The sequence below is a fragment of the Adlercreutzia sp. ZJ304 genome (assembly GCF_011039075.1).
GTDB lineage: Bacteria > Actinomycetota > Coriobacteriia > Coriobacteriales > Eggerthellaceae > Adlercreutzia_A.
Map to the genome: position 1 here is coordinate 1 of NZ_JAAKEG010000014.1, position 47,143 is coordinate 47,143.

The 47,143-nt window shown below is 46.3% G+C and carries 44 protein-coding genes and 1 tRNA gene; 6 read left to right on the plus strand and 39 right to left on the minus strand.

Annotated elements, in window-relative coordinates:
* Positions 1 to 122 precede the first annotated feature (122 nt).
* A complete protein-coding gene (locus tag G7Y46_RS07755) occupies positions 123 to 830 on the plus strand; it encodes a transposase (RefSeq protein WP_277424171.1) in 708 nt (235 codons plus the stop codon).
* Positions 831 to 1,357: 527 nt separating this feature from the next.
* Here the strand turns inward: G7Y46_RS07755 and G7Y46_RS07760 are convergent.
* The 22 genes from G7Y46_RS07760 to G7Y46_RS07860 form a co-directional block, all read right to left on the minus strand.
* Complete coding sequence (locus G7Y46_RS07760) at positions 1,358 to 1,639, minus strand: hypothetical protein (RefSeq protein ID WP_165253801.1); 282 nt, start codon at positions 1,637 to 1,639, stop codon at positions 1,358 to 1,360.
* Positions 1,640 to 2,184: 545 nt separating this feature from the next.
* Positions 2,185 to 3,429, minus strand: a complete 1,245-nt coding sequence (locus tag G7Y46_RS07765) for a hypothetical protein (protein ID WP_165253803.1) — start codon at positions 3,427 to 3,429, stop codon at positions 2,185 to 2,187.
* 116 nt (positions 3,430 to 3,545) lie between these two features.
* Positions 3,546 to 4,205, minus strand: a complete 660-nt coding sequence (locus G7Y46_RS09185) for a UDP-N-acetylglucosamine 2-epimerase (RefSeq protein WP_277424172.1) — start codon at positions 4,203 to 4,205, stop codon at positions 3,546 to 3,548.
* Positions 4,171 to 4,527 carry a UDP-N-acetylglucosamine 2-epimerase gene (locus G7Y46_RS09190; protein ID WP_277424173.1) on the minus strand — a complete coding sequence of 119 codons (357 nt, stop codon included), beginning with the start codon at positions 4,525 to 4,527 and terminating at the stop codon, positions 4,171 to 4,173. Before G7Y46_RS09190 ends, G7Y46_RS09185 begins: the two co-directional genes overlap by 35 nt.
* Before the next feature lie 76 nt (positions 4,528 to 4,603).
* A complete protein-coding gene (locus G7Y46_RS07775) occupies positions 4,604 to 5,800 on the minus strand; it encodes an NAD-dependent epimerase/dehydratase family protein (protein WP_165253805.1) in 1,197 nt (398 codons plus the stop codon).
* Positions 5,800 to 6,825: a polysaccharide biosynthesis protein gene (locus G7Y46_RS07780; protein ID WP_206214196.1), complete on the minus strand. Its 1,026-nt coding sequence runs from the start codon at positions 6,823 to 6,825 to the stop codon at positions 5,800 to 5,802. Before G7Y46_RS07780 ends, G7Y46_RS07775 begins: the two co-directional genes overlap by 1 nt.
* Before the next feature lie 41 nt (positions 6,826 to 6,866).
* Positions 6,867 to 8,162, minus strand: coding sequence for a glycosyltransferase family 1 protein (locus G7Y46_RS07785; RefSeq protein WP_165253809.1), 1,296 nt, complete (start codon positions 8,160 to 8,162; stop codon positions 6,867 to 6,869).
* A 24-nt stretch (positions 8,163 to 8,186) separates the two neighbouring features.
* Positions 8,187 to 9,254 carry a glycosyltransferase family 4 protein gene (locus G7Y46_RS07790; protein ID WP_241157100.1) on the minus strand — a complete coding sequence of 356 codons (1,068 nt, stop codon included), beginning with the start codon at positions 9,252 to 9,254 and terminating at the stop codon, positions 8,187 to 8,189.
* A 53-nt stretch (positions 9,255 to 9,307) separates the two neighbouring features.
* Positions 9,308 to 10,135, minus strand: coding sequence for a sugar transferase (locus G7Y46_RS07795; protein WP_206214192.1), 828 nt, complete (start codon positions 10,133 to 10,135; stop codon positions 9,308 to 9,310).
* Positions 10,110 to 10,649, minus strand: coding sequence for an antiterminator LoaP (loaP, locus tag G7Y46_RS07800; RefSeq protein ID WP_241157101.1), 540 nt, complete (start codon positions 10,647 to 10,649; stop codon positions 10,110 to 10,112). The genes G7Y46_RS07795 and loaP overlap by 26 nt, the downstream gene beginning before the upstream one ends.
* 282 nt (positions 10,650 to 10,931) lie before the next feature.
* The gene (locus G7Y46_RS07805; RefSeq protein WP_165253813.1) at positions 10,932 to 11,564 is read right to left on the minus strand and encodes a CpsB/CapC family capsule biosynthesis tyrosine phosphatase; all 633 of its coding nucleotides are present in this window, start codon (positions 11,562 to 11,564) and stop codon (positions 10,932 to 10,934) included.
* Between the two features lie 2 nt (positions 11,565 to 11,566).
* Positions 11,567 to 12,697, minus strand: a complete 1,131-nt coding sequence (locus G7Y46_RS09085) for a CpsD/CapB family tyrosine-protein kinase (RefSeq protein ID WP_206214193.1) — start codon at positions 12,695 to 12,697, stop codon at positions 11,567 to 11,569.
* Positions 12,697 to 13,362, minus strand: a complete 666-nt coding sequence (locus tag G7Y46_RS07815; RefSeq protein WP_165062707.1) for a Wzz/FepE/Etk N-terminal domain-containing protein — start codon at positions 13,360 to 13,362, stop codon at positions 12,697 to 12,699. The genes G7Y46_RS09085 and G7Y46_RS07815 overlap by 1 nt, the downstream gene beginning before the upstream one ends.
* Positions 13,363 to 13,400: 38 nt before the next feature.
* The gene (locus tag G7Y46_RS07820) at positions 13,401 to 14,567 is read right to left on the minus strand and encodes an LCP family protein (protein ID WP_165253815.1); all 1,167 of its coding nucleotides are present in this window, start codon (positions 14,565 to 14,567) and stop codon (positions 13,401 to 13,403) included.
* Positions 14,548 to 15,426, minus strand: coding sequence for a class B sortase (locus G7Y46_RS07825; RefSeq protein WP_165253817.1), 879 nt, complete (start codon positions 15,424 to 15,426; stop codon positions 14,548 to 14,550). The genes G7Y46_RS07820 and G7Y46_RS07825 overlap by 20 nt, the downstream gene beginning before the upstream one ends.
* Positions 15,427 to 15,698: 272 nt before the next feature.
* The gene (locus G7Y46_RS07830; protein ID WP_165253819.1) at positions 15,699 to 16,316 is read right to left on the minus strand and encodes a hypothetical protein; all 618 of its coding nucleotides are present in this window, start codon (positions 16,314 to 16,316) and stop codon (positions 15,699 to 15,701) included.
* 200 nt (positions 16,317 to 16,516) lie between these two features.
* On the minus strand, positions 16,517 to 16,861 hold the full coding sequence (locus G7Y46_RS07835) for a Veg family protein (RefSeq protein WP_165062703.1): 345 nt from the start codon (positions 16,859 to 16,861) through the stop codon (positions 16,517 to 16,519).
* Between the two features lie 134 nt (positions 16,862 to 16,995).
* Positions 16,996 to 17,850 (minus strand): HAD-IB family hydrolase, encoded by an 855-nt coding sequence (locus tag G7Y46_RS07840; RefSeq protein WP_165253821.1) that lies wholly within the window; start codon positions 17,848 to 17,850, stop codon positions 16,996 to 16,998.
* 1 nt (position 17,851) lies between these two features.
* Positions 17,852 to 19,717, minus strand: coding sequence for an ABC transporter ATP-binding protein (locus G7Y46_RS07845; protein ID WP_206214194.1), 1,866 nt, complete (start codon positions 19,715 to 19,717; stop codon positions 17,852 to 17,854).
* 17 nt (positions 19,718 to 19,734) lie between these two features.
* Positions 19,735 to 21,780, minus strand: a complete 2,046-nt coding sequence (locus tag G7Y46_RS07850; protein ID WP_165253825.1) for an ABC transporter ATP-binding protein — start codon at positions 21,778 to 21,780, stop codon at positions 19,735 to 19,737.
* A 24-nt stretch (positions 21,781 to 21,804) separates the two neighbouring features.
* A complete protein-coding gene (gene cydB / locus G7Y46_RS07855; RefSeq protein ID WP_165062699.1) occupies positions 21,805 to 22,848 on the minus strand; it encodes a cytochrome d ubiquinol oxidase subunit II in 1,044 nt (347 codons plus the stop codon).
* A gap of 2 nt (positions 22,849 to 22,850) precedes the next feature.
* Positions 22,851 to 24,353 carry a cytochrome ubiquinol oxidase subunit I gene (locus G7Y46_RS07860; RefSeq protein ID WP_165253827.1) on the minus strand — a complete coding sequence of 501 codons (1,503 nt, stop codon included), beginning with the start codon at positions 24,351 to 24,353 and terminating at the stop codon, positions 22,851 to 22,853.
* Positions 24,354 to 24,554: 201 nt separating this feature from the next.
* On the opposite strand from G7Y46_RS07860, the gene cydD reads away from it, so the two are divergent.
* Together cydD and cydC are read left to right on the plus strand one after the other, a co-directional pair.
* A complete protein-coding gene (cydD, locus tag G7Y46_RS07865) occupies positions 24,555 to 26,111 on the plus strand; it encodes a thiol reductant ABC exporter subunit CydD (protein WP_165253829.1) in 1,557 nt (518 codons plus the stop codon).
* Positions 26,101 to 27,918 carry a thiol reductant ABC exporter subunit CydC gene (gene cydC, locus G7Y46_RS07870; RefSeq protein WP_165253831.1) on the plus strand — a complete coding sequence of 606 codons (1,818 nt, stop codon included), beginning with the start codon at positions 26,101 to 26,103 and terminating at the stop codon, positions 27,916 to 27,918. The genes cydD and cydC overlap by 11 nt, the downstream gene beginning before the upstream one ends.
* Here cydC and rhaD read toward each other — a convergent pair.
* From rhaD to G7Y46_RS07895, 5 genes are read right to left on the minus strand one after another with little or no spacing between them, the layout of a single operon-like run.
* Positions 27,901 to 28,728 carry a rhamnulose-1-phosphate aldolase gene (gene rhaD / locus G7Y46_RS07875; RefSeq protein WP_165253833.1) on the minus strand — a complete coding sequence of 276 codons (828 nt, stop codon included), beginning with the start codon at positions 28,726 to 28,728 and terminating at the stop codon, positions 27,901 to 27,903. The two genes, cydC and rhaD, sit on opposite strands and share 18 nt — an antisense overlap.
* Positions 28,722 to 29,432, minus strand: coding sequence for a nickel insertion protein (gene larC / locus G7Y46_RS07880; RefSeq protein ID WP_165253835.1), 711 nt, complete (start codon positions 29,430 to 29,432; stop codon positions 28,722 to 28,724). The genes rhaD and larC overlap by 7 nt, the downstream gene beginning before the upstream one ends.
* Positions 29,433 to 29,434: 2 nt before the next feature.
* A complete protein-coding gene (larB, locus tag G7Y46_RS07885) occupies positions 29,435 to 30,217 on the minus strand; it encodes a nickel pincer cofactor biosynthesis protein LarB (protein WP_206214195.1) in 783 nt (260 codons plus the stop codon).
* Positions 30,198 to 31,112, minus strand: coding sequence for an ATP-dependent sacrificial sulfur transferase LarE (larE, locus tag G7Y46_RS07890; protein WP_165253847.1), 915 nt, complete (start codon positions 31,110 to 31,112; stop codon positions 30,198 to 30,200). The genes larB and larE overlap by 20 nt, the downstream gene beginning before the upstream one ends.
* Positions 31,105 to 32,238 carry an alanine:cation symporter family protein gene (locus tag G7Y46_RS07895; protein WP_165253849.1) on the minus strand — a complete coding sequence of 378 codons (1,134 nt, stop codon included), beginning with the start codon at positions 32,236 to 32,238 and terminating at the stop codon, positions 31,105 to 31,107. The genes larE and G7Y46_RS07895 overlap by 8 nt, the downstream gene beginning before the upstream one ends.
* A 147-nt stretch (positions 32,239 to 32,385) precedes the next feature.
* On the opposite strand from G7Y46_RS07895, the gene G7Y46_RS07900 reads away from it, so the two are divergent.
* A tRNA-Leu gene (locus G7Y46_RS07900) sits at positions 32,386 to 32,472 on the plus strand.
* Between the two features lie 519 nt (positions 32,473 to 32,991).
* Here the strand turns inward: G7Y46_RS07900 and G7Y46_RS07905 are convergent.
* Positions 32,992 to 33,549, minus strand: coding sequence for a GNAT family N-acetyltransferase (locus tag G7Y46_RS07905; RefSeq protein ID WP_165253851.1), 558 nt, complete (start codon positions 33,547 to 33,549; stop codon positions 32,992 to 32,994).
* 213 nt (positions 33,550 to 33,762) lie between these two features.
* On the opposite strand from G7Y46_RS07905, the gene G7Y46_RS07910 reads away from it, so the two are divergent.
* Entirely contained in the window at positions 33,763 to 34,026 is a 264-nt protein-coding gene (locus G7Y46_RS07910; protein WP_165253853.1) for a hypothetical protein, read from the plus strand.
* A 124-nt stretch (positions 34,027 to 34,150) separates the two neighbouring features.
* On the opposite strand, the gene G7Y46_RS07915 is transcribed toward G7Y46_RS07910, so the two are convergent.
* From G7Y46_RS07915 to G7Y46_RS07945, 7 genes are all read right to left on the minus strand, one after another.
* Positions 34,151 to 34,987: a Fic family protein gene (locus tag G7Y46_RS07915; protein WP_165253855.1), complete on the minus strand. Its 837-nt coding sequence runs from the start codon at positions 34,985 to 34,987 to the stop codon at positions 34,151 to 34,153.
* Positions 34,988 to 35,302: 315 nt separating this feature from the next.
* Positions 35,303 to 35,515, minus strand: a complete 213-nt coding sequence (locus G7Y46_RS07920) for a DUF3791 domain-containing protein (RefSeq protein ID WP_165253857.1) — start codon at positions 35,513 to 35,515, stop codon at positions 35,303 to 35,305.
* 420 nt (positions 35,516 to 35,935) lie between these two features.
* Complete coding sequence (locus tag G7Y46_RS07925; RefSeq protein ID WP_165253859.1) at positions 35,936 to 36,907, minus strand: hypothetical protein; 972 nt, start codon at positions 36,905 to 36,907, stop codon at positions 35,936 to 35,938.
* Between the two features lie 121 nt (positions 36,908 to 37,028).
* Positions 37,029 to 38,282: a 23S rRNA (uracil(1939)-C(5))-methyltransferase RlmD gene (rlmD, locus tag G7Y46_RS07930; RefSeq protein WP_165253861.1), complete on the minus strand. Its 1,254-nt coding sequence runs from the start codon at positions 38,280 to 38,282 to the stop codon at positions 37,029 to 37,031.
* A gap of 12 nt (positions 38,283 to 38,294) precedes the next feature.
* Entirely contained in the window at positions 38,295 to 39,230 is a 936-nt protein-coding gene (cysK, locus tag G7Y46_RS07935) for a cysteine synthase A (RefSeq protein ID WP_165062687.1), read from the minus strand.
* A 111-nt stretch (positions 39,231 to 39,341) separates the two neighbouring features.
* Entirely contained in the window at positions 39,342 to 41,636 is a 2,295-nt protein-coding gene (locus G7Y46_RS07940) for a UvrD-helicase domain-containing protein (RefSeq protein ID WP_165253863.1), read from the minus strand.
* Complete coding sequence (locus G7Y46_RS07945) at positions 41,617 to 42,543, minus strand: LysR family transcriptional regulator (RefSeq protein WP_165253865.1); 927 nt, start codon at positions 42,541 to 42,543, stop codon at positions 41,617 to 41,619. Before G7Y46_RS07945 ends, G7Y46_RS07940 begins: the two co-directional genes overlap by 20 nt.
* Before the next feature lie 237 nt (positions 42,544 to 42,780).
* On the opposite strand from G7Y46_RS07945, the gene G7Y46_RS07950 reads away from it, so the two are divergent.
* Complete coding sequence (locus G7Y46_RS07950; RefSeq protein ID WP_165253867.1) at positions 42,781 to 44,163, plus strand: sodium-dependent transporter; 1,383 nt, start codon at positions 42,781 to 42,783, stop codon at positions 44,161 to 44,163.
* Positions 44,164 to 44,234: 71 nt separating this feature from the next.
* Here the strand turns inward: G7Y46_RS07950 and G7Y46_RS07955 are convergent, their stop codons facing one another.
* The 4 genes from G7Y46_RS07955 to nrfD form a co-directional block, all read right to left on the minus strand.
* Positions 44,235 to 44,882, minus strand: a complete 648-nt coding sequence (locus G7Y46_RS07955) for a molecular chaperone TorD family protein (protein WP_165253869.1) — start codon at positions 44,880 to 44,882, stop codon at positions 44,235 to 44,237.
* Positions 44,875 to 45,318 (minus strand): DUF4405 domain-containing protein, encoded by a 444-nt coding sequence (locus tag G7Y46_RS07960; RefSeq protein WP_165253871.1) that lies wholly within the window; start codon positions 45,316 to 45,318, stop codon positions 44,875 to 44,877. Before G7Y46_RS07960 ends, G7Y46_RS07955 begins: the two co-directional genes overlap by 8 nt.
* Entirely contained in the window at positions 45,311 to 45,739 is a 429-nt protein-coding gene (locus G7Y46_RS07965) for a hypothetical protein (protein WP_241157103.1), read from the minus strand. Before G7Y46_RS07965 ends, G7Y46_RS07960 begins: the two co-directional genes overlap by 8 nt.
* Positions 45,740 to 45,883: 144 nt before the next feature.
* The gene (nrfD, locus tag G7Y46_RS07970) at positions 45,884 to 47,143 is read right to left on the minus strand and encodes an NrfD/PsrC family molybdoenzyme membrane anchor subunit (protein WP_165062204.1); all 1,260 of its coding nucleotides are present in this window, start codon (positions 47,141 to 47,143) and stop codon (positions 45,884 to 45,886) included.

Sequence of the window (47,143 nt, forward strand, 5' to 3'; positions counted from 1 at the left end):
TCGACAGATAGCCGCTGAACGGATGCGCTTGATCGCGCTGAATCCAATGGATCGGAGCCTAACCCCTGTCTGCGCAAATCAGGGGTTAGGCTCATATTGCCGCTTGACATCCCGATGGACATATGTGCTCTGACATGTACGACATCTATCTGAACGCAGCAAAGAAGTGGTGTAGGTTTGCTTGTATAGGAGTTGACCGGTTCCATGTTGCAAAGACCGGTGTCGGCTGCATGGACGATGCGAGGCGACGTTTGCAAAAGGGTGCAAGTAACGGAGCCGACATCAAGAGGCGCCACCGAAAGCTTGCGGCCAACCGGGGCAAGAGAAGACGTGAGCACGGAGACGCGCCATGGATTGAAGTAGAGAAGAAAACAATATGTAACATACTTGCCGTCTGCGATACCAAGCACTCTCACTTGCGGCAGGCCTACCTGACACTTCAGCTCTACTACATATGGCAAGACCATCACTGGAGTGACAGATGTGAATGCGAGAAGGCTCTTGATAACTGGATTAGCAAGGCAAGCGGACTTGAGGTGGCTGAGATGAGGCGCTTTGCCAAGACTGTCGCGAGATACAAACAGTACCTGGTAACCGCCACGATAAGCCATATCAACACAGCACGGGCAGAATCGACTAACGACAAGATCAAAGAACTCAAGCGCAAGAGCCGCGGGTTTGGAACCTTTAAGGAAACCAGAAGAAGGCTTCTTTTGGCCTTTGGTGCACCGAATGCTGTTGAGGGTGCTACCGCCTATATAAGAAGGAAGAAGGCCCAAGCTGCCGCAAGCGCCGCCGAACCTTCCAAGCGCAGGAAGAAGAAGCGCTAGGAAACGTGCGTGATACACCCCTTCGCGCGCAGGGCACCGCCTGTGCTCAAGGTCACATGATGTCGTTTTTCTAGTTGTAAAGCTGCGTCTCATAGTTTGTGTTTTGAAGCTCTTGATTGCTAGGGCATCTGATAGTGCGGTCAAAAACCTATCACTTTTCTTCTGAATCTGGTGTTGCTGCCTTAGATTGCATCTAAATTACCTGTTCAAGTTAATGTTTTTTGCATATCAGCAACACGATTTTCGGAAAGCCCCATTATCACCAAGCCAAATGCCAACAATCGTTGACATCAATAATACAAGCGGCAACTGTACAATAGAAAAAAATAAAATAAAGGCAGTGCCGCACTTAAATAGTCTTTTATCCAAGAAATACTCCCCTTGGACTTCGCCTTGGTAACAGCAGACCAAATCGGCGTCAGAGCCAGAACAAACAATCCACCCACTATCCCGATTAATTTGTAATAGATTTGATAGTCAACAATTTGAGCAAATCCGACAAAGTACGCAATGAATATCTCCTTGACCTAGAAAACCAATGCAAGCATAATCTGCAAGTAAAACAACGCACCACCTAGAGATATCACAAACCTAGCGCTTACGATACTAAAATAGCGCAAACTGAAAGTAACACCTAGACAATGCCTGACCACTACAATAAAGGTAGCCACTAATCCAAGAATATTATTTGCAACAGTAGCAACAATTGCCAAAATGACAATGTCATCTTCTGATGTGCTAGAAGGCACTACTAACAAGTACGCGAGAACGATAAGATTAGACAGCAGAATCAAGATACTAAGAATCACGGCTTTTGCATAGAATACAAAATATAGCTTACCATTACACTGAAAACATAACGCATACACCCAGCAAAGATACAAACACGGTAATTAACAGCGTATTACCAAAAATTGTTTCATCAGAAACCCCGAGAATCGCATACCAATCAACAACCATTATAAGAGACTCGATTTCACATAAGATTAATCTAGAGTCATCAATATAAGAAAATTATTCAAGAAACGTATCATGACCAACAAACTTGGAGGTGGGATACGCAGAGACGCTGTAGTTAGATAGATGAGTATTCATATAATTTTTAGAGTGATTCTCTGCATACAATTCTGCACCACACACAATCAAGCAAAATTTCCCAGTTTTCGTTTGAGAAATACAGCAGTCATCATCGCAATACGAGTATTCACTAAATTCAAAACACTGCACATTACAACGCTTACAGATTCTAATCTGCTAAGCAAGTTTCACACCATAGGCAAGAGTTGAGCTGCCCACTTCTCTATATCCATGAAGCACTTTATAGACATGATTTCTTGCACATTTGAAGAAGTCCTCAAGCATCATGTAAAACCTCCGGTCTATATCTAATTCCATCTAAACCTCGTTCAGACGACTCTTGCACATCAGCAGAATCCGAAATAGCAAAAGCAAGATAATAGACCGCAAAATTACCGAGAAGTATTTCCGTACCCACGTTCAAAACAACAAAGAATGCAACAACCATGCGCCCCTGAAGACCAGCATTTTTGAAGATGTAGGCAAAATATGCGATAAATACAACAAGACCCACTAATCCAAGACAAAAATATGTTCTTGCAAATCCAGGGAGATAATTCGTCGTCTCTTGCAAGCCTGCACCAAACAGGACGCCATAGAGGGTATCGCTCTCGGAGAACATATCGCCTAAAGCATAAAAACGAGTGCTGCCGCTAATGCCTCCGCCAAATGTTCGATTGATGAAATACTCCAAGATTCCCGAATAAGCTGCAACCATAGCTATAAGCAGTACGGACACAACTATAATTGCGCCCTTTTCCGCTTTAGCTCCCTTAGACGACTGCTTGCCGAAAAGGGCAAACGCAAGCCAAACTGCACATACAGCAATAATCCCAGTGGAAGACGCCGACACGAAACACACGAGTGAAAAGAAAACAGCGAACAGATACCTAGGACGAGAGTCCGAATTACCTTTACCCTCGGGAAACAAGCAGAGAATCAAGGGGAGAATTAGATAGCAGCATAAAGCCGCAGGCTCGTTGAGAATTGATTGACATCGGTATTTTAATCCAAAATTAACCTTGTTAGCTATTTCGATATCCATGTTCAAATCGCCCATGATAGTTAGAAATGGAATATACGTCGTCAGGACGATACCTGCAGAAGAAGCATAGACCTGCAATAATCCGTATGCAGCCACGACAACTGCAACGATAGACAAAGCGCGAATCGCAAATATTCTATCGAATAAATCTCTTGAAAACACAGCGAGTGCTGCATATATGAAAATCACCCTGAGACATGTACCAACCGAGTCAGACAAATCGGATCCAATTAACTGGGTATAATCAAGAACAATGTGGAAAAGTAAATAAGCGATTAGTACTAATAAAGGTAGAGCAAATCTCTTTCTCATTAAACCCACAAAGACAAATGAGTACAAACATAAAATAAGAAGAGCGAACTCGGATAGCGTTAATTGATTAACAAAAGGCGCTTGGTACCGATTAAAAATTGGATACACAACGACCAGAAGGCAAAACGCCTTTACAAGCCATGATGGTTTAGAAGCATCGCTCATTGCGATTCAGTTTTTCCTCCACATCATTTTATTCACCACACCGGTATAGGACTGGACGATCTTGACTGCCTTGTCAGATAGATATGTTTTCATCCGTACAGTTCGGAACAGGTAGGTCATGATGGCCGTCTTTCTCCATGAAAATCGCCATCCCCCACTGCTTGGAGCAGGCTCCTCTCATCAATCCCTGAGAGGATGAAGTATACCTTATTGAGCGCCTTGAAGCACTCAGTCGAGGTGCAGATGTACACCGCCAAGAAGAGTTGTCCGACGCTCACGAAGAAGGCAGACTTCTCGGGCAGTGTCCCCGAATCGCTGACCAAGCAGAATGCGTTCACCTGCAAGCAGTTATAGTCGGGGAATCCGAGTGGCTCGTGTTGGATTACACGCTTGTCTAGCTTGAAACCGTTGACCTTCAGTCTCTTGCGGCTCTTGGGGTGGCAGCTGTATAGAATCGGCATGTCGTACTTTTCTACCATCTTGTTGATAGCACTAAACAAACTCTCAAAGTTGGCTTGCGTGTCGATATTTTCTTCCCGATGAGCAGAAAACAAAATGTATTTGCTCTTCTCAAGACCAAGCTTGGCATGAATACCACTCGCGTTGATCTTGTCCAGATTCTTATAAAGAACTTCAGCCATGGGACTTCCGGTCACATAGGTGCGTTCCCTCGATAATCCCGCCTTAGTTAGATATCGTCTGGCATGTTCTGAGTAGACCAGATTGGCGTCTGAGATGATATCAACGATACGACAGTAGCCCCCTCGGGCAGGCACTCATCCTCACAGCGGTTGTCCGTCTCCATATGAAAAATCGGAATATGCAGTCGTTTGGCACCAATGACAGAGAGGCAGCTGTTGATATCCCCAGTACGAATACCGCGTCAGGTTCAACCTCAACTATGAGCTTGTAGCTTTTCGCGATGATATAGCCCATGGTTTCGCCGAGATCTTCGCCTACCGCATCTAGGTAGACATCGGACTCGTCGAGCTCTAGGTCATGGAAGAACACGCCGTTTAGGTTGTAGTCGTAGTTCTGACCCGTGTGCGCAAGTAGGATATCGAGGTACCTGCGGCACTTCTTGATGACCTCAGACAAGCGGATTACCTCAGGACACGTGCCAACGATAATAAGGAGCTTCAACCTGCCGTCATGTTTGGAGGACGTCATAGAGCTAAACCTCATCGAAGAAAGTGTCAGAGTTGACTGGATTAAAGACTTCGTTACAAGTCATGACCGTAACTAGGTCTTCGGTGTCACTTAGGTTGGTAATGTTGTGTGTCCAACCAGGAATCATATAAACGGCTTCTATCTTGTCACCAGATACCTCGAACTCAATCGTCTCACCGGTAACGATGTTGCGCTCTTGAATAAGCCCGTGTCCTTTAACAACGATGAAGATCTCCCACTTGGAACTGTGCCAATGCTGACCTTTGGTAACGCCAGGCTTAGATACGTTGACAGACACCTGACCACAGTCTTGAATATGAACGAGCTCAGTAAAGCTACCCCTCTTATCAGTGTTCATCTTGAGCGAGTACTTGAACCTTTTCGCGGGTAAGTAGGTAAGGTAGAGCGAATAGAGTTTCTTCTCAAAAGAGCCTTCCGGCATCTTCGGCATGAGAAGCGTTTCGGGTTGTGCCTTAAACTCTTGAAGGAGTTCCACAATGTATCCTAGTGTTGCCTTGTGAGTAGTCGGCACATAGCAGTAGCGACCCTCGTTGCTAGGAACTACCTCTACCCCATCGTATTCACAGCGTTGTTCTTTGTCTTCCAAGAGGTCGAACATCCCCTGCACAAGGTCATCGACGCAGAGAAGCTCAAGTTCTACACTCGAATCATTTACCTCGAAAGGCTTATCGTTTGCTATAGCCCAGCAGAAGGTAGAGACAGCCGAGTTGTAGTTAGGACGGGAATGCCCCATGAGATTCGGGAAGCGATAGATAGCTACCTTTACCCCGGTTTCTTCTCCATAGGCAAAGAAGAGCTCTTCGCCAGCCTTTTTACTCTTGCCATACTCACTTTTTCCGAACCGCCCGGCGAGTGTTGCCTGCACACTTGAGGCCAGCATAACCGGGCAGGTATTGTCAGCAGCCTTAAGCTTATCGAGTAACTCACTTGCAAACCCGAAATTGCCCTCCATAAAGTCAGCTGGGTTTTCAGGGCGATTCACACCAGCGAGGTTGAACACGAAGTCACATTCTTTGCAGTAGACCTTAAGTTCTTCGCTAGTTGAGTCCAAATCATACTCAAAGATTTCTTCAATTTGTAGGTTCGGCCGAGTGTAGTCCCTATCATCTCGCAGATTCTTAAACGCATGACAAAGCGCTGTTCCCGCCATACCCTTGGCTCCAGTAACGAGCACTCTCACTATTGCACCGCCTCACATTCGCGACCCTCAAGCGCAAGTTGTACGTACTCGGCAGTCTTAATCTTTGCGACCGTGCCTGCCACGCCAAGCCTTTTCGTGTTGTGTGAAGTGTAGGCTTCTGCCGCCATTGTCTTTACTTCACCGTCTACCACAAACTTGTCGTAGTTGAGATCACGCGTGTCAGCATGTATACGGTAGTAGTTACCCATGTCCTCTGCACGAAGCCTCTCTTCACAGGTCATGAGCGTCTCGTAGAGCTTTTCTCCATGGCGGGTACCGATGACCCGTGTGCCTGTATATCCAAAGACTTCCTGCACCGCTTCAGCCAAGTCTGCAATGGTAGATGCTGGAGCCTTCTGAATGAAGAGATCCCCTGGGTTAGCATGCTCGAAAGCAAAGCAGACAAGCTCTACTGCTTCATCTAAATTCATGAGAAAGCGTGTCATATGAGGATCTGTTATCGTAAGTGGTATACCTTTGCGAATGCAATTGATGAAAAGTGGGATTACACTACCACGTGAGCACATAACATTTCCGTAGCGGGTACAGCAGATGGTGGTACCTGCCGCAGCTCCGTTTCTGGCATTCGCGTAGATGATAGACTCCATCATAGCCTTTGACTTACCCATGGCGTTGATGGGGTATGCCGCCTTATCAGTTGACAAACACACCACACGCTCCACCCCTTCAGCAATGGCTGCATGTAACACGTTATCGGTGCCGATGACATTGGTCCTCACCGCTTCCATGGGAAAGAACTCGCAAGAAGGCACTTGCTTAAGAGCTGCTGCATGAAACACGTAATCAACACCGTACATGGCGTCGCGCACCGACTGCGAGTCGCGCACGTCCCCAACGAAGAAACGCACTCTATGAGCCGCGTCGGGCTCGATCCTCTGCAGGCGGTGCCGCATGTCGTCCTGTTTCTTCTCGTCGCGGGAGAAGATACGAATTTCGTCTACATCGAAGTCGAGGAAGCGCCTGAGTACTGTAGACCCGAACGATCCCGTACCACCAGTAATCATAAGGGTTTTACCGGAAAATGAAATCAAAACCTACCCTTTCATTACCACTTTTCTCTAATATTTGCTTTAAGTCCATTATCGAGTCTGTAGTAGAAATCCTGAAGCATCAACGTAGTAGAACGCAAATCAAAACCAGCTTCAATAACCTTGTCGGCCGATGAAAAACGGTCTTCCGTGCAAGTCGTACAGCAAGCCTCAGCCCAAATCCGAGGACAATCATTGAGGCTAAGACTTTGACAGAGAGGCGCAACAACACGAACATCTCTAGGAATATTCTTAGAATAGACACAAGGAAGCCCCGATGCTTGCGCTTCCACGAGTGAGATACCTAATCCCTCATTCAAAGAAGGGAACAGGAAGACGTCCATCACTTGGTATAGCCTGTTTACATCTAACCTTGTCCCTAAGAACAAGACGGAATCTTCGATGCCGCGCTCAGTTGCTAGTTGTTTAACACTGTCAAATAGAGGTCCGTCCCCAGCCAATACGAGCTTGGCAGATGGAATCAACATCAGGATCTCACAGAATACGTCGATAATAAAAGGGTGGTTCTTTTGCTCAACAAACCTGCCGACATGACCCACGACAAAGGCATTACCCGGTATACAGAGCTCATTTCTCACGTCAGTGCAAACCTGACTACTGAATCGAAATCTCTCGACGTCTATCGCATTGGCGATTACAATCAACTTGTCTGAAGCAGCGAGCCTCTTCCCGTAGAGAAATTCACCCGCTTTATTAGAGCAAGCAAAATAGAAATCTGCCTGCCTTCGCAGGGGTAGCTCAAAAATTCTTTTTATAGCACCGCTGAAGCCTGGAGCTTCAGCGGTGCTATGACTATGTATGATGGTCTCAATTCCCCTTCGCTTTGCTATAGGTAAATATAATGATGCCGTACTGCGCACATGGCTGTGCAATACGCGCCACTCCGGATGTTCATCTAGGAGTTCGCGCCATTGTCGCCGATAAGCAACAAGGTTCGTTCCTCGAAAGGATTGTAGCTCAAAGACACGACCCCCAAGAGACTCTATCTCGTCCCTATAGCAGAGTTCACCAGGATGCTCGATGACGAAGTCAAACTGAACCCGCGAACGGTCGATATTACGATAAAGGTTCATAACAAAAGCTTGAGAACCGCCAATATTGAGACTTCCTATGGCATGAAGAATCCTCGATGAAGTCTCATCGGCTCCATCAAGTATCGCTCGTATCGGTAAACTCAATGTTCCTCCGCTGCAAAAAGATAGCTCTGAAGGTAAATCCTCCTTGACAATACCATCAGCCGCGATAGCAACTCCATCGTCAATACAGATACCACACAAGACGATGCGGCGCACGCCGATTCAGCAGTTTTCGCCAATTTAAGCCGCAAAATCTATCTCCATAATCTTGCAAATCACATCATTCACCTTGCAAACATTGAAAATATCCTCCGCCATTCGTCTGCTTGCCTTTGCCGTATTCTCTGCAAATTCTGGCGCTTCAATCAACTTAATCATGGATGATGCAATTTCGTTTGGTTGTTTTGGCGACACAAGGAAACCGTTTTCACCATCGCGCACTACCTCGCGACAACCTACAGCATCCGCCATTATCAGTGGTCGTCCTGTCGCCATAGCTTCAAGAGCGGCTTTTGGCGTGCCCTCACCATAATAACTAGGCAAAACAAAACAAGAACACTTTTCTAAAAACGGACGAACATCCGATTGCTCTCCATGAAAAACAACTGTCTTATCGTCAATATATGGCTGTAAATCATTTAGCTTAAGAGCAGTTGGATTGCTATCAAAAGGACCAACAATATGGAATTCTACATTTGGATATGCTTTCTTTACCAAACGTGCAGCTTGAAGATAATCAAGCACTCCCTTGCCCTTCACCAAACGCCCAACAAATAAAAATGAGGGCTGTGCTGGCATTGGCTTACATTGAAACCTATCAAGATTTACGCCCGAACCATGAACCATAACTGCTTTTTCCCTGTTGGGAATAATCTTTAAATGCTCAAATGTAGCTACATCATCTTCATTTTGAAAGAATATTCTTTTGGCATACTTTAATGCTGCTCTATATTCAGCTGATACTATTATTCGAATAATCATATTTTTGAGCCCATCACTTCGAAAAATAGACCCAAGCCCACCCATCATCACATATATATCTTCAATTCCTGCGCTATGCGCAGCCATACATCCATATATATTTGACTTTGCCTGATAAGTGAAAACCTTGTCAGGTTGCTCTTGATGCAATATGGAAAAGAGATTCCTTTTTGTCTTTATATCGGCAACTGGATTTAATCCATTTCGAGAAATAGAATAACTCCGATAGCTCACCTTATGAGCATTAAAATACTCTCTCCATACGCCTTCGGGTTCATCCCCTAAAACAACAACACGGCATCCCCGATAAACAAACTCATCAATCATATCAATACGAAAGCGCTGGATAGTATTTGTAGCTGCAGTTATTACAGCTATCTTCATCGTGCACCCTCATGCGTAAATAGCACGGAAATTGTTTGGCATATCAGCTTAAAATCTAGCCATAAGTTACGCGACTCGATGTATTCAATATCTAGGCGTGCTTTTTCCTTGGGCAGTAGATCGTAGCCGCCGCGTACTTGGGCTAGACCAGTTATGCCCGGACTTATCAGCGTGCGCTGATCCCAGCCAATTATCTTCTTTCTGAATTCATCGCAAAATATTGGACGCTCGGGTCTAGGTCCTACAAGAGACATATCGCCCTTAATCACATTCCAAAATTGTGGCAATTCATCAAATCGGCTCATACGTAATTTCTTACCAAACAATGTAATACGCGGGTCATCATCTTTTGCCCACTGAGCACCACGCACTTCGGCATCATCACACATAGTACGAAATTTATACACATTAAAAAGTTTGCCGTCTTTTCCAACACGGCACTGTTTGTAAATTGCAGAACCTGCAGATTCATGCTTAATTTTCGCAGCAATAATTGCCATAGGAATAGACAAAATAATAAGCGCAACACAACACGCAATTACATCAAGCACACGTTTCGCGACACAGTAAACAAATCCACCAGCAATTCGCTCAACTTCTGGCAAAACAACAACATCACTATCGGGCAGCAATGCAGACAAAACATTGGGTGCTATCTTACTTTCATCTTCGCTAACAGCGGCATCTACAAGATCGCTTGTGTCAATTACCGCAGCACCCATCGCAGCGTCAACGTCGATGTCGCCACCCATCACAACAGCGCCGCCGACAGCAGCTGCTTCAACTCTATTCAATTTGTTAAGGCTTTCGCCCAATAATGCCAAGCCCAACCTTTGTTTCTATTGTTCGTCCGAACATTTGCATTTCCAGATATGCCAGACGCTTTCTCCTGTTTATGCTCTTTATCCAGCCCACATGATTCATTAAAGGTCCTTTAAGGATTACTATCTTGTCTCCCTCTATTACGCCCTCAGACATGCCAATTACACGCTCACCCTCTTCTGTGAATGCACTCATCCATGCCACTTCGCCGTTGGTAAGAGGCATAATGCCTTCGCAGTCTTCGCAACCACCAAGCAGCCGCGTAAAAGCTGGCACTTTATAAAGCACCGTCTTCAACTCAGTAACATTCGCCGTTACAACAATTAAATACCCCGGAAACAACACCCGCATTCGTCTAACCCATTGCCCGCGAAAGTGAATCATTGTCTCGTAGCGCGGCACAAAGCACTCGTGCAGCAGCTCAGCCACACCTTCCGTGCGCTCTATAAGCTTGCAAGCCTGCTCTTCAAACCCAGCTCGAACTTGAACCACATACCATTTGTTTTCTATCTTCACGCAAATGTCTCCTTTGCGGCACAATACCGATACTTTGCAGCGCCCATCGGCACACCACCAGCACAACATCACAAACAAAGGCAAGGCTTCGCCATTTCCCCGCAGGGCTTAAGACCAGATAAAGCACAATATTCGTTAGCAAGACGCACACGCGGCATCATCTTGCCTATAAAAAGTGTAAATGAACGTTTACATTTTATTGCAAAATTGCGCACCATACCACACTTCACAATGCGGTTTTGATAAATGGCTATCCCCTTCTTTGTTAGTGGCTTTTATCGCCTAATACATCCTTGCTTCCGACATTGCCTCGCGATAATCGGCGTAGTCTTCGGCGCAATGCGCATCCGATGCAACATAATCGACAAGCCCCTCTTTCAACAAATTTATGGCTGTCTTTCTGCTGGCTTTTAATCGACCCGCAGAAATGAAATTACCGGAAAGCTGCAACAAGCAACCAAGCTCTTTCAGCTCGTAAGCTATATCAATATTGTGTTGAATTGGCTGATAGCGCTCTGGATGCGCAATTATTACCTGAATTCCCTGACCTTGCAGCTCGTATATTATGCGCTGCCAATTTGCCGGCATCTTGCCTACCGAAAATTCCAGCAGCATTAAATTCGTGCCCTCAAAGCACAAATCTGGCGCACAATCCAGCCCAAGCTCCATCAGCTTTTGCCAATGCACTTCAAACCCAAGATCTAGGCGAATTCCCTGCCGTTCAGCCTGCGGACGCAACTCGTCGTATCGCACGCATATCATATCGTAATTAAACGACGAAGACTTACAATGCGGCGTACAAACTATATGGTTAATCCCGCTGCGCTTAGCCTCGGCTAACATAGCCAAAGACTCGCGCATATCCCGGGCGCCATCGTCCACGCCCGGTAAAATATGACAGTGCAAATCGAACAAGATTATCGCCTCATTCTAAGCCGAGGATTCTTTGACCCGGGCACGCTTCCGGGCGGTCTGAATGCCCCGGGCGGGAATGGATTCGAATTAACAGAGCCGCGCTGCGGCGGAATCTGCTCGCTATCATACCCGTCACTTCCCTGCGATACAGCGTCGAATTCAGGTTCGTAAGCCCGCCTGTTAGCGGCTCTGTTGTCAGCCGACTGCTTGCCACCGCCGCGGTCGCCACCGCCACGGTCGCCACCGCCGCGGTCGCCACGGTCGCCACCACCACCGCCGCCGGCACCTCCACCACCTCCGCCGCCGCGCTTACCACCCGACGCACGCTTCTTCCGCGGGTTAGAATCTTTGCTGCTAATTCCAGCTTTACGCGCCCAAACGTCAATATCATCACTAACCAAATCGCGCGATGCCGTGGCAAGCGGCTGCTGCTCCATCTTGCTCTTGTTCACGCGCTTACCCTCTTGGTTGTAATACGCGTAGTAGTAATCGCTTTCAGCGTCTTTCGTAAAAGTCATCACGGCACCAAGAATGCGTGCGTTCGCCGCGCGCAACTGCTGTATGCTGTCGCTAATTGCCTTCTTCTTGGTGCTATTCTGTCGCACCACCAAAAGCACCCCGTCCGCCAAGCTGGAAATAATAGCCGCATCTACAAATGCGCCAAGCGGCGGCGTATCTATAATCACATAATCGAAGCGTTCTCTAAGCGACTCAAGCAACGCATCGAAGCGCCTAGTAGACAAAATATCTGGCGGCGAGGGAATATTCGGCTCGCCATCCATAAAGAACAGATTCTTATACTTCGTAGCCGAAATAGCCGAATCTATCGAAACACTACCCGATATAACCGCGTAAATGCCATCTTTCGGATGAAGATCTAGCATAGCCCCAAGGCTGCGGCGGCGCATATCGCAATCCATTATTAAAACGCGCCTACCGGAACTAGCCATCGCACACGCCAAGTTAGAAGACACGGTAGATTTACCCTCGTCCGGCGTAGACGACGTTACAACAATGGTTTTTACAGGCTCGTCCACCGATGAAAAGCGCACATTAGCAAGCAGTGTTTTAGCCGCATTGCGCAAGCCTGAAATTTCAAATTGCCCAATCTTTTTACGGTTTTTCTTACCCATCAGCGGCCCTTCTTAACAGTAGGCATATTGCCAAGCACTGGAATACTGAACAGTTGCTCGAATTCCTCATCCGATTTCACCGTAGTATCCAAAAGGTCTTGCAACACAATTATTGCCACAGCCAAAAACAGACCGGCCAGCGCGCCAACCAACGTATACAAAATACGGTTTGGTCCGGAAGGCGCAGTAGGCACCTTAGCCTCGTCGATAATATTCACCGCGCGCAAGTCCATAATTTCCACCGCGGCATCGGCTGTTTTCTCGGCAAGTTCGTTTGCCACCATAGCAACAGCTTCCGGTCGCTTGCCCGTAACCAGCAGCGTAATAACGCGGTTTGTGGTTTCAGACTGCACTTCTATTTCGAAATCGTCTAAATTGCTCATGCCTATGGCGTTTGCGGTGTCTTCCAAAACCCCATCCGATTCCACAAGCACCGCAAGGTCGTTAGCCAGCTGCTGCGATGCCGCCATATCGGCGCTGGACAAACTAGATTGCCCCGACGCATCATCGCTTTTTGTAAGCACGTAAAGCGACATGGTAGATGTATATTCATCCGCCATAAAACCCCAACAATATGCCGCCGTTCCCAAGCCACACAAAAGTGGAAAAATTACCACCAAGTACCACTTTTTTCGAATAAGCCCAAGAAGCTCCAGCAGAGTCATAGCCTATTTCCCCTAACTTTCCCGCGGCATCCGCGAAGCTAATCCACTTGCGTGTAATACACATCCAATACCGTCTGATAAACGCTATCTTTGTCCAAATAAAACTCGGCGTAGGTATCCCCTTGTTTCATCGTGCCCGAAAGCGACTTGAAATCCACCGCAGATACCCCATTGTTCAAAACGCAATTAGCAAGGTAAGTAAATTCGCTTAAGCCCAAATTTGTTATGGAATACTCAGACAAGGTGTTATACAGTTGCACAATCAAGCCAGCATCGCCCTTAGCAGCCGTAATTACTTGGCTTGCGAATGCCTGTGCGAATTGAATCTGACGCTCTTGGCGTTGAAGCGACGCATCTACATTGCTGTGCGAACGCCAGCGCACATATGCCAAAGCGTTTTCACCAAACAACACAATTGGCTTGCCTTCAGCTATCTTAGTATTCGGAATTGATGCAGAAGGCACAATAGACACACCCCCTATCGCATCGGAGAGTGCGCCCACGCCGCTCATATCTAGCGCCATGTAATAATTGATAGGCATGTTGTATAAAACGCGCGCAGCAGCTTTTGTGGTTAGCTCGCAACCTTCTTCTTTGGAATTGCCATAGCTAAACGCCAAGCAAATTTGCATCTGGTCCATGCCGGAATACGAACCGCTAAGGTATTCAGCCACATCTACCATTGAATCGCGCGGAATAGCTATTATTGACGTTTCGCCCGTACTGGTATCCATCGCCAGAACCATAATTGTGTCAGCCTGACCCACCTGACCTTTGGCTTCTCTGGCTTCTGTCGAGTCGTACCCAATAAGGCACACACTGGTCATATTCTCTTTCAACTGATAAGTATGACCGTTGTAAGTAACTGTTTTTCCTTCATCATAGGAAACGCCTTCAGTGTTAATGTCTTGCGCTTCTTGCACCAAATTGTTTTCGCCAGCAGCAATAAGTGCGTTATATGCGAACGCGACACCACCAATTATCAGAACAAGAGCAACAGCCACTATAACGGCAATACGAATGCGCCTGTTGCGCCGCTTATGATGCTTGCGCCTGCGCCTTATTAACACTTCTTCCTGCATGGTTTCTGCAGCGCCAGAAGCCCCTGTAGCGCCCGCAACCTCTTGTCCACCGCGCGGTACATGTATTTCTGCGCGCTTAAAGGGGTTTCTTTTGTTTTTATCGCTATTTAGTGAGCTGGTCATCTACTAGAACTCCCGTCACAATATAGCGTTTGCTATTATTCCCATCGCTTGTGCATGTGCTAAGCTGAACAATCTTGTCATCGTCAGCCAGCATGGCGCCCTCTCGAACATTGCGAACAAGCGAATCTGGATTCATAACATAGTCAAAGTAGCTTCGTTTAACAGCATCGTCGCTAAAATCAAAAGAATTCATTATGTGGCGATCGTCATACTGATACGCCGACACCACTTCATAGGTAAGAATATGCCCGGGCGTGTAAATATAGAAATTCTCGTGAGTGTCAAAAAATTCCTTATCTTCAAAATAATGAAGCTGCGTAAACATTATGTCGCCGCTATAGTTATGCCCATACAGCACCGTAACCGGATCGAAAAAATCGCGACCATTTATGCTTTGCGAAAAAACTTCGCCCGCATCGGCATAATTGCCGTACCTATCGTGCTTGAGATAATAAGTATCGTCAGTAGAGCTTTGATAAACAGCCAAATTAATACTTGTACCGGGTATATATATCCAAGCATATGTGTCTTCATTTTCAGATTGAAGCTCGGCGAAATTTATAGGGTTGTCAGGCAATTCGCCCTGCTCTGCGCTGTTCGTAGTTGCAGGCACGGGCGTATTTACGCTACGGTTAGAAGCGTTCTGCATTTCTATAGTTTGCCATATTAAGAAACCTGCCACGCAAACTACCACAGCAACAAGAACAACCAGCGCTACTGTTAGCACACGCCGCAGACCGCGTTTAGACAGGCTTGCCGAGGCACCCTTAACATGCCTAGGCTTCAAATCATGGTCTGACGAAAGACGTGAAGAAGCGTCTTTGCGCAGATTCACTTTGTTGTCTCTCTCGTCTGCCATGCGACAATTTGTCTCCTATGTTATCCGGTCGCCTTCTTAGATATAAAACCTGCATACAAAACCTGCGAACACCAGTCTTCACAAGCGCATTGCGCCAATTAAATACCGCAATTAAGAAGCAAGCGCATTGCGCCAACCCAATGCCTCAATTAAGGAATGCTCTTGTGAACACCGATTAATTGACCCCACCACACAAGATGGAGACTCGAACAAACAAGCCTCCATCTCATAATTGCAGTCAGATTAATCGAAACGCAATTTTCGGCGATTATTTATTCGCTTACCTTTTTGCGAAGAACAGCAACACCGCAAGCAGAAACTGCAGCAGCAACGCCAACGCCACCAACAAAGCTCATGTCAATGCCAGTTTTCGGAGACTTGTCGCTCTTGTCAAGCGTAGCCTTTACAACATTGTTGAAAGTGCTGTCAGCCTCGGTAACACCTTCCGGCCAACCATCAACAATAGTGAATGTAGACAGACCCTTAACGGTGAAGTTAAGCATGCCGTTAGCGCCAACTTTTACATACTGTACATCTTTTGTGCCATTGCCATGCTGAATGTAAACAGTAACTTTGTTGCCTTCTGCCTTGCCCTTAGAAGAAAGATCGAAAGACAGGGTAACACTCTTACCATTTGTCCAACCATTGTTGTCGGTAACTTCGATATTAGCAAGCGGCTCAACACCTTCAGGGGTTCCCTCTGCAACCTCAGTAGCCTCTTCAATGTAGATCTTATCATCAGCAGTCTGACCGGGGATGCTAACTTTAATTTCCACATCTTCAACTGTATTTTCATTTCCTTCATTTGCCGGGCTAGGCGCAGCAAATGCAAGTGTTGGCAGACCTGCAACAAGTGCAGCTGCAAACAACGCTGATACTATCTTTTTCATTTAAACCCCTTTTTCTCTGCTTCTGTTTTGTTGGGTTAATTACATACAACAATAAAGTGTAAATGGGCATTTACATTTTTGCAAGGAAAAATCTGTAAACAGCGATTTACAAATAGGCAACAAAAAAAGGCGAGCACAAAACGTACTCGCCACAAAACTAAATAAAAACTAGCTTATGCCAAAAATAAGCATTTGCCTGCTTAGGCTAAAACACGCTCTTCATCTTCAAAAAGCTCTAAATTTGCAGGCTCGGGTTCCGGCAAAGAATCGTCTATAAACTGACCAAACAGAGGCTCTCCACCCTGAGAAAGTTCCACCGTACCAGTAAGCACATCGGCATACTGATATGATTGGCGCGCTTTACGACCGCGCTTTCTCTCAACCTCCATAATGAATAAGCGCGGATGAACTTGTGTCAAAATTCCTTCGCTTTCCACAATTTTTGAACGCCCCATATTGGCACGCACTTTAATACGCTGACCCACAAAATCGCGAAGCGTATCATGAATAGAATCGACTATTTTCGCTTGTTTCGTTAAGTCCATTTTGTCCTCTTCGGCTCATATATGCTTTTATTCAAAATTCTCAGCGCAGAATAATACAGCCTAGGACGCGAAATGACAATTGGCGAGGGTGAACGGCATTTTCATGGCGCCACTTTTAAGGTTTATTTAAGAAATTACTGCCAATCTAATATTTCCCAACCGCGCTGCTGCGCAAATCGCCTTAACTTGCCATCTGGGGTTACTGCGCAAGGATGAGTTGCTGCCTCTAGCATTGCCACATCGCTAAAATGATCGCCGTATGCCCAGCCTAATTCCCAATTGCCTTGCCCAAAATACTTGTTGGCAAACTGCTCAAGCACGATTATCTTATCTGGACCTTCAGTGGTTAAACCATTTACCTGATCGGTATAGCAACCCTGTTCATCTATTTTCATGCGACTAGCAAGCGCAAATTCTATGGGATGATCTAGCATAGCAGCTGCTATTATCGGCTCAAACGATGCCGACACAAGAACAACCACATGCCCAGCCTGCAAGTGCGCATGCATAGCGGCATCAGCATCTGTGCGATACATCGGCGCTATTTTGTTTTTATAAAACTTGCACAGATAGTCGTTTGTAGTGGCGGCAGATAAACCCTTGAACGCACTAAACACGCGCGTGCGCACGCCTTCCCCATCTTTCGGCAAATTCAGCTTATAAGCCAAACCCCACAAAGCTATGCGTAAAAGTTTATATGGAGGAATGCGGCGCGCCCGTGCACACGCATCTACTAATTTCTTGGGCGACGAGCCACTTATACAAGTGCCATCAAAATCGAACGCCGCTATCGTTACACGCTGCGGCGCATTGCCGTGCAAGTTTTGCAGATTCTCTGGCACTAAGCGCTGCGCCGCTATGGCTTCTTCTGTAACACGCACTATGCCCGCCGGCAATAACGTTTCTCTGTTGCACAATGGCGCATCGTCTGTATTTGGCGCAGCAAATTCAGTCATTTCTTCTATTTGATTGATGCCGTCGTTTGGCATCTCACTCTCCTGTGTCGTCAAAGTCTGCGAACTGTGAATTATACAGCTCGGCGTAGAATCCACCAAGCTCAAGTAGCTGTTCATGTGTACCTTGCTCAATTATGTCGCCATGGTCCATAACAAGTATTAAATCGGCATTCTTAATTGTGGATAGCCTATGCGCTATTACAAACGATGTACGACCTTGCATCAGCTTATCCATAGCCTGTTGAATGCGTGCTTCAGTTCGAGTATCCACCGAACTTGTAGCTTCATCTAATATAAGCATCTGCCGGTCAGCCAAAAGCGCACGAGCTATGGTAAGCAGCTGCCGCTGACCTTGGCTTAAATTGGAACCATCTTCACTTATTTCAAAATCGTAACCACCGGGAAGCGTGCTTATAAAATGATGAGCCCCTGTAGCCCGAGCCGCTTTTTGCACTTCTTCGTCGCTAGCCTCAAGTCGCCCATAGCGTATATTTTCGCGTATTGTGCCCTTGAACAGCCATGTATCCTGCAACACCATAGAGAAAAGCTGGCGAAGTTCGGTGCGTTTCATTGCGTCTATATTAAGCCCATCTATTGTTATGCTGCCAGAATCCACATCGTAGAAGCGCATTAGCAGCTTCACTATAGTGGTTTTTCCGGCACCCGTAGGACCAACTATAGCCACCGTCTGACCGCAACCTATTTGAGCAGAGAAGTCTTTTATTACAGGCTCGTCTGGCTTATATCCAAACCGCACATGATCAAACTCAACATTGCATGTTGGCTTATTTTCATCAGAAATTCCTGCGTCGGCATCTTCCGCAGGTAATTCCGGTAGTGCCAGAAATTCAAAAATACGCTCAGCCGCTGCAGCTAATTGCTGCAATACATTACTAACTTGCGCCAATTGTGTTATTGGTTGCGTAAAATTCTTTACATACTGAATGAACGCCTGAATATCGCCTACAGTTATAACACCGCGCGCGGCAAACATTGCGCCCGATATAGCCACAGCAACATATCCTAAATTTCCCACGAAATCCATTGCTGGCTTCATTAAGCTAGATAAAAATTGCGCTTTCCACCCCGCCTCAAATAGCTCGTCGTTGGCATCGTTATAGCGCTTGGCGGTTTCGTCCTCTTTGCCAAATGCGCGCACTACAGCATGCCCGCTAAACGTTTCCTCTGCCTGAGCATTCACTTTGCCCAGAAGTTCTTGTTGCGCATAAAAATGTTTCTGCGAGCGCTTCACTATTAACATAACTAGCAGAAGTGAAATAGGCACCGTAATAAGAGCAATAAGCGTCATAGCCCAATTTATAATTAGCATCATAACAAGCACGCCTACAACTTGAACGATAGACGTTATCATTTGCGTTATGCCTTGGTTCAAGCTTTGCCCCAGTGTATCTACGTCATTTGTTATGCGCGAAAGCGTGTCGCCTGTGGAATTGCCGTCAAAGTAACCGAACGGCAGCCGATTTATCTTTTCCGCTATAGCGTTGCGAAGCCTGTAGCAAGTTTGCTGGCTAACATAAGACATGGTCCACATTTGAACCCAGTTACATACAGCCGAAAAAGCATACAGCGCAAGTGTGGTTAGAAGAATGCGCCCAACAGTGTCGAAGTTAATTCCGCCGGTACCTTCAATACGCTCAACCACACCATTGAAAATAACAGTAGTAGCTTCCGATAGCACCTTAGGTCCAATTATGCTGAACACCACAGAACCCACCGCAAAAGCCAGAATTAACAGCAAATGCCACTTAAACTGACCCATAAATGCCAGCATTTTCTTCATGGTTCCCTTGAAGTCGCGAGCTTTTTCGCCCGGCATCATACGAGCGCCGGGACCATGCGGACCATGTGGGCGTGCACGCCTAGCGGTGCGCGGCGACATTGTGCTTCCTTGCCCGCTCATGATGCCAACCCCTGTCCTGCTAATTCAGCCTGACTAAGCTGCGAAAGCGCAATTTCACGATACTCCGCACACGATGCCATTAAATGTTCGTGCGTGCCTAAGCCGACCATGCGTCCGTCATCTAAAACAACAATGCAGTCGGCGCTCATAACTGTGCTAATCCGCTGCGCAACTATTACGCAGGTTGTGTTCTGCTGGTGTTGTTTAAGCGCCCCGCGCAGCGCCGCATCGGTCTTGAAATCTAGCGCGCTGAAGGAATCGTCCAGCAAAAGCGCCCCAGCATCGGCCGCCAAAGCGCGCGCAATGGCAAGTCTTTGCCGCTGACCTCCCGACACATTTGTGCCCCCCTGAGCTATGGACGAATCAACACCATCAGGCATCTCAGACACAAATTTAGTAGCCTGCGCCACATTAAGCGCATCCTCTATATGCGAAGGCAACATATCCTCATTCGCATATGCAACATTTGTCTTTACAGTGCCGCTAAATAGGAATGCCCTTTGCGGCACATATCCAAACATCGCCCGCAAATCGGATTGGCGCATATTTCGCACATCTACGTCATTTACAAGCACGCTACCTTCTGTTGTGTCGTAAAAGCGCTCAATCAATTTCAATATGGTAGATTTACCCGACCCAGTTCCACCAACTATCGCCAGCGTAGAGCCGGGTTTCGCCACAAAGGAAATGTGCTTTAGTGCACATTCGCCATCTGCGGCGTACCTAAACGATACATCCCGAAACTCTATCTTCACGCCATTGCTGCTAGAAACAGACACAGGATTAGCCACATCAACTACACTTGGTTTGGTTTCTAAAACCTCGTTAACGCGCTCGGCTGCCACATCGGCACGCGGCAACATTATCGCTATCATTCCAAGCATTAAAAATCCCATGATTATTACCATAGAATATGTTATGAACGCGATTAAATCGCCTGTTTGCAATTGCCCCGCATTAATAGACAGACCACCAAACCACACTATTACAATGCTGACACCGTTCATAATTAGCATCATTGCGGGCATCATAAAAGACATAGCCCGGTTCGTGAACAATTGCGTGCGCATTAATTTTTCTGAAGCATACGTAAAACGCTGCTGTTCAAAGTCTTGACGGTTAAAAGCGCGCACCACCGGCAATCCTGTAAGGATTTCACGTGCCACAAGGTTTACGCGGTCAATAAGTTTTTGCATCGCTTTGAATTTTGGCATTGTTATACGAAGCAAAACCACAACAAGCGATAAAACAAGCACTACGGCAACAGCAATTATCCAACCCATTTCAAGATTGGTTGCAACCACCATTATTATGCCGCCTATAGCCAGTATTGGCGCATATAGCACCATGCGCAACAGCATGAAAGATACATTTTGGATTAGCTGTATGTCGTTCGTTCCGCGCGTTATAAGCGAGGCTGCTGAAAATTGCGATATTTCAGCATCTGAAAAATTTACCACCTTCGCAAATAGGCGTTTGCGCAAATCGCGCCCTATTTTGCCACCGGTGCGAGCGCTGATCAGCCCAATAATCACTGAAAATACAACACCCAATGCCACAATTCCCAGCATAATGGCACCTGTTTTTACAAGATAACCCATCTGCATGGCTGGTAAATCGTAGCCCAAATTTGAGTATTCCTTCAAAGCAGCCGAAATGCCAGCCTGTGCCGCCATAGAATCGTCTGCGCCGCTAGTAAGCCCATAAATTTTCGCAAGCGGCTTCGCTATTATGGAATCAAGTTGCGCCAAATTGGCGCGCCCGGTCTGCGTTAGCTCATATCTACCGCTGTCATTTTGCTCGTATGCCTCTTGGAATACAGCTAAAGAGTCGCCCGATAAATCGTCCGATATGGCATCGTATGTTTGCGCAGACATCTCTTCTGTAGCCACATGTTCTACACCCGATTGCTGGATTCCTACATCGACAATATTTGACGTAAGGTTAGGTATGGCTAGTTCGCAAAAAGCCTGCGCAATAAGAAGCAGCAGCACTAGAAGTACTGCTGCCTTATGTTCTAACAAATAGCGAAAAACTCGCAAGCTAACTCCTTAACGAGCGCTCATTTAGTGTGCAGCTACATCTTCCTCTTTCACTCTTCCGCGGAATGTGCGGTAAATAATAACGTGATAAACCAACACAAACGGAAGCCCTATGCACAAAATAACAGTCATGCAGAACAGAGAAAGATCGCTAGCGCCAGCCGACATCAACGTTATGGCAGGTCCAACGCTTTCCGGACTTGCAGCCACCAGTACAGGAAACATACTGCACGCCACAAGGAATACCGAAGCTACAGCTGCAATGCTTTGGTATATGAACACCCAAAGACTAGAGCCCTCTTTGCGGTTAATGCCCATTACCAGCGACATTATCATACACACCACAAACAGCAGCACTAGCAACCAGCGCACTATACCAAATTCTGCCACCATGCCATTCGTGCCGCCCATTGCGACAAATATCATTATGGTAAGCAGGGCAAATAAAGCGAATGCAATTATCTGAAACGGCATACGTAGGCGCGCTACCTTCTGCTCTAGTGCAGAGCCAAGCGGCGCTTTCAAAGCCAGCCAGCACGCACCTGCTGCTATGAACATAGCAAGCCCGAACAAGCCGCACAGAAGCGTAAACGGTGTTATAAGACCAAGCAGCGGAACACCTGTATAGTTGCCAGCTACATCCATCGGAATACCCTGTACAACATTGCCGACAGCCACGCCAAACAGCAGCGCCGGAAGAAGCGAACCTAGGAAAAAGCACGCATTCCATACCGGACGCCATTTAGTGTCAGCCGCCCAAAATTCAAACGAAACCGCTCGAACAATAAGCGCAAACAGTACAAGCATTATTGCCAGATAAAAACCGCTAAATGTTGTGGCATAGGCATCGGGGAAAGCGGCGAATAGCGCGCCTCCTGCGGTTAATAGCCATACTTCATTGCCGTCCCACACAGGACCAAGCGCCCGCCGTACAATAGCTTGATCGCGCTCGTCTTTTGCAACAAACGGATACAGCACACCCGCACCCAAGTCGAAACCATCTAATACAAAGTAGCCAGCGATAAGCAAAAACACCAAAAAATACCAGAGGATCGCAAGTGTACTCATGGCTATTCGCCTCCTCTCTCAGCCGTAGTTTCCGCAGGCACTGCTACCTTTAGTTCATCGGCTGAACCAGCATTCGCAATGTTATTAGCCTCGCCCGCTTCAGCAGAGCCCGCTTCAGCAGAAGCAGAATCATACACTGGACCTGCCTTTATAAATTTCCCCACAACGCGTACCCAACCAACAAATAGCATTAGGTACACCAAGAAGAACAGCACAAGCGTTATAACAAGCTCGAAAGGCTGTACAGAAACACTAGTTCCCGCCTGAGTAAGCATGTATACGCCATCGGGACCAGACATGCTGGGATACACCACATAAGGTTGACGACCTACTTCAGCAGTAAGCCAACCCGACTGTATAGCCAAGAAAGGAAATATTGGCGATATTATAAGCAGCCATTGCAGCCACTTCATATTCGTAACATTGCGATTGGCAGCTTTGCGGTTAAAGATAAGCGCCAGCAAAACGCAGACAAAAATAAGCCCGAAACAGGCTACCATTAGGTGATAAACCTGATAAACAAAGTTAACAGGCATCGTGTCAACATCTACGTCGGCAAACTGGTCAGTTTTTGCTAAATCGTTCAAACCCGGATATTCGGTATCCCACGTGCCGGTAGCCAAGAAACTGGTACCGCCCGGTATAGCAAGCGTGTTTGCCTGCTGCGCCTCTTCATCAACTATGCCAACTACCGACAGTTCAGGCACTTCTGTTTCATACATGCCTTCCATCATAGCCAGCTTCGTAGGTTGCTCTTCCCACACCACAACAGCTGAAGCATGCGCTGAACCAAGAAGCGCAACCACGGCAATTATGCCCACAATGCTAGATGTGCGAAGAATCTTGCGCGCAGCGCTTTCGTGCTGCTTTTTATGCATGTACCAAGCTGAAACAGCTATAGCAACAAATGCTCCCATAACCAGAACTGCAAGCACCGTATGCCCATAGCGAACCAACGTAGACGGGTTGAATGCTGCCGCGAAGAAATCGGTTATAACCGCCTGCGTTCCGTCGGCGGAAATTTCAGCACCCGCAGGAGTTTGCATCCATGAATTCGCAATAAGAATCCACAGAGCCGACAGCGCCGAACCTGCAAATGTAAGCCAAGCCGATACTGCATACAAAATGGGCTTTATCTTGTTGCGCCCAAATATAAGAATTCCCAGAAAGATTGATTCTAGGAAAAATGCAAACAGCGCCTCGGCTGCCAAAGGAGCACCAAATATATCACCCACAAAGCGTGAGTAATTCGCCCAGTTCGTACCGAACGAGAACTCCATTGTTATACCAGTAGCAACACCTATGGCGAATGTAGCAGTAAAAATTCGCACCCACATTCTAGCTATCGCATCATCTTCTGGCTTGCGCGAGCGATATGCCCGCGTTACAAAAATAGCCATTAATAGCCCTATACCGATAGTTATCGGCACGAAGATGAAGTGGTAGCTGGCTGTCAGCGCGAATTGTATACGCGACATCAGCACCTGATCAGCGAATAGATCCATTTCTACCCCCTCTTCTTGTCGCATTTGATAGCCGCAAATTTATATTTATGCGGTACCTCTGCCAATAGTGATTGGCGCACACGTAGATACTAATGTGAGTACCTATTTGCTAAATTGCGCCTGCTGCTTTGCAAGAAAATCGAATTCATGCTGTAAAGTAAGCATGATGCAAAGCATTAATTCAACATACCGGATATTGCCATGCTAGACAAGCAATTATTGCAATTACATGGCGCGCGTCGCATTATTGCGGCAGCAATAGCATTTGCTGTTATTTTGGGCACTCTTTGCGCCGCTCAGGCATTCGGGCTTGCGCGCGCTATTGTGGGAATTTGGGAAGGCAATTCACTTCAAGCGCAAATGGTGTGGATACTGCTGTTTTGCGCGTGCTTCATAGCGCGGCGTATAGTTCTTAATTTTGAAGATGCCATGCTTGAAAAATACGCGCACAAAGAGGCAAGCGCGCTACGCGCAAAAATGCTAGATACTCTATGGGAAAAAGGTCCTACACTAACGCGCGAATACGGAAGCGCAGCACTAGCCGCTAATGCTATAGACGGTATAGATGCCGTAGAAGAATACATACATACTATGATTCCCAAAACGGTAAATGTTTTCTTCATTGCACTAATTTTACTAATAGCAATGTTTGCACTAGATTGGGTTAGCGGACTTATCGCGCTTGTATGCTACCCGTTCATAATTTTGTTTATGAGATTAATCGGACAAAGCGCCGGCAGCGAGGCTGCAAAACGCTATGCAGAATTTGAAACGCTATCAAGCGGTTTTATGGATGTAACGTCAGGCGTAGAAACACTGAAATCGTTTGGAATGGGAAAACGATTTGCCGACAAAATATTTGCCATGTCGGAACGCTTCCGAGAGCTAACCATGAAAACGCTACGCATAGCCATGTTGTCTACAACCGTGTTAGACCTGTTCGCCACATTATGTTTAGCGGCGGTAGCCATAATGCTTGGCTTTCGCTTGGTGGACGGCAGCGTTCAGTTTTTCCCAGCACTTTGCGTACTAATGATGGTGCCTGAGTATTTCAAACCCGTGCGTGAATATGGCGAAGATTACCACGCCACACTTAACGGAAAATCGGCGCTGAACGCTATTGTAGAAATTACTGAGGGCAAACCAAAGGTGCCTCATACAGAAAACCCGTTTATGGCGGAGTTGTATTTGGAAAACATAAAGCCCGGGCAAACCGTGAAAATTGGTATTGTTGGACCTAGCGGCTCTGGAAAAACTACACTACTAAATCAAATTGCCAAACTTTCTGGCAAGCGAGACAACAGCTGGACTTCTCGCATAGCCTACATTCCGCAAGACCCGTATATTTTCCACGCCAGCCTTTTTGAAAATGTAGCGTTTTATGCGCCTCACTCTACCGACAGCGAGGTTTTAGACGCACTTGCTGCTGTAGGACTAGATAAATTCACCAGAAGCTTAGCCGATGGCATAGAAACGCGCATTGGAGATGGTGGACGCAACTTATCGGGCGGGCAAGCTCAGCGCGTAGCTGTAGCGCGAGCGCTGCTCGATCAGAAGCGCGATATATGGCTGCTAGACGAGCCTACTGCGCACCTTGACGCGCAAACAGAAGCTAATCTTATCGAATGCGTGCTGCCTTTAATGCAAGGCAAAACCGTAATTATAGCAATCCATGGCGATGCGTGGCTTGGTCATATGGACCGCATAATTACTCTGGAAGGCAGCTGTGATCGAAATGAGTCGCAATATGCCAAATAAGCCTACATTGCGCAATGACGAATGGGTGCAGCCGTATTTGCGAAAGTACGGTAAAGCGCTAGCGCTTGCTATTTTTTTAAGCGTTGCCACTTCAGTTTTCGCGTGTGCGCTTATGTTTACGTCGGGCTACATGATATCGCTTGCAGCGGCGGTGCCATTAACTGTGTTAGCGCTGCACGTGCCTTCGCTGTTTGTTCGAATATTTGGCATAGGAAAACCGCTTTTACGCTATGGAGAGAAGCTGGTTAGCCACGACTGGGTATTACGCATGACAAGCGAAATGCGCCGCAAACTTTTCGTGGTACTTGAGCAGCGCGCAAATAACCTTGATGGTCGCAGTAAAAACACAACTTTGGGCAGCGTGCTAGCGCTTCTAAACGACGACATAGGCAATGTGCAAAACCTAATAATGCGCAGCATGCTTCCCCTTTTATCCACATGGGTATTCGCGCTTGTAATTACAGGTATGTGCGGTGTTTTGTCGTGGCACCTAGCCGCAATAATGCTTGCGGTGCTATTGTTGCTTAGTGTTGTTGTGCCGCTATATTCCGCAGCTGCAAATTCCGCACGCACAGCAGCAATAAAAGCCGCGCAGAAGAATATTTACGACAACCTTACAGACGATGTACTAGGAATAAGCGACTGGATACTTTCAGGCAGACAAAACGATTACCTGCATCGCATAGACGCATCTTTAGAGAAGCGCGCTCGCGCAAAACATGCTATTGCTAAATTTGAACGCAACATAGCACTTGCATCACAAATAATTTACTGCATATGCATAGTGGCGGTTTTGCTGTGGGCTTATGCCGTTTTCTGCAACCCGCAAGAACTGCAAGGCATATTGGGTGCAATAGCTGCCTCGGGTTCTGAAAATGCGCCAGCATATGCTCCTAATTGGATAGCAGCTTTTATTTTGTGCCTGTTTCCGCTGATGGAAGCATTTGCGCCCCTACCAAGTGCGGCAATGGAATACACCGAACAAATTGATGCTCTAAGCCGACTTAACAGCTTTAACCCCGAAAGCGCCTCAAAAGATGACGCAGCGAAACCCACACGCAAAGCAGCACGTACAGCAGCGCCCGCGGCAACACCCGCGGCAACACCCGCGCGTGAAGACACAGCCTACTGCCAAATATCTTCCACACCAGACATACGCCTAAGCAACGTAAGTTTTGCGTATCCAAATTGCGAAGAGATTATCCACAACGTAAATCTTAGTATCCCATTCGGCGAAAAACTTGCCATAACGGGACGCAGCGGCGCAGGCAAAACTACGCTCGCAAAGCTAATTCTTGGCGCTTTGCAGCCAACATGCGGCGAAGTTACGATAGGCGGCATAAACCCCGCTACCCACCAAGACGATATATGGCACACCATAGGCATCCTTCACCAGCATCCAAAATTGTTCAATATGACGCTGCGTGAAAACTTGGCAATAGGCAACCCTAATGCTAGCAATGCGCAAATGCTACAAGTGCTTGAAAATGTTGGACTGCGCGCGCGGTTTGATAAGCTGCCTCATGGTCTAGACTCTATTGTTCAAGAAAGCGCCTTCAATTTTTCAGGCGGCGAAGCTCATCGCATAGCGCTAGCACGCATCCTACTAGCTAATCAGTCTATCGTAGTACTAGATGAACCATTCGCATCGCTAGATGCACAAACTGAACAGCAAGTTCTAGACACCGTAATGCGCACTCTAGCCGGCAAAACGCTTATTGCGATAACTCATAGTGAAACCAGCTTAGCCGCATTCGACCAAACTATAAATCTAAGCGAGTTAAACAACTTAGGCGAAATCAGCTAACTCTAAGTTATAAGCATCAGCCAAAGAATGTAAGTTTGCATCGGTTATAGTCTGGCGAAATTGTCCACCACAACCAACCATGCTTAGCACTTTCACCAAAATGCTTGCCGCCTTTTCTATGGTGTGCATTAACCCAAAAGCTTCATCAAAAGTGTTCCCCGCACAAAATAGTCCGTGATGCGCCCACACCACAGCATTTACGCGCTTCATTAGCTCTGCCGAGTTTTCAGCCAACTGCATACTGCCGGGTACTCCCCAGCTAAGCACGCCAACGCCTTCCGGAAACACCATGGCGCATTCACTTATCATTTGCCATAACTTATGCGTGAAAGCCTCTGACGTAAGTGGAAGTACAAAAGTTAGCGCCACTATATTAGCTGGATGCGCATGATGAATAACGCGATTAGCACCACATGTAGCCAGCTTTTTCACCTCGTGGTTCATGATGTGGGTTGGAAGTTCGCTTGTCGGGTGCCCGCCTCCCGCAAAGCCCCAACATTGCCTGTAGCTAGCACCGCTTCCGTCAATCTGAATAATGCCCGCACATCGCGAAATATCATCGGCAATATTGCGAAAGTAGCTGCCCGCAGCCGTTATCAAAAAGAACTCGCCTGCCACATTAGGAGCAGTTATACCAAGCGGCTTCCATTCGCCATATTCAATTTGCCCCAAAATGCTATCTATTTCGTCTTCGGGAATGCGATACGAAAGATTACCACCGTTGCGCTCGTGCCATCCTTGGTTCCACGAATCGGTTGCCATGCGCACAAAAGCGCGCATGAAGGGTGTCTGTTCTACACACCCTACCATGAACCCACCTGCGCCACCAATTCGCAACCAGCAGGCTCGCCACTAACAAACTGTTCGGCGAAATAACGCACCAAAGCAGCACCTGTAGGTGTTGTTAATTCACCTTCTACATCGCCTACAAATGTAGGAATGCCCTCCAAAATATCCGCTGTTGCCGGTGCGGGTATAGACAGGCGACCATGGCTGCAATCCACGAATCCAAACCCTGTACACACAGGACCTGCCACCACATTGTCAGCAGCTAGCTCGACCATTGATGCCGCCGCCGCGCATACCCAAGCAATAGCTTCATCAGAGCCCACTTCGTGAAGATGCACGTCTTCTGTAGACGCTCCATGCACACGCGCCTCAGCCTCCGCCAAAATATCGTAAACACCTAAAGCTGCCGCTATAGCTGCCTGAGATAGCGGCTTAGCCTCTATTTTTGCACGAACTTCGGTCATGCTGTGATGATGGTGCGCACTGGCATTGGCATCATTGGCATTGCCGCCCCCGCCTGCATTGCCGCCTGCACCCGCATTGCCGCCCCCGCCTGCATTGCCGCCTCCGCCCGCATTCACCGCTTCCCCCGCACTAACCACATCGGCAACACCCGAAGCCTGCGCTATCGCATTGCATTTTTCGCGAGGAAGCAAAGCACCTACACACATGGCAAACGTGTCTTTTTGCACACCCTGCGAACAATCTAAATAAAGAGTTGTCATTTTCATACCTCCATATTTTGCGCCTGAGTATTGCGCACTTCCATATGATTAATCATGCTTGCCATATAGCCCGCGCCAAAACCGTTGTCGATATTGACCACCGCCACGCCGCTTGCGCACGAATTTAGCATCGACAGCAATGCCGCCATGCCATCAAAAGCCGCACCGTAGCCCACACTTGTAGGCACAGCTATAACCGGGCTGTCAGCCAGTCCGCCCACAACGCTTGCAAGCGCGCCCTCCATACCCGCCACAGCTATTATTACCGCCGCGTCTGTTATGGCATCCATATTCGCCAGCATTCTATGCAAACCTGCAACACCCATATCGTAGGCACGCTGCACCTTGTTACCAAGAAACTCTGCCGTAAGCGCAGCTTCTTCAGCAACCGGAATATCGCTTGTGCCACCTGTTGCAACAAGTACCGTGCCTATTCCGCTGGGTTTGGGAATTGAGCCCACGCGCCCAACGCTTGACACTTCGTCGTAATTCAGAGGCACCGCCGCACAAACCGCATCGGCTTTTTGCGCGTCCATTCGCGTTATAAGAATGCGATCTTGCCCGCTATTCTGCAGCGCCTGCACAATTTCAATTATTTGTTGAGGCGTTTTGCCTGCACCATATATAACCTCCGAGGTGCCTTGCTGTATAGGTCTATGCAGGTCAACTTTCGCAAATCCTAAATCTTCATATGGCTTCACTTTTAGCCTATGAAGCGCATCGTCTACAGACAAAGTACCAGCCTGAACCGCTTGCAAAATCTGCTTAGTTTCGTTCATTAGCATCCTCTAAAATTTCATCGGCGCTGCCGGTTCTATAACCCAATAAATCAATAGCCGTATAGTTAAATCCCAGTTCGCGAAAAGCGTCGTATATGCGCTTCGCAAGCCCATTTTGCGCTTGCGAAGAATTGCAAAACAATTTAGGCATTTCGCTAGGCAATAATTCTACTCGCGCAACATTATCATGAACGCGAACGCGAACCTGAGTAAACCCGGCATCCCGCAATATTTTTTCCGCCTGATCAACTGCACGTAAACCCCGCAACGTAATGCGCTGCCCATAAGGAAAGCGCGTAGCCAAACACGCAAGCGAGGGCTTATTCCACTGAGGCAGCCCCAATGCACGCGATATGGCGCGCACATCTGCCTTCGCCATGCCCACATCCGCCAAAGGACTAGCCACATCAAGCTCGCGCAGCGCCTTAGAGCCCGGTCTATACGCACGCGCATCGCTAGCGTTCGACCCCTCGACCAGCTGCATGCCCGCCCCGTGCGCTTCCTGCTTCAATTGTTGCATAAGAGCCAACTTGCACTTATAGCACCTATCCGGACCGTTTTCCGCAACGCCACGTGCACCCAAGCTGTCAACATGAACTATTTGTTGCCTTATGCCGTATTGACTGCAAAAATTAGCAGCATCACGCGCCTCTTGTTCAGAAAAGAATGCTGAATGTGCCGTTAGCGCCATAGCATTTTCGCCAAGCGCATCGTGGGCGGCAAACAGCAAAAGTGCAGAATCAACTCCGCCCGAAAAAGCCACAGCCACACGATTAATTGCGCGAAGCTGCGAAAGCAGTTGCTGATACAGTGCGAAATACCGGTGCGCGTCTTCACCTTCGCAAGATAAATTGCGTTTCAAGTATTCCAAACCAAGCGTTTCATACGTGCCCTTATCCATGTCTGCGCTCCAAAGCATCGCGTATGCTACGTACAATCATAAATACTAGAAGCACGGCACCCACGTAACCGTTTAATCCATAAACAACGTTTACCAGCGTGCTATACGGGAAAAACAGCCCGATACACACACCTGCAATGCCACCAACCACAGCAAGCACACGAAAGCGCACAGTGCCTTCTTTCGCAAGCCGCGACACCGAATTATAAAGAAGCGGTATAGACGTACCACAGCCGCCAATAAACACCACGATAGCATAGATAACAGGCAGTCCAGCCCATATTCTGTCAGCCAATATCAAGTTCGGAATAGGGGCATTCCACACAAACAGACCTTCACTACCTGTATTGATGTTCGCAATCTGCGCCAGCGATACAATAATTATTGCTACAGATATTGCCACCGCAGCAATAACTATGCCCACTTTCATATTCGCGCGGGTATTCTGCGCGCCCAGCAAAGTAGTGAAACTTGCGAACCACAGAAGCACAAATCCGGCGTAAGAGAGCCCCGCCATAAACCAGTTACCGCCCGCCTGCACCATGCCTTCGCCCGATGTGTCTCCATTTAGAGAACCGGTGTTAATAGCATCCAAGCCACCGGCAAGTTGCTGCCAATCGATAACAAGCACTATTACACCTACGGTTATGAAAAACACTATATTCGCAGGACCAATAATGCCTATTACGTCAACCAGCCGCCGCAGCCCTAAACACACCACACTTATAACCACACAGGCAAGCAGGGCGCCACCTACCCATGTAGGCAGACCGAAGCCCTGACTAAGCGTAGATGAAACGCCACCCGCCATAACAAAAAACGACATATAGCAAAATGCTGTAGCGTAATAGTCGAAAAATGTACCTAAATATCTGCCGCAGTAATAACGATACACATCGGTACCGCGCTCAAAGTGTTGCTCGGCGCCCACTTTCGCAAAGCAAATATTATAGAAAATGAAAACCACAGCAAATACCGCAACAGCGCCTAATACCCATATTCCATACGATGTGTAGTATTGAATTAGCTCTTGCCCCGTGGCGAAACCCGTACCGATAACCATAGCTATTATTGCACCCGCCAGCACCAAAGCCTTTTTCAAACTAAATGTTTCGCCTAGTCCCATATTCCTCCGCATCTTTAATAGATAACTGTGAAGTCTAACCCATATAACCACGTACAGGAAAGCAAAGAAGTATCGAAAAATTCCCTTGCCGGCAGCGTATAGGTGGGTTATTATTAACAGCGCTCTGTTTCCGAGCATTATCTTTGTGCGGGTGTGGCGGAATTGGCAGACGCGTACGGTTCAGGTCCGTATGGGGGCAACCCCATGAAGGTTCAAGTCCTTTCACCCGCACCATAAGAAACCGCAGGTCAGCATGCATAAAGCAGCTGACCTGTTCTGTTGTTTGAACAAGGTGGAGCAAATCCGAGAGCTGGAACCTCACCTCAAATCCGGAGCAAATTCAACCGCGATCATGACTATGGCAACATCACCTTAGCTGGAACCCCACCTCAAATCCGGAGCAAATTCAACCGAATTGTGGTCAAAACTTCCAGCTTTCCACAGCCAAGTTGTCTGATAAGCAACTTGAATTATGGAGAACACTGGGCAAACAGAAATTATTGTTGCATTAACGGGCGTAAATTGCCGTTTCGACCGTGGAAAGTCGGAAGTTTTGACCATTTTATTGGTAAAAAACTCCTAATGACATATCTACGCTAACACTTAAACACTGTTGCGCTTTCTGCATGGTCTAAGCGGACAGGATGAATGTCTTTGCCAATTTTGCAATCAAGGGAACAAATCCACGACATTTTTGTTCTTACTCCGTTCTTGGCAACATATCCACAACTGAAATTTTCAATCCTATTGCTTTTACACCGTTTGGCTAAACGGAATAAAAGCAATGGGATTATCTAACCTCTCACTTATAACTTTGTCCATCCAAACAATGCTATACCATTTTCTAAATTTGTATCCGACCAGATTATGTCTCCCCACAATTTCAAATCCCATTTTCTTATGAAATTTTTCACTGGCATCTGTAAGATGTTCATCTTTTCCATCAGGACTTGCAATACATGCGTGAACTGTGCATATATTCTGCTTAATCAACAATTCTTCGAGTTTCAAATATAAACTACTACCTATGCCTTGACCTCTGCAATCTTGTTTTACATATACAGATAATTCTACAGAATGTTTATATGCTTCTCTTGAATGGAAAGAACTTGCATATGCATATCCAACAATTGTGTCATTTTCGACAGCAACAAGATAAGGATACTCTATCAGTGTATTTCTTATTCTATTTTGAAATTCATCTATGCTCGGAACTTCATATTCAAAAGATACCGCAGTATTTAGAACATATGGCATATATATTTCTCTAATGGTTTCTGCATCCTCAATAGTAGCTATTCTTATCTCCATTACTCTTCTCACTCAGCTTTTCTTGGTACTTATGTGAACCTCACTAATTTATACCAACGTAACTTTGTCCCACTATAAACTTCAATTATTTCTTACTCCACAGATGGAGCGATATTCTCATTTATCAGCTTTTGACATCAACACCACGCACTCCACATGATCGGTGTGGGGGAACATGTCAACAGGTTGGATGCTTTCTATAGCATAGCCACCTTGCAGAAGATTTTCCGCATCGCGCACTTGGGTTTTAGGGTTGAAGAACTTGAGCTTTCAAGTTTCACCGTTTCGTTTGTGATAGCTGGCGCTGCGCTATTGGAATTGTTGCTTTCTGCGCCTGCGGTTTCGACATTAGCGCTTAACTGGGTTGTGTGCCGATTGCGAAATGACCGCGTTCTCTGCTTCTGCCTCAAACGCAATTGCGCTGGGAAATTTGTTGCTAGAAAATGGTCAAAAATTCCGGCTTTCCACGGTTTTTAGACGCTTTATTTGCTTGAAATGTGGAGGATACTGGGCAAACGTACTCTTGCGCGACTATTTCAACATCTTCGACCGTGGAAAGTCGAACTTTTTGACCATTTTTGCGTAAAAATCTTTCCGCCCTTTAGTTTTCAGACGTTTTGAGCTTATCGCTAATATGTAGTGCGCGGTTATGCAGCGGATGATTTTCGTCCATCAACAGATTACGCAGGAATATCTCGAGATATTCTGTCGTTTCGTGAATTCCATTTTTCAAATCGTTATAGTTAGCTCTAACTAACGCATTACGAAAATACCATGCATTTTCGGCAAAAATATCATTCGTTACATCAAAACCCAGCGTGCGAAGGTATTTAATGAAGAACACAGCTGTTGTTCTAGTATTACCCTCACCAAACACATGAATCTGCCACAAACGAGAGATAAAAACTGCTAAATGATGAATAATTTCATCCATCGAAAGATTACGATATGAAAAATTCTTTTCTTTAGAAAAATCATAGTCTAATGTGGCGCGCAATTCCGTTGCGCTGCCGTATATTACCGTATTCCCATCAAGCACCCATTCTTGTTTTGTAATGTTGTAATCCCTGATACATCCAGCACAAGGATAAATACCAGCAAACAGTTTTCGATGAATAGAAAGATACTCATTCGGAGTAAAACTAAATGCCTGTTCTGATAGAAGTGCAGCAATTCTTGCTGAAACTTTGTCGGCCTCTTCCGTACGATCGTCCGCATTGCCGACGGGCTTTTCGTCGTAATAGGCTTGCAAAAGTGCGTTTGCTTCTTCGAAAGAAATTTCACCTTCAATATTGCGAATAGCGGTATGCATCAGATATTCCGACGTTTTAAGCCTATCAACCGCTTGCAAACCAATGGCTGTATGCCACGCATACCCTTTGTAACGCTTAGTGGGCTCAGATTCTTTTGTGTATTCACTAAATAGATCCTTTTCCACTTCTAGTTACCTCACTGTTTTCGTTAGGGCTTTATCGAGGTCTTTCAGAATTGTATCAAGAAGCCTAGCCGCACGCATCAAGTTTATCAATCGTGCGAAAAACCAACCAAACGTGTCTGTGTTAGCGTTTGAATTTTGTTATATGCTATTTTAGCTATTCAAGTGCATCTATCGCAAAAAGCTGACGATATCAAACCATATAGCATCGCAGAAAGCTGACAATGAACAGATCAGAGCATTAAGCTAAAACCTTATAAGGAACATAAAGAGATAGGTCTATTTTGCCTATTTCAACATTTGAACCATGATATAAAATCATATAGCAATTTTCTTGCGCGCACATAAAGCATCGAGAGCATCGAGTGTTGAAGAAATTGAAAGCGTATGTTCAATTTCATAATTCTCTTCCAGAGCCTTAATGCCCCCATATGAAGAAAGCATTAAATAAGCATCTTTGGGAGAAATATTTTTCTCAATAGCATATTCATTAACTATCATGACCATGTAGTCAATTTCTTTCTCATACATATTCCAATATCACACCTCTCTATTCTCTCAATTCGATTTGCGCCATTACACCGCAGGAAGAATGTATAGATATCGCTTAGAGAGCAAGGGCACGTTAGGAAATTTTTGGCGTGAAAGTGGTCAAAACTTCCAGCTTTCCACAGCCAAGTTGTCTGATAAGCAACTTGAATTATGGAGAACACTGGGCAAACAGAAATTATTGTTGCATTAACGGGCATAAATTGCCGTTTCGACCGTGGAAAGTCGGAAGTTTTGACCATTTTATTGGTAAAAAACTCCTAATGGTATATCTACGCTAATGCTTAAACACTGTTGCGCTTTCTGCATGGTCTAAGCAGACAGGCTGAATGTCTTTGCCACTTCGACCATCCTGAGAACATTTTTACTGCGATTTCGTATATTAAAAACGCTAAATATTATTTAACGAGTAAATGTATCGTTGCCGCAATCTATAATATAACCTCGTTCAATACATTTTTCGATAAGTATTTTGGCGTCCGACGACCCATATCCTAAATCATCTTCAATTTTGCATAACAGCTCATCAAGCGTATACGTTTCTCCGCCTTCATTAAAATAACCTCCCACCGTTAGAAACTCTTTTTTTAAAAAAGCAAATTCTTTTTCTCCCCAAAACATTTCAGCTAAATTCATGTACCTTATTACATCATCACATGTCTCTATAGACAGCGATCCGTTTTTAATAATCTCATCAATAAGTTGTTCGCTTTCTATGAAATACACTTCATGGCAATATTCATAAATGTTCTTAAAAGAACTGAGATAATCTTCTAAACCACTTTTATTACTAGATGATGATTTACTCAAAACAGCTTCTGATGATTTTTGGAAATATCGATCAAGTTCATAGATAAAGAGGTCAAACCTATCAAACTTATTACTTCCTTTAAATTCTTGCATACTCCCCATTGCCTCCATTAAAGAAAAGTTCAAAAGGGTATGATGCATCTCTTTGCATTTTTTTAATTGCAGCAGTGCTTCTTCATTTTCTCCAATAAGTTTTTGGAATAGTTTGCATTTCTCTTCATTGAAATTAAAATCGCATTCACCGCCTACTCTACGTGTTGCGCAACACCATTCAACATTGCAGTTATTGGTTTTTCTCTCCGCAGAGTTGTGTAGCGCATATAATCTATTTGCCCCGTTTGACGCAATCTTTAAATTAGCATAGTTGTACCCATCAAATTTTTCGCCGCATCTACGATTTAATTTTTCGTAGAATGTGTAAAAATGCAGATTTTTAAAATTATAATTTTTTCTGATGCTGAATTTTGAATTTGATTCCAAATAATATTTTTTATAATGTTCCCACGCTTCAATGGAAGAATCTGGTTCAAAGCTACTGGATTCTATTTTTTTGTTTTTAAACATAATTTCTTCTCCATTTTCATAAATCTTATCTACTCAGCAAACGCCATCGAAAGCAGTACGGATATGCTTCCTTCAACAAAAAACTGCCGATAAGATTGAGTGAACGCTTCTGTTAATGCCCCTAATACATTATAAAATCAAGCTTTTCCCTTGACATCAACACCACGCACTCCACGTGGTCGGTGTGGGGAAACATGTCAACAGGTTGGATGCTTTCTATAGCATAGCCACCTTGCAGAAGATTTTCCGCATCGCGCACTTGAGTTTTAGGGTTGCATGAAATGTAGACGATGCGCGACGGCGCCAACGCACAAGCAGCATTTAGAAATTGTGGCGTAGACCCACTTCGTGGCGGATCCATCATAAGCACCGTATTTTCGCTTTTTGCCCCATCTATGCCGCACTGTGCAGCCCTAACAAGAAAATCGGTCGCATCTTCGACGAAAAATTCCGCATTTGTTATGCCGTTGTGCTTAGCGTTTTGACGCGCATCGCGTATGGCAGGCTCTACGCAGTCTAGCCCAAGCACGCGCGCAGCACCACGCGAAGCCGCCACAAGCCCTATAGTTCCGGTTCCGCAATATGCATCTATTACGGTTTGCGTACCGTTCAGCTTCGCAGCATCAATGGCCGCAGTATACAACGCTTCGGTTTGACATACATTTACCTGATAGAAAGACTGCGACGATATGCGAAAAGTAAGCCCACAAAGCCCGTCCAGTATAAAACCCGGTCCGTAAAGCACGCGCTCAGTTTCGCCTAGTATCACATTCGTCTGACGCATATTCACATTCTGCACCACAGTTGTTATTTCAGGAACACGCCGCACTAATTCACGACAAAACGATTTTGAAAATGGAAATTGATCGCTGTTGGTTACAAGTGTTACCAGAACTTCCCCACTAAATTGACCCACCCGCACAACAGCATGGCGAAGAAAACCCTCTCCTGTATCTTCATTGTAAGGCGCAATTTTCCACTTCAACATAAGACTGCGCACAGCCTGTACCACGCGCTTGCCGGTTTCGTTTTCAATAAGACAGCCATCCGTTGGCACAAGCTTATGCGTACCCTGCGCATACATTCCAGTGGCAACCGCAAACGCACCCGGTCTTGCGCCGCGCGCAGGCGCAAACGGCGACACAACTTTGTTGCGATAATGATACGGGGTCTGCATGCCTATTATGGGACGCACGCGCTTTGGGCTAGCCAATCCGGCAAACAATTCCTCAATGTAAGCCTGCTTTTTAGCCAATTGCTCATCATAGGGAATGTCTATCATGGTGCAGGCTCCGCAGCGCGCGCTAACCGCGCATGCAGAAGCGCCCGATGCGGGGTGCTTCTGCGGGTATTTTTGTTTCCTAGATTTGTTCACAAGCGAGGCATTTTACTCCGAGAAGGCAAACATTGCAGTGGTCAAATAGCGCTCTCCAGTATCGGGAAGAATTACCACAATATTCTTACCCGCATTCTGCGGTCGCTTAGCCACACTTGTGGCAGCAGCAACAGCAGCGCCCGAAGATATGCCTACCAAAAGCCCATCATTAGCAGCAAGTTCACGACCAACTTCAAACGCTTCTTCATCTTGAATGGTTATAACTTCGTCGTAAACTTCAGTATCAAGCGTATCGGGAACAAAACCTGCACCAATGCCTTGAATCTTATGCGAGCCAGCGCACCCGCTAGACAACACCGGCGACCCAGCAGGCTCTACAGCAATTACCTGTATATTCGCATTCTGCTCCTTCAAATACGCGCCAGCACCCGACACAGTGCCTCCGGTTCCAACACCCGCCACTAAAATATCCACCTTACCATCTGTGGCATTCCATATTTCAGGACCAGTAGTTTTATAGTGAATAGCCGGATTTGCAAGATTTGTAAACTGCGACGGAATGAACGAATTCGGAATTTCTGCAGCCAGTTCTTCAGCGCGAGCAATGGCACCCTTCATGCCTTTCGTGCCATCAGTTAGCACCAGTTCGGCACCGTATGCACGCATTAAGTTACGACGCTCTACCGACATAGTTTCTGGCATAGTTATTATCAGACGATTTCCACGCACAGCTGCTATTGCAGCAAGCCCAATCCCGGTATTTCCCGAAGTGGGTTCTATTAGCACAGTCTCATCATTTATTTTTCCAGAGGCAACAGCATCTTCTATCATGGCTTTGGCAACCCTGTCCTTCACCGAGCCGGCAGGATTGAAGTATTCCACTTTCCCTATTAGCCTTGCTTTCAGCTGATGATTTTTCTCATAGTTAGTCAACTCTACAAGTGGAGTATTGCCTATAAGCTCTGCTGTATTTTTATAAATAGCCATCATTTCCTCCCGAGTCAGTAGCGCAACGATGCCTTTAGTTAATAGTTTGCATCCTATCCATCAAAGAGGAAATAATCTAGAAACTGAGTTATAGCGATTTTCGATAGCTGCTCATGCCATATATTTTTCCGATAGCCACGGGCTTATTGGTCCGCGCGAAAGAATATCCACATTGCAGGTAGCACGCGAAATAGCAGTATACAACCTACGCCGCGATACATCATTTTCGGGAAACGTCTTCGCACTAGCATCGGGAATGATTACATTATCGAATTCAAGCCCCTTCGCTAGTTTTAGCGTTGTTGCAAACACTCCATTTGCTGGCAAACTATCGCGCGCATTCACTACTAAAAGACTATCTCCAATAAGATTTTGCACTAGGCGCAATTGTGCTTTCCACGGCACAATTATGGCGGTCAACTCATCGCTATCGGCTTTTTGTTTAACAGCTTGGCGAAGCGCCGATATGTACTCTTCCTCGCTTGCGTATTCCTCAATATGCGGTTCGCTGCCATTGGGATGTACCGACTCTATCTGCATGTTATTTAAGGTTGCCAACTTTGCAAACACATGTGTTATCTGCGGAGTAGACCTGTAGCTAATCATAAGATCGCATCTACAACAACTGCCGCATGCTTGTTCAAATATATGCTGCACACAGGCAAAAGATGTTGCCGTCTCGCCAATAGACTGGTTTTCATCGCCCAACAACATAAAGTGCGCCCGACGGAAATATTTCGCCATCACCATAAGCTGCGCCGCCGAATAATCCTGCACTTCATCAATCATCACATACCGCGCATCGGGTTGCGATAAACCGCACAAAGCCATCTTCGTATACAACCATTCAACAGGTGCCACACCACTAGCATCAAGCAGACGCATACCTATGCGATCAATTCGCAGCCATTCGTCATTTTCTATAGCATCAAGCGCCGCGGCATGCTTGTCGCGCAACATGCGCAAAGCAAGCTCGCGCGCCTCAGCCTCGGTCTGCGGGCTAATAGTTTCGCGGAATATGCGCAGTTGCTCCTCTACGCTAAGAGCATCAAGCTCATCTAGCGCATCATCGCTTGCCGCCATGCGACGCAAACGCTGCTCCGCACGCTTCAGTATCCCCTCACGCACAAGCGTTATGCGCCTTGGTCCCATTGCTACATTGCTATGCTTATGCATAAGCCCATCTATCTGATTCGTGGAAATAAAACGCACTTTCCCACTGCGTATTTCGCGAAAATCGGCTTGAGTTAGACGCAGGTTCGCAATTCCGCGCTCTATTGTTTGCAAGCGCTCAATATCGCATACACCCTTGCCCGGCTTCATATCGTGCGGAAGCAAGCGCGCAGCCAATTCATCCCAAGTTTGCGCCTGCGGATTGCTTTCCCCCATCTCTGGCAGCACGTTTTCTATGTATGTACGAAATACAGAATTTGGAGTTATCAAATACACCTGATCGGGGCGCAAATCTTCGCGATGCCGATAGAACAAATACGCTATACGCTGCAGCAAAACCGATGTCTTGCCACTACCAGCCACACCCGACACAAGCAGCGCCGGAACATCTTCATGACGAATAACCGTATTCTGCTCCCGTTGTATGGTGGTGGTTATCGCTTTCATGTGTGGTGTACGCGCATCTGAAAGCGATCGTAATAAAAGCGGATCTTCTATGGCAACCGAAGTGTCGAAATACGCGCGCAAGCAATCGCGTTCTATATCGAATTGCCGCCGCAGCTTCAAATTGACATTTATCTTGCGACCATTCGCCACATAAGACGTATCGCCCATTTGCTGGTTGTAATACACCTCGGCAACAGGACTTCGCCAGTCAACCACTAAGCGTTTGTAGTCTTCATCGGAAACTCCCGCCGCACCAATGTAGAGCTCGCGCACACCGTCGGCAACGCCATCAGCACGCACGCCCGCAGCCACATCTGAATCAGCACTGGCAGACCCGTCAGCACCTACACCCGCGTTCGCGTTATCCGCAGCAGACGAAGCCACCGCAGAACCATATTGCAGTTCTATCTTCGCAAAATATGGCTGCTTCAACAGTAGCTGCACATCGCGTAATTTACGTACTGCCGCTTCGGAAGCAATGTTGTAACTGTCGATAACACTGTTAGCTGTAGCAAAAGCAGCATATGTCTCAAGCGCCTCATCAAACGATGTGGCGTTCAGAGTAAGTTCTTCTGCCATTGCATCTTTATCTGCCGCCGCATTAAAGTCTATCTGGCTTATCTTGTGCGCTAAACCATCTTGCATACGTAAAAGATCGGAATAAACTTCACTTAAATGCGCCTGTTCCGCACTAAAAACAGGATCGCTCGCATTCTTTACGCTGTTTGCATTACCCATATTGCTAGCGTTATTGATACCTGCATCATTAGAGTCCGGAATAACCAACCTGATACTCCTCTATAAATAGTTGTAACTTCTCTATGTATCTTGCCGCCAAACTGGAAAGCTGGCGTTCGTTATGAACGATATATCCCACTGTCATTATTTCTTTTGTGTCTATAGGCACCGCCACCACACCGCTACTCATTTCGCTTGACATAACGCCAGTGGACACGATATAGCCCATATGATGCGTAAGCAAATTAGAAAGCGTTCCGCGATCGCTTATTATTACGCGCTTAGACGCAGGCAGCTCGGCAAAGGGCTCTTCCGAATAATAGAACGAATTGGAATTGCCCTGCTCAAAGGTATAGCGCGGATATTCGGTCAAATCGTCTAGCGTTACTATTTTTTGCGCAGCCAACGGATGGTTCGAATTTACGAAAATGTGCGGCTTTGCAGTAAACAGCTTTGCAAACGCACAGTTAGCATCTTCTAGTGCACGCCCTATTACTTGCTGGTTAAACGACGACATAAATAAAATGCCCACATCGCTGCGGAAGTCGCGCACGTCGTTAATTATTTCGGACGTTCTACACTCGCGCAGCGTGAATGTGTAACCCGATCCTTCGTATTCGTCAACAAACTCCAAAAACGACTCTACGCAAAACGTGTAATGCTGGCTGCTAACCGATAAATGCTGCTCTACTGGCTCGGCATCGCGGGCGTAGCGCTGTTCTAGCAAATTCGCTTGTTCTACAACTTGGCGCGCATAACCTAAAAATTCCATCCCTTCGCGCGTAACAGTAATGCCCCTATTTGAGCGCTCAAAAATAGTAACGCCCATTTCCGCTTCTACATCTTTCACGGCAACCGACAAACTACTTTGCGAAGTATATAAGTTATGTGCTGCTTGACTAATTGAACCGCATGCAGCTATCTCTATAAGGTATCTCAATTGTTGAAGAGTCACAATTCACCTTCACCTTGCAAATTCGCCATATAAAACAAACTACAATTTCGCGCTTGAGTACGCATTTTTGGCACATGCTCCCAATGCGCACTTTTAATCAAATCCAAGAGAACGTAATTATATCCTCCACGTTGCCCGAAACCAGTCTTTTTGCCTAGCTTATATGTAGATATAATTCAGGAAAGACAACATATCCCCTATTCGGGAGCACTAAGCATCCCAATGAAAGGCTACTATATGGAGCGCGAGCAGTTCAAAAGCCGATTGGGATTCATTCTAATTAGCGCAGGCTGTGCCATAGGTCTTGGAAATGTATGGCGTTTTCCTTATATAACCGGTCAATACGGCGGCGCTGCGTTTGTGGTTATGTTCTTGGTGTTTCTTGTTATATTTGCGCTTCCCATTTTGGTTATGGAATTTGCCGTTGGGCGCGCAAGTCAACTTGGCGTGGCGCGCAGCTTCGATAAGCTAGAACCGCCCGCCACAAAATGGCACCGGTTCAAATGGGTAGCACTATGCGGTAACTACCTGCTTATGATGTTTTATACAGCCGTATGTGGTTGGATGTTGGCTTTCATGGTGAAAAGCGCTATGGGCACATTCAGCGGAATGGATGCCACACAAGTTGGAGGCGTTTTCAATGCGCTTATGGGAAATCCGCTTGAAATGAGCGCATACACACTAATAACTGTTCTAATTGGCGTGCTTGTAACGCGCGCGGGCGTTCGCAATGGAGTAGAGCGTATCACGAAATTTATGATGGGCGCTTTGTTCGTGGTGCTTCTTGTGCTAGTTATACGCGCCGTAACGCTGCCGGGCGCAGCCGATGGATTGATGTTTTACCTTATGCCCGATTTCGGCAGACTGTTCGCAGAACCCAGCACTTTCTTTGACGCTATGCTAGCCGCCATGGGACAAGCGTTTTTTACAGTGTCGGTTGGTATTGGCTCTATGTCGATATTTGGCAGCTATATAAACAAAAGCTATACCCTTACCGGAGAAGCGCTGCGCATTGCTGGACTAGATACGCTTGTAGCCATTATGGCTGGTCTGATAATATTTCCAGCCTGTTTCGCATTCGGAGTAGAACCCGGCAGCGGACCCGGTCTTGTATTCATAACCCTACCCAGTGTGTTTAACCAGATACCACTAGGTAATCTTTGGGGTGCATTATTTTTTGTATTTATGAGTTTCGCCGCACTTTCTACAGTTATAGCGGTTTTTGAAAACATCATGAGTTTTGGAATGGACCAGTGGGGATGGTCGAGAAAGAAATCTTGCACCATAAATGGAGTGGCGCTAGCCATACTATCTATGCCCTGCGTGCTTGGATTTAGCGTATGGTCGGGCGTTCAAATACCGGGTATTGGCAACATTCAGGCAATTGAAGACTTTATAGTGTCGAATAATCTGCTTCCACTGGGCGCACTTGTATTTTTGCTATTCTGCACACGTAAACAAGGCTGGGGCTGGGATGCATTTCTTAGCGAAGCAAACACAGGTAAAGGAATCCATTACCCCAAAGCAATTAAACCTTATTTAAAATATGTGCTGCCTATCCTTGTTCTGATAGTAATGGTTGCCGGATACATCCCAATTGTTCAAAGCTGGTTTACCTAGCACTTCGCTTGCCTAGCACTTCGCGCGCTGCATAGCGGCTATGCACTTAGCACGCGCTCAAAGGCAAGGCGCTAACTTAGCGTGCACTTCAAAAGCGATGCTGCGTTTCTGTAGAAAGGAATGCGAGTTTGCTCGCATACCTTATCTGCAAAACGAGGCATCCAAGTTTGAACATGATTATCCATGAACTGCTGGAAAGCAGCTTCAGGCGTGCCACCCGGCAAATCCTCAAGCGAAACAGCCGTTTGGCTTACATCAACACCAGATGCAAGCATGGCAAGATATTGGAGAAGTTCCAGCTCGGTTGCTACATAGTCTAGCGGCTCGTTCGTGCCTTCAGGTTGACCAAGCCCGCATGCGTTGCAAAACCGCTCCACATCCATAGAATGCGGATTCACAAACAAAAGCCCTTGTACGCCGTCGTCTTCTGCCCGCCATATTCCCTCATATGGAGACACAGCTGGATCGGGTGCTCCAATAAACAAATAAGTGGCTTCTGCGCGCAAGGCATGCAGAAAAGCTTCAGCGTCATTGCTTTTTTCCGAATAGGTATCACATTCCCAATCTAGGTCTAGTGCTTCTGTTATCTCTTTAGCAGCATCAAGCCATTCCCCGCTTACAACTGCTTGCGAAAGCGCCGTATCGGGATAGCGAAAACTAAATGCAAGAAGTTCATATAGTGCAGCACGCACATGCCACATCTTAGTTGTATTAGGCATTTGATTCCTCCCTTTTTGATGCGTGAGGCTCCGCCTTCCAAGAACAATACGCTACCTTAATATTCAATACTATATGCACAAACAATACCGCCATAAGAACCTTAGCTGATATGGCATGCAGCGGATCCCAGAAATAATACCCGCCAGCATAAAACCCAAATGTTGGCAGGACTGTGCCCGAAACCATAATTCCCGACACCGCACAAATAGCAAGACTTGCCAAAATGATGATATTTAAAGCAAATCTGGCTGTTTTTATCCCGCTTTTCAGCATTCCTTTAGCAGTTATATTATGTGCAGCACAATGCACCACAAGAGCTAAAGTTGCAAAAATCCCTATCCATTCATGAGCTGGAATGCCGAAAATTGCAGGAAATGCCGAAAGCACATAAAGCGCGAGAAGAAATACATCCAATACAATAAACCACTTATTCATGGGTATCCTCTTCTCTATTTGACGAAACGCGCACATCTTGCGCATTTTGATGCTGTAAGCCGTTGTTCTTCGATAGCAAGCGCGTAATAGCTACCAAAACTACAACAAGTACTACAGGCATTAGTATCCATATGTTAAGAGACGCATCACTTGCTTGGTGATATCGCGTAAAAAGGGTATCCCAAGCATGGCATTCTAGCGAAGCACATGCCGCCTCGGGACAAACCATTTCATGCACGCCGTCCGGTTGCGGCACGTCTGCAAAACCATGACAAGTGCCCGAGGCACATCCGACAACAGGACATAGAGACGTTTCAGTTATGGGATAGATGCCACTCTCGGGTTCCACAGCAAAGCTAACACCCAACACGCCCATGCCAAAAACAAGCAGCACGACAACTGTAATAAGAGTCTTCTTCATCTGCATTGTTCCTTAAATTTAGAAAGCGTATGACTTTTGTTGCTTATTTCAATTGCGTATATATTGAATATGCACACCCCGGCTGCCCTAGAGGGGTAGGCAGCCGGGATGACAGGAGAGAGAAAGTTGTCAGTTATATAGTGCCTATTCAGTCTTATCTTTTAAGGGCAGATACTTCACACCTAAAAGGAATATAAGAATTGCTAGACCAACTACACCTATCGTTATTCCACACTCAAGAAGGGACGGCCAATAAACGATTGATTCGTATGCTCCAGATAGACCTGCAGTCCAATTTGTGATGGTAGAAGAACTTATAGCGCTTGGCCATTCGATGTTTGGAATCTGAAAGCCTCCAACAAGTAGTTGTGTGCGCTTGCAGAAGATGCCAATGATAGCCAAAAGGCTAGCTATGACTATAAGTGGATTTGTGCGAAGACGCGGGCAGAAGCATACAACTATACAAATTATGCCGCCGATTATCTCTATCCAGAAAAACGGAGCTAGAGGTCCTGCAACTAGCATCCATACGATATCTGCACCTGAAGCTGCTGGAAAGCCTGCTGTTAGAAGGTCGCATGCAAAGAAGTATAGATCCACACATACAAATGTGCCTAAAAGCTTTGCTAGCTTTACTATATGAGCCTGCTCAAGTGCAAGGTATCCACATTTTTTAAGCGCAATAGCAATACATATAATAAGAGCTGTTCCGCAGACCAAAGCAGAAGATACAAACCATGGGGCTAGAAGGGCTGTGTACCACATTTCGCGTCCCTGCTGTAGACCAAATATCCAAGCAGTTACGCTATGAACTAGTACTGCACAAATAAGAGCTACTACACTTATTATGCGAAGAGCACGTGCAGATACCTTGCCACTTTCATATTTCAGCTGTGCCCAAAGATATACACAAGACAGTATTAGATATATACCCAATACTATGATGTCCCACATTAGCGGACTTGCAAGATTTGAGTATGCAAATAGCTCCCAAAGGCGCGCAGGTTGTCCCAAATCTACTACTACAAATCCAATAGCAGCGATAGTACATGCGATAGAGGAAAATACTGCGATTTTGCTAATTGCTCCAAAACCTTGTATTCCAAATGCCTTAGGTACAGAAGATATGATTAGACCTCCTGCACTAAGACCTACAAAAAACATGAACATAGTAATGTATAAGCCCCAGCTATCAAGGTTTCTCATGGATGTTTGCACCATGCCACCTGTAAGCTGTATACCCCATAGCACAATTCCTGCTACAGCAAGTATTGCACACACCAAAATTCCTATATTTACACCCTTGTTGTTAAACAATGCACCCTTAGGCTTTGCTTGTTTTTGTTCGCCTGATGTGGGCGATTTGACATTGGCGGCAGTAGCCGCAGAAGTTGTCTCAGTCAT

Excerpts from the sequence above, each read along its gene's own strand:
- G7Y46_RS09085 (WP_206214193.1), bottom strand. The coding sequence starts at position 12,697 with ATGGGTAAGAAAAACCGTAAAAAGATTGGGCAATTTGAAATTTCAGGC.
- larE (WP_165253847.1), bottom strand. The coding sequence starts at position 31,112 with ATGGATAAGGGCACGTATGAAACGCTTGGTTTGGAATACTTGAAACGC.
- G7Y46_RS07895 (WP_165253849.1), bottom strand. The coding sequence starts at position 32,238 with ATGGGACTAGGCGAAACATTTAGTTTGAAAAAGGCTTTGGTGCTGGCG.
- G7Y46_RS07920 (WP_165253857.1), bottom strand. The coding sequence starts at position 35,515 with ATGTATGAGAAAGAAATTGACTACATGGTCATGATAGTTAATGAATAT.
- G7Y46_RS07755 (WP_277424171.1), top strand. The coding sequence starts at position 123 with ATGTGCTCTGACATGTACGACATCTATCTGAACGCAGCAAAGAAGTGG.
- G7Y46_RS07780 (WP_206214196.1), bottom strand. The coding sequence starts at position 6,825 with ATGATTACTGGTGGTACGGGATCGTTCGGGTCTACAGTACTCAGGCGC.
- G7Y46_RS07830 (WP_165253819.1), bottom strand. The coding sequence starts at position 16,316 with ATGAAAAAGATAGTATCAGCGTTGTTTGCAGCTGCACTTGTTGCAGGT.
- G7Y46_RS07950 (WP_165253867.1), top strand. The coding sequence starts at position 42,781 with ATGGAGCGCGAGCAGTTCAAAAGCCGATTGGGATTCATTCTAATTAGC.
- G7Y46_RS07955 (WP_165253869.1), bottom strand. The coding sequence starts at position 44,882 with ATGCCTAATACAACTAAGATGTGGCATGTGCGTGCTGCACTATATGAA.
- cydB (WP_165062699.1), bottom strand. The coding sequence starts at position 22,848 with ATGAGTACACTTGCGATCCTCTGGTATTTTTTGGTGTTTTTGCTTATC.
- cydD (WP_165253829.1), top strand. The coding sequence starts at position 24,555 with ATGCTAGACAAGCAATTATTGCAATTACATGGCGCGCGTCGCATTATT.
- G7Y46_RS07820 (WP_165253815.1), bottom strand. The coding sequence starts at position 14,567 with ATGACCAGCTCACTAAATAGCGATAAAAACAAAAGAAACCCCTTTAAG.
- G7Y46_RS07840 (WP_165253821.1), bottom strand. The coding sequence starts at position 17,850 with ATGCCAAACGACGGCATCAATCAAATAGAAGAAATGACTGAATTTGCT.
- G7Y46_RS07825 (WP_165253817.1), bottom strand. The coding sequence starts at position 15,426 with ATGGCAGACGAGAGAGACAACAAAGTGAATCTGCGCAAAGACGCTTCT.
- nrfD (WP_165062204.1), bottom strand. The coding sequence starts at position 47,143 with ATGACTGAGACAACTTCTGCGGCTACTGCCGCCAATGTCAAATCGCCC.
- G7Y46_RS07905 (WP_165253851.1), bottom strand. The coding sequence starts at position 33,549 with ATGGAGATAAGAATAGCTACTATTGAGGATGCAGAAACCATTAGAGAA.
- G7Y46_RS07845 (WP_206214194.1), bottom strand. The coding sequence starts at position 19,717 with ATGTCGCCGCGCACCGCTAGGCGTGCACGCCCACATGGTCCGCATGGT.
- G7Y46_RS07965 (WP_241157103.1), bottom strand. The coding sequence starts at position 45,739 with ATGAAGAAGACTCTTATTACAGTTGTCGTGCTGCTTGTTTTTGGCATG.
- G7Y46_RS07815 (WP_165062707.1), bottom strand. The coding sequence starts at position 13,362 with ATGACTCTGCTGGAGCTTCTTGGGCTTATTCGAAAAAAGTGGTACTTG.
- G7Y46_RS07765 (WP_165253803.1), bottom strand. The coding sequence starts at position 3,429 with ATGAGCGATGCTTCTAAACCATCATGGCTTGTAAAGGCGTTTTGCCTT.
- G7Y46_RS07860 (WP_165253827.1), bottom strand. The coding sequence starts at position 24,353 with ATGGATCTATTCGCTGATCAGGTGCTGATGTCGCGTATACAATTCGCG.
- larB (WP_206214195.1), bottom strand. The coding sequence starts at position 30,217 with ATGCTAATGAACGAAACTAAGCAGATTTTGCAAGCGGTTCAGGCTGGT.
- cysK (WP_165062687.1), bottom strand. The coding sequence starts at position 39,230 with ATGGCTATTTATAAAAATACAGCAGAGCTTATAGGCAATACTCCACTT.
- cydC (WP_165253831.1), top strand. The coding sequence starts at position 26,101 with ATGCCAAATAAGCCTACATTGCGCAATGACGAATGGGTGCAGCCGTAT.
- G7Y46_RS07790 (WP_241157100.1), bottom strand. The coding sequence starts at position 9,254 with ATGATTGATGAGTTTGTTTATCGGGGATGCCGTGTTGTTGTTTTAGGG.
- G7Y46_RS07960 (WP_165253871.1), bottom strand. The coding sequence starts at position 45,318 with ATGAATAAGTGGTTTATTGTATTGGATGTATTTCTTCTCGCGCTTTAT.
- larC (WP_165253835.1), bottom strand. The coding sequence starts at position 29,432 with ATGACAACTCTTTATTTAGATTGTTCGCAGGGTGTGCAAAAAGACACG.
- G7Y46_RS07925 (WP_165253859.1), bottom strand. The coding sequence starts at position 36,907 with ATGTTTAAAAACAAAAAAATAGAATCCAGTAGCTTTGAACCAGATTCT.
- rhaD (WP_165253833.1), bottom strand. The coding sequence starts at position 28,728 with ATGGTAGGGTGTGTAGAACAGACACCCTTCATGCGCGCTTTTGTGCGC.
- G7Y46_RS07835 (WP_165062703.1), bottom strand. The coding sequence starts at position 16,861 with ATGGACTTAACGAAACAAGCGAAAATAGTCGATTCTATTCATGATACG.